We start from the raw sequence: 56,045 nt of genomic DNA, 5'->3' as shown, positions 1-56,045 counted from the left end.
TCAGCCGGTTTCCCGGCGAGCGGGACCGAGCCTGATAGGCGCAGCCATAGGGGCTGTCCTCATAGGTGGCGTGCAGCACGTTGATGTCGCGGAATTCAGGTTTGCGGAGACCTGTCAGCCAATCCTGCACGCCGTGGCGATCACGAAGCCATTCAGTCAGCGCATCGTCGTCCAGACAGGGACCGTCGAACGCACCGGTGAGGCGTCCCATGAGGAATGCCGTGGCCTCGTTCGAGGAAAGCTCGATCATCGCGCGGGCGGCGCGCCGATCCTCGTCATTCGGTGTGAAACGGCCCATTGCCTCGAAGGCCGTGAAGGCATGCAGGCAGAAGAGCTTCACCACGCTTGCGGGATAGACCGGTACGTCGCACCGGTAGCTGAAGGACAGGATCGAAGACAAGGGACCGGGATCGACGACGCGCAGCGGCCGGTCGTGGATCGCAAGCGCAATGCCGATATCGCCGGCCTCCAGTTTTCCGCCGCTGCGTTCGACCGCGAGGCTGATGATCCCGTCCAGAAGTATACCGAAGCCTGCCTTGTCCACGTGTCAACCCGAGATAGCAGATTGCCTTTCCGGAAACGGCGCGAACCGACCCGGATGAAGTGCAACGTCATGATTTACATGCGTGAACTCTATGCCCGATCCGGATATGCCGATACGAAAGATTCGCTGCCAGTTCATTCAAATCTGATATGATCGGCATGGTCGGGGACTGGAGAGGCGAACGAAATGGGCGAGCTCAATCTGCGGCAGATCGAAGTATTTCGCGCCACGATGAAATTCGGAACGGTGACGGCCGCCGCCGCGGCCCTGGCTTCGTCGCAGCCGACGATCACCCGCGAGCTCAGGCGTCTCGAGGATACCGTCGGTTTCCTGCTGTTCGAGCGTCGGCGCCAGCGTCTGCATCCGACGGCCCTGGCGCTGAAGCTCTACCACGAGGTCCAGGCGTCCTTCATCGGCCTCGACCGCATCAATGCCTGCGTCGAGGGCCTTCGCCGCTCCTATGACGAGATCCTCTATATCGCCACGCTGCCGGCCTTCGCGCAGAACCTGTTGCCGGAAGCCCTGCGACGGCTGATGGGCAGTCATCCGCATGTCTCCGTGCGCATCGATACCGCCGACCCGCGAAACCAGTCGCCGATTTCGGGCTTCAATTTCGACATCGGACTCGTCGAGGGGAGCTATTCCTCGGACAATGCCGAGGTGGTCACGGTCGGCAGCTTCCATCAGGTCTGCGTTCTGCCGGCCGGCCATCCATTGTCGGACAAACGGGTCCTAGCGCCGGAGGATTTTCGCGATGTGGATTTCATTTCGCTTGGCGAGAACGATCCATTCCGGATGCAGATCGACCGCATGTTCGACGAGGCGGGCGTGACACCCAAGATGTCGATCGGAACGCAATCCGCGAATGCGGTTTGCGAGATGGTGGCCTGCGGTCTCGGCGTGGCGATCGTCAATCCGCTGACGGCGCTGAGCTATCGCGACAGGCCGGTCGTGATCCGGGCGATCTCACATCGCATCAGCTTTCTCGTGTCGGCGCTGCGGCCGGCGAGCCGGCCCGCCGTCAACAGCGGCGAAGCCCTGCTCGGCCATCTTGTCGCCGTTTGCGACGAGCGCGCGAAGCTGCTGGAAAAGATCCTGAGCAATGCTCCGCCCGATACCCGCCGCCGATAAGTGGCGGGTGCTACGTCAGATGCCTGCGGGCGCCGATGCTTCGGTTACCGGGAATGCCGCGGCGATCAGGCTTTTCGTGTATTCTTCCTGCGGATTTTCCAGAAGGGAAAGGGTAGGCCCCGCCTCCACGATCCGGCCGTTCTTCATGACCATTATCCTGTCCGCCATCGCACGGACGACAGCAAGATCGTGGCTGATGAACAGGTAGGAGAGCGCATGCGCCGCCTGCAGATTCCTCAGAAGATTGACGATCTGCTTCTGCACCTGGCGATCGAGCGCCGAGGTCGGCTCGTCGAGCAGCAGGACGCGCGGCTTGAGGATGATGGCCCGGGCGATGGCGATGCGCTGGCGCTGCCCTCCGGAAAACTCGTGCGGATAGCGGTTGCGCATCGCCGGGTCGAGGTGAACTTCCTCCAATGCCTGAATGGCGCGCATATCCTGCTCCCGGGGGCTGAGGCCGGGTTCGTGAACGGTAAGCCCCTCGGTGACGATCTGTCCGACCGTCATGCGCGGACTGAGCGATCCGAAGGGATCCTGAAAGACCACCTGCAATTGTCGGCGCAGCGGACGCATTTCCGCTCGGTCATAGCCCGAGATATCCATATCGTCGAAGCGTATCCGGCCGGACGAGGGCAACAGCCTGAGCAAAGCCCTTGCCAGCGTCGACTTGCCCGAGCCGCTCTCGCCGACGATGCCGATGGTTTCTCCCTGATGCAGGGTCAGCCCCGCGTCGGCGACTGCCTGCCGTCGATAGGCTCCGCGTCCATAGAACACATCCAGATTTGAGGCGGACATGACCTCGGGCGCATCCGGGGCAGGAGGCAGTTTCAATCCCGAAGGACCGGCCGCTATCAGCGCACGTGTATAGTCATGCTGCGGATTGTCGAACACCTCCGCCGTCGGTCCGGACTCGACGACATCGCCCCGGCACATCACGTAGACCCGTTGCGCGATGCGCCGCACCACGCCGAGGTCATGCGAGATGAAGATCACCCCCATGCCGAGCCGTGCCTGCAGGTCGGCGATCAGGTCGAGGATCTCCGCCTGGATGGTCACGTCCAGAGCCGTCGTCGGCTCGTCGGCGATCAGGAGTTCCGGATTGTTGGCAAGCGCCATGGCAATCATCACGCGCTGACGCTGCCCGCCGGACATCTCGTTCGGATAGGCGTCCATCCGTCTCTCCGGGTCCGGGATACGCACAAGGCGAAGCATCTCCAGCGCCTGGGCCTTGGCAGCCTTCCTGCCGATACGCTGATGGCGCATGATCGGCTCGATGAGCTGGCTTCCGATCGTGTAGAGCGGATCGAGCGAGGTCATCGGCTCCTGGAAGACCATGCCGATCCGGTCACCGCGAATGCGGTTCAATACCGCCTTGTTCATGCCGACAAGGTTTTCGCCGTGAAACAGGATGCGACCCGTCGCGCGTCCATTTTTCGGCAGCAGGCCCATAGCAGCCATCATCGACTGGCTCTTGCCTGATCCGCTCTCGCCGACGATGGCGATGGTCTCGCCGGGACAGACATGGAAGCTAATGCCATGCACCGCTTCCACCGGGCCTTCCTCGGTCTGGAACCCGACCCGCAGATCCTCGACCGCGAGAAGGATGGGCTTGTCATTGGCGTCCGGCGTCATGTCAGTGGTCCTTGGGATCGAGAGCATCGCGCAAACCGTCGCCGATGAAGTTCAGCGCAAAGAGCGTGGTGATGAGGAAGGCCGACGGGAAGATCAGCAACCAGTTCGCCGATGGCATCGAACGGGCTCCCTGCGCGATCAGCACGCCCCAGCTCGACATCGGCTCCTGCACGCCGAAGCCCAGATAGGAGAGGAAGCTCTCGAGAATGATGACCTGCGGCACGAGCAGGGTCATATAGATCACCACAGGCCCGAGCAGATTGGGCACGATATGGTGCAGCAGGATACGGGCGCGGGAAACACCCAGCGCTTCGGCTGCCTCCACGAACTCCTGACGGCGCAGGGAAAGTGTCTGGCCGCGCACGATGCGCGCCATATCCAGCCACAGCACCGCTCCGACGGCCACGAACATCAGCAGGACGTTTCGCCCAAAGAAGACGACCAGCATGATGACGAAGAAGATGAAGGGCAGCGAATAGAGGACGTCGACAATGCGCATCATCACCTGGTCGGTTCTCCCGCCGATAAATCCGGCGGCGGAGCCATAGAAGACACCGATCAACACCGCGATCAGGCCTGCGAGCAGCCCGATGGAAAGCGACACGCGTCCCGCCATCAGGGTGCGCGCCAGAAGATCGCGGCCGGTGCTGTCGGTCCCGAAGAAGAAGTAGCGCCTTTCCAGCGCGGCCGAGATCGTCATGGAGCCGGGCGCACTTGCCTTCACCTGGGCATCATCGAGCAGGTCCGAGCGGTCGATATAGCGGCTCACCCGCGGATCGATTTCGCCCTTGGAGGAGAGGCTTATCTCGATCCGCCCGCCCTTCTCCTCCCATCCATCGAGGTTCAATCGAGCGCGGGCGACGGCTTCCTCGATGGCCGGGCCGAGCATGCCGGCCGTGGGATAAGAGGCAAGGCTTGGCGGCACCCGGGTATAGTTCTGGTAGATCGTCTCGTAGCTGTTCGGCAGCAGCATGGGCCCGAAGACGCAAACGACCGCCATCAGCAACAGGTAGACGGCGCTTGCCATGGCCGCGCGATTGCGCGCGAAGCGCGAGCGGGCGTAACCCCATAGCGAACGGCCGACGACCGCAGGGCTCTTGGCTGTCAAAGCGGTATTCTCATTCATAGCGAACCCTCGGATCGATCACCGCATAGAGGATGTCGACGATGAGGTTGAAGAGGATGGTGAAGACCGCAACGATGACGACCCCGCCCATGACGACGGTGTAGTCGCGGTTGAGTGCTGCATCGACGAAGTAGCGACCAATACCGGGGATGGAGAAGATGGTCTCGACCACCACGGACCCCGTCAGCAAAGCCGCAGCAGCCGGTCCGGCATAGGAAACGACCGGCAGCAATGCCGAGCGCAGGGCATGGCGAAGCACGATGGAATAATCCGAAAGACCCATCGCGCGGGCGGTGCGGATATGATGGGCGTGAAGGGACTCGATCATCGCCCCCCGCATCAGCCGTGCGACGATGGCAAGCTGCGGCAGCATCAACGTCACCACAGGCCCGATCTTGTTGACAAGCGCACCATCGCCCCAGCCGCCGACCGGCAACCATTTGAGCGTGAGCGCGAAGAAAAGCTGGAAGAGCGGCGCGATAACGAAAGTCGGGATCGTGCTTCCGGCGGTCGCAAGTGCAATCACCGCAACATCGGGAGCACTGTTCTGCCGCAACGCCGCGACAATGCCAAGCGCGCCGCCAAGGATGAGCGCAAGGATGAGCGCCAGGCCGCCAAGCTGCACGGAAACCGGCAGCCCCGCCATGAACAATTCGGCGACGGTGAATTCCGGCATGGTGAAACTCGGCCCGAGATCCCCACGCGCGAGATTGCCGAGATAGATGAGATACTGGTGCCATAGCGGCAGATCGAGGTGATAGGCGCGTTCCAGATTGGCGCGGATCACCGGATCGAGGCCTCGTTCCTGATTGAACGGCCCGCCCGGAGCGATGCGCATCATGAAGAACGACAGCGTGATGATCACGAAGATCGTCGGGATGGCGGTCAGCAACCGCCGCAGGACATAACGGATCATTGTGGGCTCACATGAGGAGACAGGCGGACGTCGTCAGCGCCGCGATGGCCGCGACGACAGGCCGGGATGCTTGCCCCCGCCGACAGACGGAGGCAAGCCCTTTCGTTCTTGCTATTTCAGCGTCAGGAAGCGCGAGGGATGGATATCCATCACGTTTTCCTGCCAGCCGCCGACCTTCGCCGAAACGAGGTTGTGGTAGCTGTAATACATCAGCGGCATGACGCAGAGATCGCGCGCGACGCCGATTTCCTCGGCATCCGACAAGAGCTTCAGGCGTTCGGCAGGTTCGGCAGCAGCGGCCTTGGAGAGCAGGCCGTCATATTCGGCATTGGAATACTGCGTGTAGTTGTTGCCGGTGCCGGTCTTGCAAAGCGCCAGGAAGTTTTCCGGGTCGACATAGTCCGCATACCACGCGGCGCGCGCCACGTCGTAATCACCCTTGGCTTCGAGCAGGCCGTAATGCGACTTGGTGTCGGCATTGACCAGCGAGACCTCGATCCCGAACGGACGCAGCATTTCCTGAATGGCAACCGCGGTGTTCGAGTTGTTGTCCGAGGTGTTGAAGCGGATTTCCATCTTCAGCGGCGAGGACGGGCCATAGCCCAGTTCGGTCAGGATCTTCTCTGCCTCGTCTTCACGGTCGATCTGGGCCTTTTCGGCATATTCCGGCGCGCGAGCTGCGTAACCCTCGATGCCCGGCGGCACAAAGGAGTAGGCGGGCAGCATGGTATCCTGCCAGACCTTCTTGGCGAGGAAGTCGCGGTCGATCAGCATCGAGATCGCCTGACGCAGGCGCGGATTGTCCCACGGAGCCTTGTCGGTCTTGAAACCATAGTAATAGGTGCCGAGGATCGGCCCGACGCGCACTTCGTCACCAAACTTCGCCTTCAGGTCAGCCGTCTGCTCGGTGGGGAAGTCGCGGTTGACGTCGAGTTCGCCTGCTTCGAAACGCTTCACGGCCGCTGCATTGTCCGCCGTCGGATAGTAGTTCACCTTGTCGATGGCGACATTGGCAGCGTCGTAGAACTCCGGGTTCTTCTCAAGCGTGATGTGGTCGTTCGGCACGAAGCCTGCGAGCTTGTAGGCGCCGTTCGAAACGAGATTGCCGGGCTTGGTGAAATCGGTGCCGAAGGCTTCGACATTCTCGCGCTTGACCGGATAGGTTGACTGGTGGCTCAGCATGTCGAGGAAATAGGGGGTAGCCGCATTCAGCGTCACGACCAGAGTGAGCTTGTCCTTGGCGACGATGCCGAGTTCCTCGGGCTTCTTCTTGCCGGCGGTAATGTCCTCCGCGTTGACCACCGGGGCCAGCATGTAGGCGTATTCGGCCGCCGTTTCAGGTGTGACCACGCGGCGCCAGGAATAGACGAAGTCCTCGGCGGTCACCGGGCTGCCATCGGACCACCGGCCGTCGGCGCGCAGGTGGAAGGTGTAGGTCTTGCCGTCTTCGGAAACGTCCCAGCTTTCCGCAGCACCCGGAATGGTGCGGGCGGCGGCGTCATGGGCGGCCAGTCCGAGAAACAGATCCCGCATGAGATTGCCTTCGGCCATCGTCGAAGTGCGGTGCGGGTCCATGGATTCCGGGTCGTCGACATTGCCGCGGTCCAGAGCGGTTTCGGCGAGAGCCGCCGGCGCGAAGGCCACCGGCAGCAGGGCCAGCGCCGAACCGAGAAGCAGCGATCGCAACGAGAATTTGTGATGTGATGTCATGCAGGATCCCTCTTTGTTAGTGATATTTGGCTGATCCTTCCGGATCGGCAGGGGAGGCAGCGCCGGCAAGGCCAGCGCTCGACTGGCGGTCCAGCGGCCCGGAAGAGCCGCGGTAACCGCAAGGGCGGGTCGTCGCTTCGGTTTTCCAGCGACGTGTGTTCATGAGGCGAAGCGGTCGGTTGCGCGAACCGTGGCATCGGCGATGCCGGGCTCCACGCCGGAATGGCCGGCATCGGGAACGATGGTGAAAGTCGCGTCCGGCCAGCGTTTCGCCAGGTCATGGGCCGTCTGCATCGGCGTCACCAAATCATAGCGGCCCTGGATGATCTCGCCCGGCAGGCCTGCGAGCGCGGCCGCCTGATCGAGTAGCCATCCGTCATGGGCGAAGAAGCCGCCATTCATGAAATAGTGGCATTCGAGCCGGGCAAGCGCGACGGCGGTTTCCTCCTCGGCGAAGGATGCCTCGCGTTCCGGGTCCGGTATCAGGCTCAGCGCTGCCCCCTCCCAGGCACTCCAGGCCTTGGCGGCCTCCAATTGACCTGCCGCATCGCCACCCGTCAGCCGGCGGTAATAGGCGCCAAGCAGGTCGTCGCGCTCGGCTTTGGGAATGGGCGCCAGATATCTGTCGAAGGCATCGGGATAGAGAAAGCTCGCGCCGGATTGATAGAACCAGCGCACTTCCGCAGCGCGCACGGCGAAGATGCCCCGCACGATCAGTTCCGTCACGCGCAGACGATGGGTGACGGCGTAGGCAAGCGCCAGCGTCGAGCCCCATGAGCCCCCGACGACCTGCCAACGATCGATGCCGAGATGCTGTCTCAGCGTCTCGATGTCGGCCACGAGATCCCAGGTGGTGTTATCGGTCAGTTCCGCATAGGGGGTGGATTTTCCGCAGCCGCGCTGATCGAAGAGAATGATGCGATAGCGTTCGGGATCGTGTCCCTGCCGCAGGAACGGCGAAATCGCCCCTCCCGGGCCACCATGCAGCACGAGTGCCGGCTTTCCTTTCGGGTTGCCGCATTGTTCGTAGTGGATACGGTGCAGCGGACTGACCTGAAGAAAGCCCGTGTCATAGGGTTCGATGACGGGGTACAGGCTGCGTCGCGCCGTATCGCCGGTTTCTCTCATGCGGCGACCTCCGCCTCAGCCAGATGTTCGGCCAGAATGCGGCCGATATCGTGGAAGGCCTGCGGATGATCGACGCTCAGTTCCTTGCCCTGCGTCATCACGACCGCGATCACCGCCGGTCCGTCTTCGGGCTGGTAGCGGATCATGTCGTGCTTGAAATAGGAGGCGTGGGGATCGCCCGTCCAGGTGTTGTGGCCGGCCTTGCTCCAGTAGGGCAGGTGGGTCGGCAGGCCACCGCCGAGAAACTCTATCACCTGATAGCCGGAATTACCGGCTTCGGGGCCTGCCAGATCCCGGCGCAGCCCCTTTTGCGCGCGCGCGCGCGAGGCATCGGAGAGCGGCAGCTCACCTTCGAACAGTTCCCACATCAGGCGCGCGGCCGAAAGCGGCGTGAGCGCATTGAGATAGGACCGGTCGCGCCCCGCATATTGCGCCTCGCGTCCGTAACGCGTGTCGTCCATCAGCTTCTGCGTGATGTTGCAGCCGGCAAATTCGCTCCATCCGAGGTTCAGGAAGTAGCGGTTCAGCTGCTCCCTGCGCTTGCGCCATTCAGCGAATTCGATCTCGGACAACAGCGTGTCGCCGGTCGTACCGGTAATAAGGTCGATAACGTAGTTGGTGGCGGTGTTCGAAGACCACAGGATCATGTCGCGCATGGCGCGGTCGAGATCTTCATGCGGGGTGAGGACACCCTGATCCAGCAGATCCAGCGCATGAACCAGATGGAACGCCTTCACAAGGCTGCAAGGGTAGCAGACCCAATCTCCGCGCCAGGAATAACCGACGGGACGGCTGTTCTCCGGCGTGACGATCACGAGGCCCAGCCGTTCCTCGCGCAATCCCCGGGAGGAAAGCTGCTCCAGCAGCTTCGCAACGAGCCTGTCGCCGCGCTGCTTCCATTCCGGGGTCTGGTTGAAAAACATGCGCATTTCCTTGTCTGTCTTCTCATTTCGCCATGGGCGTCCGTGGACAAAGCTAGCCCCGCATCGGAGATTGTGTAAAATAATTAAAACTGCATCTTCTATTACTAAGCTGATAGTCTTCTTAAGGAAAGGATCCCTATGAACCTCCGGGAACTTGAGCTCTTTGGTACGCTGATGCGGGTCGGAACCACGATCGAAACGGCAGCGGTCCTTGGAATTTCGCAGCCAGGCGTCAGCGCCCAGATCAAGCGCATCGAGGCCCGGCTGCGGCTCACCCTTTTCCAGCGCGTCGGCAACCGGCTGGAGCCGACCGCCGAGGCGCACGCCCTGTTCGCGCAGGCCGCGCCGATCTTCACCACCCAGGCGGAAATCCGCTCCCGGATCGAGGGGCTGGCGAGCGCTGCCCGCGCGCCGGTGACGATCTCCGCCACGCCGGTGACGATCTCCGCCACGCCGGCAATCGTCGAGGGCTTCCTTGCCGAACGGCTGGCGACCGCCGGTTATGACAACTGGCGGAAACATCTCCGCCTGTGGGTGACAGAGCCTGAAACGGATGTGAGAAGTGGGCGGGCGGATATCGGCCTGCAGATGGCGGTACCGGCCAAGGCGGACTTTCACGCGGAAACGCTGATGGAGGTGGCGCTCGGCGCCGTGATGCGTCGGGATCATCCGCTCGCTTCGAAGGATCGCCTGAGCATCACGGATATCGCCGCCGAACCGCTGGTTTCCTATGATCCGGCATGGTCGCCCATGGGCGCGGTCATCCAGCAGGCCTTTCGGGCCAAGGGGCTGAAATACAACCTGTCCTGCGAAGCGCCGTTCTGCTCGACCGTCTGCCATTTGGTGGAGGCCTGCGGCGGGGTGGGCGTCATCGATGCGCTGACTGCCGGTCGGCTGACGAGCCCCGCCCTGGTCTGGAAACCGCTTGGGAACGTCCCGACCGTTCCGCTGATCGTGTTCCACCGCCGCAAGGAACCCTTGCGAAGCGCCGTCCTCTCGCTGCTGACACTTCTCAAGACACCAGCGGCACCGAAAGGAAAGGGGAGAAATGCTCAATCCGAATAGGCGCTACAGGCCTGTTTCAGGTAGCGAATGAACGCCGCACTATGGCGTGACAGCACCCTGAGGTCACTGTGAAGCGCGACTGTGTTTAGTCCTATGTCCGGTTTCACCCGCAGTATCTCGACCGCGCGGTCCTTGAACGAGGAAGCGGTGTAGGCATCGACAATCGTCGCGCCACACCCTTTTTCAGCAAGTTTGCAAGCGATGGAATGGGTCTGCACCCGGATTGCCGGCGTCGCGACCATGCCAACCGAACGCATCTCCCGGTCAAGCAGCCGGCCGACGGGATCGCTTTCCATCAGACCGATCAATTGTTGCGGATCGATCTCGGGGAGCCGAATCTCCTTCCTCTGCGCACTTCGATCACGCGCAGGTCCGACATACAGCAGATTGGAGTGCCCGAGCTTTTCCGCCCGGATACCCATATGCGGCTCGGGATCGAAAGTGACGGCAATGTCGAGATCCTGCGCCATTAAGCTCTGGATGAGCTGCGCCGTATGCTGGGTGCTAACTTCGTAGGAAATCTCGGGATGCGCCTTCTGAAAGCGCTGTATGGCGTCCGGCACGACGCTCATGCCAAGGCTTGGAATGCAGCCGACCCGGATCCGGCCCTGCCCATGGGGCGCAAGATTCTGTCCGAGCCGGCGCAAATGCCCCAGTTGGTCGAAAACCTTGGCTATTTCCGGCGCCATCATCTCGGCTTCGCGGGTGGGGACCAGGCGGCCCTTGATGCGCTCGAAAAGCCGGAACCCGAGTTGCTGTTCTGCATGCTTGATCAGCTTGCTGACGGCGGGCTGGCTGATGCCCAGAAGGCCTGCCGCACGGGTGATTGCGCCTGTCTGGAAGACAGCATGGCAGGCTTCTATGTGGCGCAGTTGAAGCACGGCAGCTCGCGATCAGATCATAACTTTTGTTTGTATATATACGAAACAAAGGAAATTGCTCAAGCCACGGCTTCTGGCCATAGTCCCGCCCATCGGGCAAAGGAATTTCCACATGAAGATTTGCATTCTGGGCGCGGGTGTCGTCGGATTGACCACCGCCTATTTTCTGGCGCGCAACGGTCACGAGGTTACGATCGTCGACCGAAACGGACTACCGGCACAGGAAACCAGCTTCGCCAATGGCGGCCAGCTCAGCTATTCCTATGTCGCGCCGCTTGCAGCACCTTCCATCTTTCCAAATCTTCCGAAATACCTTCTGAACCGGCAGTCGCCGCTCGGTTTCCGGCTTCGCGCAGATCCGGCCCAATGGCGCTGGCTCCTGAATTTTGTCAGGGCATGCAGTCCCGGCACCTTCCAGAAGCATACGGCCGAACTTGCCACGCTTGCCGACTTCAGCCGCACGGCCATGCACGATCTCATGCAGACCGAAGCACTGGACTTCGACTTCAACCGCTTCGGAAAACTGGTGATCCATCGGGACCGAAAGAGTTTCAAAAACGCAGTCGCCCTCGCGGCCTACCAGAAGGAACTCGGGGCAGAGCAGGACGTCCTCGATGAGGAAGCCTGCATCGCCCTCGAGCCGGCGCTTGCGGGTCTCAAGGGGCAATTCAGCGGTGGTGTCTTCACCCCCTCCGAAGAAGCAGGCGATTGCCGCAAGTTCTGCGAAGCGCTGGATACCGTGCTGCAGGAAAAGTACGGGGTAACGACGCTTTACCACCACAAGATCGGCGCTCTTCGTGCCGAGCAGGGGCAAGTGCGCGCCGTTTCCACCGATCGCGGAGATATCGAAGCCGACCATTTCGTCATGACGGCGGGACTGGTAAGCCGGGAATTGATGCGCCCGCTCGGCGTATCGTTGCCGCTCTGTGCGCTCAAGGGTTACAGCCTGACGGTCGCGGTTCCGGAGGGCGCTGAAACCGCCGCACCGAAGATCAGCGTCACGGACAGCCAGAACAAGATCGTCTATGCGAGACTGGGAGACAGCGTGCGCGTCGCCGCCATGGTGGACATCGGCGCGCCCGACGCCGCGGTCGATCCGCGCCGGCTGGAGACGTTGAAGAAACAGGTGCGTTCGACCTTTCCAGGTCTTGCGGGGCTCGAACGGGCTCGGTCCTGGGCAGGCCTGCGCCCGGCCACGGCCGAAGGAAAGCCGATCATCGGCAAGACACCCTACAGGAACCTGTTGCTCAATGTCGGCCATGGCGCGCTGGGTTTCACGCTGGCAAGCGGCAGCGCACGCCTCATCCGCGATCTGATCGAAGACCGGGCGCCTCCGGTCGAAATGGCGCCCTTCGCCTTGGGGCATGTGCGCTGAGGCGCGCCGCTCTCTTGCGTCTGAGCCGGACCGGGGCGATATGCGTGTCGTGTGCAAGGAGCGCGACGAGGCTATGCCCGGCCGGATGCGATCCGGCCTCCGGCAGCGCCATTTCGCCGCTTGCGACCGGCGGGGCCTGTCCGTAAATCACTTGACAACGATCATTACGATCAACGGAAACCGCCACAAAGCTCGAGGGTTTTGGCTCCTATGGCTTTCCAGAAAGTCATGCTGCCTCCTTTGCCCTCATCAACGCGCAACTGAGGGGCTTCCATGCACCGGTGCAGATCGTCACCGACGCCAGGGGCCACGCGGTGGCGATCCGACCGGTCTGCATCAATCGTTCGCGGTGGGATTGCATGCTGGACGAGATCAAGGGGACCGACCGGCTGCCGTGCGTCTTGGGATGCGACTGGTACGGGGACTGCCTGAACAGGACGCAGCAAGAATTGCCGTGGCGCGCGGTGACGATCCGTTCGTTTCCATCGACGATATGTGGCGGCGCGCCGGCGGGTCGTCGACCTCCTTGATCACGCTCGCCGAAGCTGATGCGTTCCGACCATCCCTGAAACGTGAAAGACGCTACGCGCTCTGGTCAAAGCCTTTACGCTTCAACTGCCGCCAGACCTTGCGAACGCCATAGACGCGAAGGCTCTGTTCGAAGACACGACGTAACTCGATCTTCAGGCTGGTATCGCTCTTGGCGCGGATCGACAGGCGATACAAATCCAGGCGCTTGGCGACATTCTCGCAACAGGTTGATGGGGCAATCGGCAGTAGCCTGCAGATCGGCTCGACCCCGAACACACTACGGTGTTCGTCGATGAACGAGATCATCGCTTGAAGGGGCGGTCGAGCTCCGCCATCGCGAAACAGGCAGACGCCTTGCGCAGAATCTCGTTGGCCTGACGAAGCTCAAGAGCCTTCATCTTCTCAGCGACATCGCTCGGCAAACCTGCTCGTTGGCCGCTGTCGACCTCGGCCTTCTTCACCCATCCGCACGTCTCGGTCGCGGACCTCAGGTGAAAACTTATTCGTTGTCTTGCTCATAGTGGCTCCACTTTCTCAGAAGATGGAGCTCCCGGCAAATCCAGTGCGGTTTATTCACGCCCAGCTGAAAGGCTTGTTCGACCGCAGTGGCCTTGAACTCGGCAGACCAGAACCGCCGTAACTGTCGCGGCGAGCCGTCAAGACGATCGGGCACCGCCTCGTCAATCCAAGGCTAGCCGTAGGCGCAGGCATAGATCTTTACAATTCAAGAAGTCGTATGTCCGCAATACTCCGCTCAACGTCACACACGCCAGATGGGGTCTCCTTGCCGCTTACGCTCCAGTTGCCGAGGCGTGTGTTCCGAGTTGTTGGAGACGATGACGAAACGATCATAGAGCAGGCCGAGCAGGACGCAGGCTTATCGCTGTGTCCGTAACTTGGCTGCAGCCACTGCGCCGCTACCAGAGCCTTAGCGTTCGCCTCAGACGGTTGCGCATTCGACCCGGTCTCGGCCGGAGGCCTTGGCCAGATAGAGAGCGTTATCGGCCTGACGCAGCAGACTGTCGCGGTCTTGTCCGTGGGCCGGGTAAGTCGAAATGCCGAAGGATGCTGTTACTGCGGATGGTAAGCCAGCACCCTGAGGCATCGCGCTACGCAGTGTGGCGCGGATCCGCTCGGCGTTAGCCCGCGCCGTATTGAGGTCGACCTCAGGCATCAGAACGACAAACTCCTCGCCGCCGTAGCGGCAAACGACGTCGCTAATGCGAACCGCATCGCGCAGGCTCGCGGCGAAGTTTTGCAGGACGACATCGCCTGCCTGGTGACCGTAGGTGTCGTTGATTGCCTTAAAGTGGTCGATGTCGGCCATCAGTAGGGAGAGCGGCTTGCCGGACCTTGCGGCGCGCGCCAGTTCGCCAATCACCACCTGGTCAAAATGGCGACGGTTGTAAAGGCCGGTCAGGGGGTCGCGGATCGCCTGCTCCAGAAGCTTCTGCTGCAGGGCCTCGACTTCCCGCTCGGCGCGAACGCGGTCGGTGACATCCATCAAGATACTGATCAGAGCTCTCTTGCCGCCGATTTCCATGACATTGCCATGGATCTCGACATCGATGATATTCCCGTCCTTGCGCATGCCGCGTACCGTATGGCGAATGCTCTTCGCCTCGCCGGACAACTGGCGGCGAATGCTCTCGTCAACAATCTGCCGGTCACCGGGATGAAAATAGTCCATCGGATCGCTGCCGATTACCTCGTCGGTCTCGCAGCCGAACATGGTGCCGAACGTCTCGTTGGCATAGGTTACGCTATTGTCTTCGACAATCGTGATGCCGACCAGCGACTGGCTGACTAGGCCGCGAAAACGGATCTCGGATTCGCTCAGGGCCCGCGTTATCGTTTCGTTTTCGCGCAGCGCCGCCTCAAGCGCTGCCGTGCGCTGCCTTACCTGTTCCTCCAGCAGCACGGTTGTCTGGAAGATGCTGAAATCGGAGCCCTGCATCGTTGCGCTCCGCTCGGCGCGATCCATCAAGACCTTGACGATCTTGTTGAGCCTGACGATTTCGTCTTGCAGGGTGTCAAAATCGATTTGCTGCGGACCGGTGGTTTCAGCCGCAACGGCTTGGCTGATCATGCCGCGGCCTCCCCGAAGGCGATGCCGACGAGGGTCTGGTTGACATGGACGCCCTGATATTGCTCGCCATAGGTATTGAAGCCGACAGCACGGTGCCGAGAGAAGAGGGCCGCGACCTCGGAGCGCAGATTCAACTGGGAAATCTCAAGCTTGCGCAGGATACAATCATAGACCAGCATGGCCTGTGGCGGGCCGATCGCCGAGGTGACCGCTTCGAGTGCATGCTCGAGATTGTCCATCAGGTCGACACCCTTTGCCACACGGAAGACCAGTCCCTCCTCGATCGCGCAGTAGAAGGTCAGGCTGCCGTCCGGATTGGCGCGTTGGATTGAGCGAACATAGTTGGTGCCGTCCAGCATGACCACGACGGGAGAGGCAGCAAAGTGCGAGGAGTCCAGCCCAATGCCGCTGGTATCCAGGATGCGGGCATATTCTTCTGCTGCAGGACGACCATTGATCTCCTTCACCAGGCGATGGCTGCTGTCCGCTTCGGTGACGACAAGCCGCTCGTCCATCGCCATGAAATGCTGGGTCTTGAAAATGCGGAAAGGCAGGGCTGTGTGCATCACTACGCACGCGGCGCTATCGGTATGGAAAATTCCATCATGGAAAACGAAAGTGTTCTGCAGCGCGAGGTCGTCGCCGGCCGATCCTCCGATCAGGGGAATTTCGCCAAGGCCCATCTGCAGCGCCCGCGTTACTTGCTCCTCGCGGATCGACAATCCATCAATGAACAGCAGACCGAAGGAATTGTGGCGGTCAGCGTCTGGAGCCTGAGCGAGCAATTCGGACTGGAGTGCTTTGCCAAGTCCCTGGCCGCGCCTCATCTCGAACGTGGACAGACCATCAAGAAAGCCGATGGCTATGTCGAAATCGTGCCTGGAAAAACTGAGGCCGACCATGCCGCCATCGGAATAGCCCTGGCCGCCGATCTCTCCGGCCGTTGTGCAGCCGACGACCGGAATACCGGCGAAACGCGCCGCAATTGCCTGTCCAAGCGTAGCGCGGTCATAGTCTGGCGAACAGAAGATTAGAACGAGGGCGGTGTCTTCCCGCTGCAGCGCATTGCCGAGTTCGGTGATCGCCATTGTTGGATCCGAAGCCAAAGAGTGGCCATTGAGAACAGCCCCAACTCGGGGCGATGCTTCCTGTGCGTCTGATTGGGCCATCTTCATGATTGAGAGCCGCACGTTACCGCAACGTTGGCAGGTGCGGTTGTGGCCGGCGGTAAAATCGACACGGGAGACATGTAGACCATGGCCGGAGCGGTGGCCCGAGTGTCGCTTGCGGCTCCAGAATCGGAGACGTTCGGTGTCCGCGAACCCGCCCGCAGGAACTCCATCGCGCCGGATGGAGCATCGAAGTTCGAGCTGGCTAGACCGATTTCCGGCTGCTGCGATTGCTGCCGCAAACCAAGGTCAGGCTCGTGCACAGCGGCCGCCGAACCGCCAGATTTCCTGAAACCGAACACACAATCCTCCAACGTTCAGAGAGAGTATACCCTTTGAAAATTTAGGAGCTCTTAATTAGCATGGCCGAAAGATAGGCGAAGACGCAACGCGTGCCACGACAATATCGGAAACAAAGCGTGTGGCGGTGAAATCGTTTGGCTTCTGCTGTCTGTTTCCGAAGACCGGCGATAGGCCTAGACTCAGACCCTATTAATTAGGCGTCTTCCCGATTGGCCGTTGTTTTGATTCACTCATGGCAGGAGGATTTGCCATGAGTGATTTGTTTTTGCTGACGCCATCCCAGTTCAGCCGCATCCGTGTCTATTTCCCTCTCGCCCACGGCATCGAGCGCGTGGATGATCTGAGGGTCGTGAGCGGGATCATTTACGTTTTGAAACATGGACTTCAGTGGAAGGATGCGCCGAAGGAATACGGCCCACACAAGACGCTCTATAACCGGTTCATCCGCTGGAGCAGGCTCGGCGTCTTCAACCGGATTTTCGAGGCGCTTGCGGGGAAAGCAGGCCAACCCGACAGGCTGATGATCGACGCCACCCATCTGAAAGCCCATCGCACCGCAGCCAGTCTGCTAAAAAAGGGGCTCTTTCCCGCTGTATCGGACGAACGAAAGGCGCCCTGCATTCCGCCACGCAAGAAGCGACGTTACCCGGCCGACTACGACAAAGTCTTCTATAGGCAACGATATCGTATCGAGAACATGTTTGGCAGGATCAAGGACTGGAGGCGCATCGCCACCAGATACGACCGATGCGCCCACACCTTCCTATCCGCCATCCTCATCGCACCAACGTGCTGCTACTGGCTCGATTAATGAGTCCTGAGCCTAGAAGGCTCGCCCTGTCTTCTGATCGTTTTCGATCCGGGTGACGCAGCCGGTGATCTTGGCAAGTAGAATGTCGAAATCGATGGGCTTGGTCATGTAGTCGGCGGCACCCCCCTGGAGCCCGGCAATCACATTTTCCCTGTCGGCGAGTGCCGTCAGGAAAATGAACGGCACGTTTGAAATCTCCGGATGGTTGAGCTGGATTTCGGCCAGCACCTGGTGCCCGTCCATCTCCGGCATCGTGATATCGCAGATGACGATATCGGGCCATTTGGTCAGGATCATTTCCAGTCCCTCGCGTCCGTTGCGGGCCTGCAATGCCTTGAACCCGGCATCTTCCAGTTCTTCCACCAGAAGGGTGCGAATATCGTCCTCGTCTTCAATGCACAGGATAGTGATCTTGCTCATGCTGATTTCTCGCCTCAGGCGACCTCTATTTCGGGAGTGTTGGACTTCACTTTTTCCTGCGCAGCAAATGGAAGGCTTACGGTGAAGACCGACCCTCGGTCCTTCTCGCTTGCGACCGAAATCGTGCCGCGGTGAAGTTCGACGATCTGCTGGACCAGATTGAGCCCGATGCCCGTTCCGGCAATGCCGGTCGCAGTGCGTGCACGAAAATAGCGCTGGAACATCTTCGGTAGGTCGTCGGCATCAATGCCAACGCCCTGATCCTTCACCGAGACATGAACGCAGCCATCTTCCAGCCAACCCCGAACGAAGATGTCGGGTGAACCGGGTGCATATTTCACCGCGTTGGAGAGCAGGTTGGTGAAGACCTGCTGCAATGCCGATCGATCGGCGGTGATCGTAGCAGGCAAATGCTTCAGATCAAGATTAACGCGATGGCTAGGGGTGATATCGCGCTGGCTTGCTGCGCAAAGCCGGATCAACTCAACGATAGCGCAGGGTTCGGGCCGGATGTCGATCATGCCGTGGTCGAGCCGGCCGACGGCCAGAATACTCTCCATCAGGTCGACCATGCGCGCTACCGAAGCACGGATCTGTGAGACCTTCTCGCCGATAAATTCGGGGGTGACCTCGGTCTTGCGCCGTATCAGGCGCTGAGCAGCACCATCTATGATGGCGAGTGGCGTGCGGAATTCGTGCGACGCCATGGCGACGAACTGGCGCTGCTGCTCGTTTACGTGGCGTTCGTGGTTCAGCAATCGCTGCAGCTTCTTTGCCTGAAACTCGATCTCGGCCGTGCGCTCGGTGACGATCTCCTCGAGCCTGTCGCGATGATGCAACAGCTCGCGCTCGGCCATCTTGCGGGCGGTCACATCGACATAGGTCAGGACACAGCCGCCGCCGGCCGATGGCGTGGACCGTACCTCAAGCACCAGGCCGGAGGCCGTGTCGCGGTCAAAGGCGTGATCGACGAACAGCTTGACGTGGCGGATGCGCTCCTGCGCCAATTGCTCGACATCACCGGAGCCATATTCGCCCCGACGGGCATTGAACCGCAAAATGTCGGCAAAGTTGCACCCGGCCGGAAACAGTGCTTCGGGCAAGTCCAGGATCTCGTAGAGCCGCCTGTTGGTCATCGCGACCCTCAGGTCATCGGTCAGGACGCAGATGCCGCCTGGAAAATTGTCGATGGTGGTCCGCAGAAGTTCGAAGATATTGTCGCCCAGCCCCGGGCTGTCGGCCTCGATGCCGCCAGGCATGCCTGCGCAGGTGGTGACCGGAGGTTTCTCCTCCTGCCGCCGCTTGCCGCGGACGACGGTCGAAATATCCCACGCCAGTGCCTGCAGGACGGCTACGTGCTCGTATTCGGTGCCGTTGTCAGCATAGACCGCCAGGACGCCGATGGGCTCAGTCGTCGTCCCGCTGATTGGTACCAGTACCCTGGTGAGGAGAGTCCGGGGATCAGCGCATATCTGTACCGAGCGGCAGATGTCGATGGAGGTTTCGATCTGCGACCAATGGATGTTGTAGTAGCCGGCCAGTATCGCTTTCTGTGTGGCCGCGTCATTGAGATAGACGGCAGCCCTAGGCCTCAATTCCAATTGCTTGGTCTCGACTATGACGCGCAGGATATCGGGGATGACTTGGCCTATGATGCGGTCGGAATAGCCGACACGGAGCACTTCGCGCCCGGTGGCGGCCGCCCAGGATGCGATGTTCAAATTCTCGTGGCGCCGTCTATTCATGACTAGCCTAACCGGAGGTTGAATTTCGCTCATGATCTCGACGGGCGGTAAAGATATATTTAAGTACCGCAAAATATTCGAAGGTGGCAACAACGTTTGGCGGTCATGGGTGACCATCGCGTGCCAATGCCCTGTCGAAACCGCCCGCCTGGTGGGTCTTGTCGATGGCCAAGCAGTCGGGCTTCTTTCGATCGAAGATCCGGGTCACACATACCGGGTCGTTCTCAGTGGCAAACAGCAATCAACACCGCGCGGCGAACGATCGCGGGCTCGAGGCGATGCTGTGGCTGAGGAAAGGCTTTGGCTTTTCCGATGGCTGACCTGCCAATGATCAGAGCGGCTTGCTTGCACGCATCTTCGGACTTCAGAAAGCTAACAAGGCCTAAGCATCCATGTGGGCCCGGACCAGTCGTGGCATACGGAGATCTTTGCGGCGGGGGGCCTCGATTTACAAAGGCCTGAGAAACAGTCTCGGATCACCACGATGGCGCCGGACAAACCGCCATCCGCGATGCCTACATTCACCGTGACACTTTGGTGTACGTCCGCCGATGTAATAACCTTGCCGCACCTAGTGTTGACTAGTAATGCGATGATGAACGTTAAGCGGTCAACGAGGCCACTATGGCAACTGGCACGGTAAAATTCTTCGCCCAAGACAAAGGTTTTGGTTTCATCACCCCCGACAATGGCGGGCCGGATGTGTTCGTTCACATATCTGCTGTCGGCTTCGGTGGCTCGCTTCAGGATGGCCAGAAGGTCAGCTACGACGTGGGGCAAGACCGTAAGACCGGAAAGTCGAAGGCTGAAAACGTCTGCGTTCTCTGAAATCAGCTTGATCAGCCCCGTTCACGTATACGGGGCTGAAAGCGGTTCAACAGCCGCCTTGAGGGGGGGAACCTGCGACCCGTGGATTTTCATCACGTGGCTGGCAGCGGGTCCGTCCCCTCGCTCAGGATCGCGAGATATTTGCGGTAGCTGAACACACGGCCACGTTTTCGACCGGTCACCTCTTCGACGATTCCCACATTCTCCAAATCGGCGAGTGCGGCATTGACAGTCGGCGCAGACAGGCCCGTCGCCTGAACGATTTGACCTGGCGCCGCGCGGGAGAGCCCCATAAGCACCCTGACTGCGACAGGCGGGCATGACGAAGACGGAAGCCTTGCTGCCGTCCAAGCAGGAAGGTCGCCATTTAGGGTGACCGTCAGCAAACAGGAAAATGGGCATACCAGCTGCAGCGGGCCAGGCCCGCGAAAGCCGTTCGCCACCCGCAAGACCGGTTAAAAGGGTTGCCGCGGGAGGTTTAGCATAGCGACGGCCGCGGGACCAAATGAAGCGGTCCGACGAGGACCGTCCTCACCTTCCCGGCCGTGCGAGCGACCTGGCAATATCGATGATGTCGTCACGCGCCGCCGTCGGATCCTCCTTGTTCCAGGCAACCCCAAGCCCGATCCGGAAATCGATCCCGCGAACCCTCTTCAGAACGATGTCGCGATCGGGAAGCTCGGCCGTCCATTCCGGCGCAAAGCCGACACCCAGACCGGCCGACACCAGAGAGATCAGCGCAAAGGTGTCGTCGCAGGTGTAGACGACATTGCCGGTAAGGTCATGCTCCTCGAACTTCTCGGCAAAGTACCGCTCGGTGAAGGAGAGGTTTTGCCGCTTGAAGCTGATGATCTTCTGGTCCCGCAGATCCGAGACGGAAACCTCCTCGAGATCGGCCAGCGGATTGTCCCTGCCAACCGCCAGCTGATAGCGCTCATGGGCAATGGAGAAGAAGCGCAGCGAGCCGATGTTCTCGACCGGCCGGATGAAGCCGAGGTTGATCCGGCCGCATTCGATCTGGCGGATGATGTCGCTGGTGGATCCGTTGGAGACATGCAGGCGGATATCGGGATACTTCCGGCCGATGCGCGACAGAAACGCCGCGAGCACGCCGGTTGTGGCGGGATAGATGGTGCCGATCCTGATCTCGCCCACCGTCTTGCCGGCAACAGAGCGCGCCATCTCGGCCGAGAGCTCCAGATCGCTCTGCATCCTGACACAGCGATCGGAGAACACCTCCCCTGCCCTGGTCAGTTCCACCCGGCGCGTCGAGCGCAACAGCAACTGCACGCCCAGGGACTTCTATAGCGCCTGGACCTGCGTGCTCAGAGCCGGCTGGGCGATGTTCACCCTCATGGCGGCCCGACCGAAGTGCAGTTCCTCGGCAACGGCCACGAAATAGGAAAGCTGGCGGATTTCCATTCCTACGGCTCCATGACCCAAGGGAGGTTGCGCATCGTTCACTTCGTGTTCGCCGAGAATTACATTATGTTCTTATATCACTCCATATTGTTCGTGATCAGATCAGTGTTCTTGAGGAACAAATTGTTCCCATGGACGTCTTCGCGAAGAAATTGCAGGAGAGAGCAAAGCATTTGGGGATCTCAAGTGCGGAGGCTGCACGACGTTCTGGCTTAGACGAGCGCAGATATGGCCACTATTCGTCCGGCCGTAGAGAAGCGGACCTCGCGACGCTCGTGAGAATTGCCGAGGCACTTGGCACCACCCCGAACTGGCTCCTGGGCGTGACCGCTCCTGACCTTGCCGATCCAGAGTTAGCCGGACTCATCGCCCGATTCTCGAACGCTTCAAACGGAATGACAAAACAAGAGCTTGAAATGTGCGTGATCCAGGCTGAGGCAGTTGCCGCGGCTAAGCGCAAGCCGCGGCCAGAAAACTAGATCCTCCCGCCTTGAAGGGATTCGAACTCCCGACCCGCCCCACGCAAACTTAGTTCATTCGCATCGACGAATGTGCCGCTTCCTGAAGGACTTGCTCCAATCGGCCAATGGAAGGACGCTGCGGCCGGTCTTGAGGCTGTTCGAGATAGTAATTTCCCGGACCAGGCGTTCCAGGAACGAACGGGCAAACGACGAGGCCAAGGAAAGCGGCAATCGGACTGCATACGGGAAGGTGACCATTTCCACATGTGCCGCGCCACCATTGCGGACATTGATGCCGATGAAAAAATCGTCTCGCGAGACGCCCGATTGACAGATATCACCCGTTATCAGCACGACACCATCGTGCAAACCGTACACGTCAATTGTCCTCAATCGCGGGACAAAGGCGATGACCAAATCTGATCCGCGGATCTGGAAGACGGGCAACCGGTCGGCACCGTTGTTATCCGCCTGTAACAATGCCGGGTTACGAGAGGCCATTCCCTGATCGACAGCGCCTCCCGAACGCGGAGAGGCTCCGGTCGGTGGTTATACGTATAACCATACAGATACAGCTGGAGTCATCGATGGCACGCGGGAAACTGTCCGGACCGAAGGGCGCGACTTCCAGGGACGTCGCCCGTGCCGCCAATGTCTCCCAGGCGCTGGTGAGCCGGGCCTTTTCCGGCAACGGCCGGATCGCCGCCGATACCCGTCAGCGTATCCTCCAGGCCGCCGCCGAGATCGGTTGGCAGCCGAACGCGCTGGCCGCCAGCATGGTCACCGGCGACGCGCCGCTGGTTGCCGTCATCACCACCCGGCTGACCTTCGAATGGCGGGCGCAGGTCTTGTCGCATCTGCTGAAATCCTTCCAGGAAAGCGATCTCAAGCCGCTGATCTTCTATGCGGAGAACGACGACGAGGTCGATCGCCTGCTCGCCGACACGATCACCTGGCGCACGCGCGGCGTGATCGTCACGGCCGGCGTCGTCAATCCGCAAAGGGCGGACGCCATCTTGTCGCGCGGACAGTTCTTCGCCGCCCTGAACCGGCCCGGCAATCACGGCCACGCCTTTTCCGTCGCCACCGACAACCGGCTGGGCGGCGCCATGGCGGCGCGGCTGCTCCACGCTGAGGGCCGGAGGCGCTTCGCGGTGATCGCCGGGCCACAAGACAGCTGGGCGAGTGCGCGACGCTGCGAAGGGTTCCTCGCCGCGCTCGACGAGGCCGGTGGCGATGCGGCCGTCTGGAACAATGCCGACATGTCCATCGAAGCCGGCAAGGCAACGGCGCATCGTTTCCTCGATCGCCCCGGAAACCTTCGTCCCGACGGCGTCTTCTCGACCAACGACGCCATGGCGCTCGGTTTCCTCGACGGGCTTCGCGACCAGGGGATGACGGTCGGCGAGGACGTGTCGCTGATCGGCTACGACAACATCGCCGCTTCCTCCTGGACCCCTTACCAGCTCACCACCTTCGAACAGCCGCTCGACGAGATGGTGGCGCGGGTGCTCGCCTATATCGCGGCGCACCAGGAGGGCAGAGCGCTCGATTTCGCCGACAGCCTGTCGGGCACGCCATGCCGCCTGGATGCCGACGGCGTCATCCACTGCGCGCCGAAAATTGTTCACCGAACCACCACGAGAAGCCATTCATGAGCCCTGACCTCGACGACCGCCTTTTGCTTGGCGAAAGCCTTGTCCGCTACGCGGGAGAGACCGCGCTGGCGGCCTATCGCGACCCGGACCTTTCGATCAGCAACAAGTCGCCGGGCGACCTGGTGACCGACGCGGACTTCGCTATCGAAAAGGCCCTTCGCGCCCGCATCTCCGACAGCTTCCCGCACGACGGGATCATCGGCGAGGAATTCGGCCGGGAACACGCAAGCGGCGACTATCTCTGGCTGATCGATCCGATCGACGGCACCGTGAATTTCGCGCGGCGACTGGGCTATTTCTGCATTTCCATCGCCTTGCTCAAAGGCGGGCGTACCGTCGCCGCCTGGATCTTCGACCCGATCAACGACGAGTTGTTCTTCGCCGATCCGAACGGCGAGGCCTGGCTCGACGGCAAGCCGATCGCCTGCTCGGCGATCGACGTCATGACGGAGACCGTCGTCGGTCTCGGCTTTTCAGCGCGGCATGAAAAGAGCCTCTATGCGGCGCTGATCGGACAGCTGGCCCTGTCGGGCGCGGAGCACAGGCGGCTCGGTTCGGGCGCCCTGTCGCTCGCCCATGTCGCGGCGGGCAGGATCGAAGCCTATCTCGAACCGCACATGAACCCCTGGGATGCCGTCGGCGGCCTTTACATCGCGGCCTGCGCCGGCGCTCTGACCAATGACTATCTGGGTGCCGGCGGCCTCAAGGCGGGCGCCACCGTCTTTGCCGCTGCGCCCGGCATATCCAGACAGCTTCTGGCCGTCGTGCCGGAACCCTTTTCCGGCACTCCGCTCCATCGGGAAATGCGAGGCGGAGTGCCGGAAACGTTGCGAGACGATCGCAAACCTCACCCCAACGTGGAGACGATACAATGAAGACAGTCATCGCTGCATCCATCGCCATCCTTCTGGGAACGGCCGCCTTCGCGGCTGAACCCGTCGGCTCGGATAAATTCAACACCGATCCGGGATTTGATCTCGCCACGCTGACGGCGGGCAATTTCTATGATGTCATTGTTCCGCTTGCAAAAAAAGAGGGAACACTGACCTTCTACGATTTCACCGACTCCTTCGGCCCGCTGTTCAACGAGCACCTGCTTCCGGCTTTCGAGAAGAAGTACGGCCTCAAGGTCGAATATGTGCGCGGTGAAGGCGACGTCGCGATCCAACAGCTGATCGCCGCCCACAACACCAAGTCCAAGGCGCCTGCCGATGCCTATTTCATCTCGTCGGGCAAATATGCCGCAGTCCTCGATGCCGGTGTCGTCGCCAATGTCGCGCTGAACGAAATCCTGCCGTCCGGCAAGGGCCTCAATGCCGAGATCGCCACCTCGACGGGCGGCTTCGCCCATGGCGGCGTCTTCCTGCCCTTCCACCGCAACCAGACCAGCATCATCTACGACACCCGGACCGTCCCCGCCGACAAGGCGCCGGCCGATCTCGACGCCCTGCTCGCTTGGGCCAAGGAAAATCCGCAGAAGTTCATCGTCACCTCGCCGACCGGCGGCGGCTCCGGCAGCGGCTTCCTGCAGACGATCGCCTATGCCAAGGTCAAGGGCGACGACTGCCGCGCCGCCTTCACGAACTTCAAGATCAGCAAGGAAGAGTCCGCGACCTGGGCCGCCGGCGATTGCGCCAAGCCGGTCTGGGACTACTACAAGGAACTCCTGCCGGTGGTTGAAATCACCAACGGCAATTCCGACACGCTGAACCTGCTGGCCACCGGCGCCGGCGCGGTCGGCACCGCCTGGGAAGACATGGCCTACGACTTCCTCGGCCGGGGCCTGCTTCCGCCGACGATCCGCCAGGAAATCCTGGCCGAGGGCCAGGTCGGCGGCGGGGACGGCATGTTCCTGCCTGTCGACGGCAAGGCGCCGGCAGCCGGCCTGCTTCTTCTCGACTTCATGGTCTCGCAGGAAGCCCAGCTCGAAAAGCTGAAGGTCAACGGCTCGCGCTCGGCCCGCACCGACATTGATCCGTCCGCCACCTTCACGCCGGAACAGGTTGCCCGCCTCGTTCCGACCGAACAGTTCGCCAGCCGCGCCCTTCAGAACATGCCCAACAATCTGAAGAACGCCATGGCGGACTACTTCGCCGGCAATCTGCTGCGCGGCAACTGATCCGGCCAGTATCCGGCGGCACCTGCCATGGTGCCGCCGCCCTTCCCAAGCCAACGGGTGAACCATGGACGCCTCCATCTCGGTTCGAAATCTCGTCAAGGATTTCGACAGTCTCCGCGTATTGAAAGGGATCGACCTTGAGATCCCGGCCGGCCGGCTGGTGACGCTGCTCGGACCCTCCGGCTGCGGCAAGACCACGCTGCTGCGCGCGATCTCCGGCATCACCGATCCGACCTCCGGCGAGATCTGGCTGAAGGACCGTCGCATCGACGGCCTGCCGCCGGAGAACCGCAACTTCGGCATGGTCTTTCAGACCTATGCGCTCTTCCCGCATATGACGGTCGAGAAGAACGTCGCCTTCGGGCTCGAGATGCGCAATGTCGGCCGCGCCAACATCACCAGGCGCGTCCATGCAGCACTCGAACTCGTCGGCCTTGCCGGCCATGCCGGACGTCTGCCCAAGCAGCTGTCCGGCGGCCAGCAGCAGCGCGTCGCCGTTGCCCGCGCCATCGTCATCGAGCCGGACGTCCTGCTCTTCGACGAACCGCTCTCCAATCTCGACGCCAAACTGCGCGACAGTCTGCGCGAGGACCTGCGCCACCTGCAGCAGAAGCTCGCCATCACCTCGGTCTACGTCACCCACGACCAGTCGGAAGCCATGGCGCTCGCCGACGAGATCGTCGTCATGAAGGACGGCCAGATCGTCGAGCGCGGCTCGCCGATCGACCTCTATCGACGGCCCCGCTATCGCTTCACCGCCGAATTCCTCGGCATGACCAACGTGCTGGAGGCGGACATCGCCGGCAGCGAATGCCGCCTGCCCTGGGGCGAGGTGCGCCCTCTCGACAATCCCGGCGAAACCGATGTCGAAGGTGTGGCGATCCGTCCGGAAGACCTTGGCGTCCAGCCGGTCGAAGCCGACCATCACGGCGTGGTCGAGCAGTCTATGTTCATGGGAGCGGCGACCCATTACTGGATCGGCATCGGCGGCCGCACCGTGCGCGCCATCACCGCCGGCGGCCACATGGATATCCTCAAGAACGGCCAAAAGGTGAAACTGTCCACCCCCGCCCGGCTGCATCAGCTGAAGACCTATCGCGGCGATGAACGGAGGGCGGCATGAACGAAAAGCGCCCCGTCGAGACGCTCATGCTCGTTCTCTGCCTGCTTCCGGGGGTCGGCTATCTGGCGGCATTCTTCGGCCTGCCGCTGGTCCATGTGCTGATCGGCAGCTTCCGCAACAACGATCCGGCCGGGCCCGCCTTCACGCTCGACAACTGGATCACGCTGGCGACCAGTCCGGTCTATCTCGAGGGCGTCGTCTATTCGATCTGGCTGTCGCTGGCCCCGACGGTGCTCGGGCTGATCGTGGCGCTGCCGCTCTCGGCCATGATGCAGGCGAACGAGAAGAGCCGCAAACTCTTCGGCACGTTCTACCGCATTCCGCTGGTCGTGCCGGGCATCGTCGCCGCCTTCATCGTTCTCGTCATTCTCGACCGGGGCGGCATGGCCAGCCGGCTGCTGACGCCGCTCGGCCTCTCCCTGCCGCGTCTCGTACGGGACGAATGGTCGATCGGCGCGATCCTGGCGCTTTCGTGGAAGAGCATTCCGTTCATGACGCTGATCATCTCGGGCGCGATGGCAGCCATCAGCGTGGACGTGCTGGCGGCGGCCCGCACCCTCGGTGCCAGCCGCTGGACGATCCTGCGGCGCATTCAACTGCCGCTGGCCCAGCCGGGCATCACAGCTGCGATCCTGCTGACCTTCATCACCTCGCTCGGCTCCTTCGTCGTGCCGCGGCTGCTCGGTCCCGCCTATCCGATGCCGCTCAGCATGCACATGTACAAGGAGGGTTTCGAGAACGGCAACTGGCCGATGGTCTACGCCATGGGAACGCTACTCAGCGCCGTCGCGATCGTCATCCTGCTCATCTACTACGGCATCCTCGGTTCGCTCGGCCGCTCCGACGCCGCGCTTCAGGTCAAGGGATAGCATCATGGCCGCACTGACCCACAGCCAGCGCACCCAGGTCTTCGTCGGCCTCGGCCTCTACGGCTATCTCATCGTCACGCTGCTGTTTCCCATCGCCGTGATCGGCCTCTGGGCCTTCTACGATCCGAAGGTTGGCTGGTTCCCGCCCGATATCCTGCCGCGCTCGCTGTCCGTGTCGGCATGGGGCGAAGTGCTGACCGACCGCAACATTCTTCCCGCGGCAATGCTCAGCCTTGTCGTCTCCTGCGTGGTAACGGCATTGACTGCCCTCCTCGCCTTCCCCACCGCCTGGGCGCTCGCCCGCTTTCCCTTCCGCCTGAAGCGGGCGGTGGAAATGTTCGTGCTGGCCCCGATGATCGTTCCGGGCATCGTCATCGCCATCAGCCTTGGCGAATTGTTCTACCGGTTCGGCCTGGCGGGCACGGTGCTCGGCGTCGTGCTGGTGCAGACCGTCGGCACGCTGCCGCTGATGATCCGCATCCTGACGGCAACCCTCGAAGGCATCCCCGCCGAACTCATCCATGCCGCCCGCACGCTCGGCGCGACGCCGCGCCAGGCCGCGCTGCGCGTCGCCTTGCCGCTGGCCTGGCCGGGCTTCCTGGTCGGCGGCATCCTCAACTTCATCGCCTCCTTCGAGGAGTTCGAGAAGAGCTTCCTGATCGGCGCCCCGAAGGTCCAGACGCTCGCGGTGCGGCTGTGGACCTATCTCGGCGGCGACGTGCTGGTGCTGCCGACGGCCGCGGTCGTCACCTTCATCCTGCTCGTTCCCATGCTGATCCTTTTCCTCATCACCGAACGGCTGACCCGTGACGACGTCATGGCGGCCGGCCTCGGCAAACTCTGACCCAACAGGAGATCCGAATGCAAAAGAGCTTCCTCGCCCGCGAAAACGGTGCGGTCCATATCTGCGGCCATCGCGGCCACTCGATCGGCGCACCGGAAAACACGCTCGTCGCCTTCCGCGCCAACCACGCGCTCGGCGGCACGAGCATCGAGATCGACACCGTCCTGACCGCCGACCAGCAGATCGTCGTCATCCACGATCTCACGCTCGAACGCACCACCAATGGGACGGGCGCGCTCAAGGACAAGACCGCAGCCGAAGTCGCCTTGCTCGACGCCGGCTCCTGGTTCTCGTCCGCCTTCGCCGGCGAACGGGTGCCGACGCTCGCCGAAACCCTGGCACTCGCCCATGAACTCGACCAGGTCCTCGAAATCGAGATCAAGGAAAAGCTGCACACGGAGGCCTACACGCAGGCGCTGAAGACGGCCCTGGCCGATCCGCGCGACCTTGGCCGTGTGATGATGATCTCCTTCGATCATGCCCATCTGAAAGCCGTCAAGGCCGCCATTCCCGGGCTTCGCACCGGCGGCATCGTGCATGAACGTTATGCCGATCCGGTCGCGGTCGCCCGCGCCGCCAATCTTGACGAGCTTTGCATCGACCTTTCCGTCTTTGATCCGGCCGACGCCGAGGCGCTGCATGCCGCCGGCATCTCGATCCGCTGCCATGCCTACAAGCCGGAGAACATCGCGGAGATGGAGCGCGAGGGCCTGGAGCCGGTGAAAAAGCTCACGGAATATCTGCGTGCCGGCCTGCTGGACACGATCTCCGGCGATGACGTCGAATGGCTGAGCGAACTCGTGCGTCGTGTTACGCGCTGAAACGGACGACGCGGGCCGTCGCGGCCCAACGTAGCCAATCTCCAAAAACGGCAAAAGGAGGCCCGTCGCCGGGCCTCCTTTTCAGTCGTTCTTCGCTGCCTATTCCGCCGCGATGCGATGCGTTTCGGCGACTTCCGTGCCCGGAACGTCCTGATTGTGGTGCACCAGCGGACGGTTGCCCGTGACGCGACGCAAGAGCACGTAGAAGACGGGGGTCATGAAGATGCCGAAGAAGGTGACGCCGATCATGCCGGAAAACACCGCCAGACCCATCGCCGCACGCATTTCCGCGCCCGCCCCGGTCGACAGCACGAGGGGCACGACCCCCATGATGAAGGCCATGGACGTCATGAGGATTGGCCGCAGGCGAAGCCGGCTTGCCTCGATCGCCGCCTGGACCGGCGTTCGACCTTCGAACTCCAGTTCCCGGGCGAATTCGACGATCAGGATCGCATTCTTCGCCGATAGACCCACGAGCACCATGAGGCCGATCTGGGTGAAGATGTTGTTGTCCCCGCCCGTGTACCAGACGCCGGCAAGCGCCGCGAGCACGCCCATGGGCACGATCATGACGATCGCGATCGGCAAGGTCAGGCTCTCGTACTGCGCCGCCAGCACCAGATAGACGAGCAGCAGGGCGAGCGGAAAGACGACGATGCTCGAATTGCCGGCCAGGATCTGCTGATAGGTCAGGTCCGTCCATTCGAAGGTGATGCCGTTCGGCAGCGTCTCGTCGGCAATGCGCTCGACAGCCGCCTGCGCCTGGCCCGAGGAGAAGCCCGGTGCCGGGCCGCCATTGATGTCGGCAGCCAGGAAGCCGTTGTAACGCGTGGTGCGCTCCGGCCCCGTGGTGCTGTCGACCTTCAAGAGCGCCGAAAGCGGGATCATCTGCCCGCTGCGCGAACGGACCTTGAGCTGACCGATATCCTCGGGCCTCGCCCGGAAGGCGGCATCGGCCTGGACCCGGACGCTGTAGGTGCGGCCGAAGGCGTTGAAGTCATTCACGTAGAGCGAGCCGAGATAGATCTGCAGCGTCTCGAACACATCCGTCACCGACACGCCGAGCTGCTCCGCCTTCGAGCGGTCGAGATCGGCATAGAGCTGCGGCACGTTGATCTGGAAGCTGGAGAACAGGCCCGCAAGCTCCGGCGTCTGGTATGCCTTGCCGAGGAACGCCTTGGTCGCCTCGTCCAGCGCCTGGTAGCCGAGACCGGCACGGTCCTCGATCTGCAGCTTGAAGCCGCCCGTGGAACCGAGACCGTTGACCGGCGGCGGCGGGAACATGGCGATGAAGGCATCCTGGATGCCGGCGAACTTCTGGTTCAGCTGCATGGCGATGGCGCCGCCGGAGAGCTCGGGCGTCGTGCGCTCGGCGAAATCGTCGAGAACCGCAAAGACGATGCCCGAATTGGAGCCGATGGTGAAACCGTTGATCGACAGGCCGGGAAAGGCAATGGCATGGGCGACGCCCGGCTGTTCCAGCGCGATGTCGCTCATCCGCTTGATCACCTCTTCCGTCCGATCAAGCGTCGCACCGTCCGGCAATTGCGCAAAGCCGATCAGATACTGCTTGTCCTGCGCCGGCACGAAGCCGCCCGGAACCGCATTGAAGACGGTATAGGTGGCGCCGATCAGGGCGAGGTAGACGACCATGACCAGCGACTTGCGCGACAGGAGACCGCCGACGCTGCGGCCATAGCCGTTCGATGCCGCGCCGAAGGCCCGGTTGAAACCGCGGAAGAACCAGCCGAAGACGCTATCCATCGCTCTCGTCAGCCAGTCCTTTGGCGCATGGTGATCCTTCAGCAGAAGGGCAGCCAGGGCCGGAGAAAGGGTGAGCGAGTTGATGGCGGAGATGACCGTCGAGATTGCGATGGTCAGCGCGAACTGGCGGTAGAACTGACCGGAAAGGCCGCTGATGAAGGCAAGCGGCACGAAGACCGCGACCAGCACCAGCGCGATGGCGATGATCGGCCCGGAGACTTCCCGCATGGCGCGATAGGTCGCCTCGCGTGGCGACAGGCCGTTCTCGATATTGCGCTCGACGTTCTCGACCACGACGATCGCGTCGTCCACGACGATGCCGATGGCGAGCACGAGCCCGAACAGCGTCAGCGCATTGATCGAGAAACCGAAGGCATACATCACGGCGAAGGTGCCGATGATCGAGACCGGTACGGCGATCAGCGGAATGATCGATGCGCGCCAGGTCTGCAGGAAGAGGATGACGACGAGAACCACGAGGGCGACCGCTTCCAGAAGCGTGTCGACGACCTTCTCGATCGACGCACGCACGAACTCGGTGGTGTCGTAGACGATCTCGTACTTCACGCCGTCGGGCATGGCGAGCTGGAGCTGGTCCATGGTAGCGCGCACATTGTCGGCAATCTCGATGGCGTTCGAACCGGGCGCCTGCAGCACGGCAATCGCCACCGCCGGCTGGCCGTCGAGCAGCGAACGCAGCGTATAGTCTGCCGCGCCCATCTCGATGCGGGCGACGTCCTTGAGGCGCGTGATCTCGCCCTCATTGCCCGTCTTGACGATGATTTCGCCGAATTCCTCCGGCGTGCTGAGGCGTCCCTGGGCGTTGACGTTGAGCTGCAGTTCGACACCGCTCGGGCTCGGCGAAGCGCCGATGATGCCGGCCGCGGCCTGCACGTTCTGCTGGCGGATGGCATTGGTGATGTCGCTTGCGGCCAGCGCATGCTCGGCCGCCTTCTGCGGATCGATCCAGATGCGCATGGCATAGTCGCCGGCGCCGAAGACCTGAACCTGTCCGGCGCCCTCGATGCGCGCCAGACGGTCCTTGATGTTCAGCGTCGCGTAGTTACGCAGATAGGTCACGTCGTAGCGGTCGGTGGTCGAGACCAGGTTCACCACCATGATGAAGTCCGGCGAACTCTTGACCGTGGTGACGCCGATGGCGCGGACTTCCGCCGGCAGGCGCGGCTCGGCCTGCGAGACGCGGTTCTGGACGAGCTGCTGGGCCTTGTCCGGATCCGTGCCGAGCTTGAAGGTGACGGTCAGCGTCAGCACGCCGTCGGACGTCGCCTGGCTGTTCATGTAGAGCATGTCGTCGACGCCGTTGATCTGCTCCTCGAGCGGCGTTGCCACCGTCTCGGAAATGACCACGGGGTTGGCGCCGGGATAGACCGCGCGCACGACGATGGACGGCGGTACGACCTCCGGATATTCCGAGATCGGCAGCGAACGCATGCCGATCAGGCCTGCGACGACGATCAGGATCGACAGGACGGCGGCAAACACCGGCCGGTCGACGAAGAAGCGGGAAATACTCATTTCGAAGCCCTCTCCAGGGTGAAGTCTTGACAATGCGACCCGGGCCGGTGGGCAAAGGCCTACCAGCGGATCAGATGCAATGCGGAAAGGGCGGGGCTAAAGCGCCCCGCCGTCAGGTCAGTTCACGACCGCAGCAGCCTCTTTGGTCTGCGGATCGACCAGGGCGCCCGGACGCACGCGCTGCAGTCCGTTGACGATCACCTTGTCGCCATCGGCAAGCCCGCTGACGACGATCCGCTCGCCATCGGCACTGCTGCCGAGCTCGACCGGCCGATAGGTCACCTTGTTTTCGGCATCGACGACGAAGACGAACTTCTTGTCCTGGTCGGTCCCGATCGCCCGTTCGCTGACGAGGATCTTCCGGTCCGGCTGCGGGTCGCCCATGCGGATGCGCACGAACTGGCCGGGGATCAGCAGGCCTTGCGGATTGTCGATCACGGCGCGGACCTCAATGGTGCCGCTCGACGCGTCCACCTCGTTGCCGATCAGTTGCAGCTTGCCCTTGATCGGTGTGCCCTCGTCGGCGAGCGTGCCGATCTCGACCGGAATCTGGTCGATCGGCGGCATCGCGCCGTCGGTCGCCGGCAGGCGTGAAAGTGCCCGCGCGACGATCTCCTCGCTGGCATTGAAGCTCGCATAGATCGGGTCGGCCGATACAAGCGTCGTGAGCGCCGAGGAGGTGGAGCCGGCGGCAACCAGGTTGCCCGCGGTGATCGCGACCTTGCCGGCGCGGCCGGAAACGGGAGCACGCACCTTGGTGTAGTCGAGCTCGAGTACGGCGGAACGAAGAACGGCCTGGGCCGTCTTCAAGGCCGCTTCGGCTTCGGCGACCGCGTTCTGGCGCTGGTCCAGATCGCTCTGCGAGATCGTGCGATTGCTCGCAAGACGGCGGCCGCGTTCGAGTTCGGTATTCGCCAGCGCCACCTTGGCTTCCGCGGAGGCGACCTGCCCGGCTGCCTGGGCAACGGTCGCCTCATAGGGCGCGGGATCGATGGTGAAGAGGAGGTCGCCCGCCTTCACCAACGCGCCCTCGCGGAAATTGACGGACTGGATCGCGCCACCGACCCGGGGGCGGATCTCGACGCGATCGACGGCTTCCAGCCGGCCGGAGAATTCCTGCCAGGTCGTCACGTCGCGGCTCTTCACCACAGCGACGGTAACCGGGGTCGCCGGCGGGGCGGCGGCGGCGCCCGCCGCTTCCGTCTCGGCGGCTGCCTTGTTGAAAGGCAGGTCGAGGAACAATGCGGCTGCCGAAATGGACGCAGCCAGTCCCAGGCCGGTGCCCGCGAGGGCCCAGCGCTTTGCTTTCCTTGTCATGGTCTAGCTCCTTGCGGCCTTGGGGCGCCGCGTGTGATCAAATGCTCTAAGTGGTCGAAAGGGTCTTCAAATCAGATCTCTGAATGCCGATGTCGCGTACGAAACTCGCGAACTGGCTGCTTGCGCTTTCCTGCCAACTCGGGGTTTCCTCCGTCTTCCCGCCGTATACCGATGGCCAGCCTGTCCCGGGGGGAAGGACATGCTGTCGTACCTCGACGCCCGCGCTTTTCAGACGCTCGCCATAGAGCAGCGTCTCGTCGTGAAGCGGGTCGTCCTGCGATGTCAGCAGCAGCGCCGGCGCAATTCCCGACAGTCGCGAACAGGCGGACGGGGCTGCATAAGGGTGACAGATGCCGCCGCTCAGATAGTGGCTCCATCCCTCCGCCCAGAGGTCCCGCATGCCGATCGCATCCGCCTTGCGAAACGAAGGCGTCCCCATGAAAGGGTCGAGCAGCGGCGAAACCAGCACCTGGCCGTCCAGTTCGTCGGCGAAATGATCGCGGGCCTTGAGGCTGACCGCAGCGGCAATATTGCCGCCCGCCTCCGAGCCGCCGACAAGCAGCACGGACTTGCGATCGCCAAAACCCGCGCGCTTCTTCGCCATATAGGTGAAGATCGAAAACCCGACCTCAAGCGGCTTGGGGAAAACCGACCCGAGGGCATTGTAGTCCGGCACCACAACGATCGCGCCCGTACCCGCCAGGCATTCGGCCATCGGGCAATCGACGAGCCCGGCATGGCGAAACGCACCGGCGTGAAAATAGATCAGGACCGGTGGACCCTTGCCATATTCCGCGCCCTGATAGACCCGGACGGCGATGCGGCCCACGGCCACATTGTCCAGCGTCATATCCTTGATCTCCACCGGCATCGGACCGGTCACTCTGGACGCAATGCTGCCAGCAACAAGCTCACGAAGAGCATAACCGGCACGGGCAGATAACGCGGATAGCGCATCTCATAGACCTTTCCTTGTTTGCCGGCGGCTTTGAATCTTGAACGAGGTCGCGCAAGAGTCGCTCCTGGTCCGACAGGAGTTTCGAGAGCACGAATGCGATTCAATCGTCATGTGATCGACAATTGCGGACTTGGCCATCTGTCGAACTGTTTGCTTCTCTTGAAAACTAATCTACTTTATTCAGGAAACGGAACAAGCGCGAAAATACGAGCACACTGTTCGAAATTTCGAACAATATCGCATCGCATACTGACAGGAATCGTCACATGGATCAGCTATCAGCCATGCGCGCCTTCGTCCGGGTGGTGGAGATGGGCAATTTTACCCGCGCCGCCGAGGCGCTCAGCCTGCCCAAGGCCACGGTGACCAATCTGATCCAGGGTCTGGAAGCGCATCTTCACACCAAGCTGCTGAACCGCACGACGCGGCGCGTCATGGTCACGACGGATGGCGCACTTTATTATGAGAGAGCGACACAGATCATCTCCCAGCTCGACGAGCTCGACACCAGCCTGTCCAACTCGCACCTGTCGCCGAGCGGTCGGCTGCGGGTGGAAATGGCCGGAGCCTTTGCCGACTGGATCGTCATTCCGGCCCTGCACGACTTTCACGCCCGGTTCCCGGATATCCGCGTCGATCTGGGCGTCGGCGACCGCCCCGTGGATTATCTCGCTGAAAACGTCGACTGCGCGCTCCGCGGCGGCGTGCCGGCGGACCAGTCTCTGATCGCCCGTCGGGTTTCCGAAGTCTCGATGGTGACCTGTGCCGCGCCGAGCTATCTCGAAAAGCACGGTATTCCCGGGCATCCCTCCGAGCTCGAGGAAGCCCATCATTGCGTCAGCTATTTCACGGCCCAGAACAATCGTGCGATGACGTTCGCCTTCGAACGGACGGGCGAGAAACTGGAAATCAACGCCCGCTACGTCGTCGCGGTGAACGATGCCCGCAGCTACATGACGGCGGCGCTGAACGGACTCGGAATTTCTCCGCTGCCCTATTTCATGGTTTCTGACGCGCTGGCGAAGGGTGACCTTATCCGCGTCCTGCCCGAATGGCGCACCGAGCCTATTCCGCTCTACATCGTCTATCCGCCGAACCGGCACCTGAGCAACAAGGTCCGGGTTTTCGTCGACTGGATGGTGCGCCTGGTGGCGGAGCGGCAGCTCGACCGCACGCCGGAGCATGCAACGGGATGGCATCCTTGACGAAGGGCGCGCGCGTCTGTCCTTCAAAGGCGGGCCGCTGCCCTTCGACCCTGGGAGGCACCGCATTGACATCCTGCGCCAGAGCCTGCGCCAGCGCCGGAACGATCAGCGGGCCGAGAGAGAACCTCCTCAAGTCGTGCCCTTGGGAAGGCAGTCTGAGATCATGCTGTTTGATGTGCAGTGTCCCTCTCGTGGGCATGGTGGGCCTCGTGGTTGTCGGCGATGCCCCGCCAATCTCGAGGCTTACAAGGATGTAAAGGTGCAGAAGAAGGCGAAGGAGCCCATCGAGGCTGCTCTCGCATCCATCCAGTAAGCATCGCGTCCTGTGCGATGAAGGGCCGTTTCGGCCGGGCTGAAGCGGTCCTTTCCTTTTGTCAGGCTTGACGCATGGATCAAGTGTCAAGCTGTCGTCCCTGTGCGACTGAGATCGAACAAGACGCCGCCGATCCTCATCGGAGTCAGTCCCTCGGGCTGCCGTCACGGAGCGTTGCGCGAAAGGATGCTCGCTCAGCTCCCCGATTTCGTTGGTGATCTCCTCCTGTCGCTAGAGCATTTCCGGCGAAAACGGAGTCGCCTTAGATGCTCTATGTCTTTGTTTTCACGCAGTTCCGGACGCAAAACCGCTTCGCACTTTTGCTGGAACTGCTCTAACGGCGGGCAGAAACGGTGAGCGTTTCGAGAGTCTCTCAGACATTGCCCTGGGCCGAAAACATCGCCCGCATGCACGCCTCATTCTCTGCTGCGTACAATAGGACAACCGCTTCACGGAGCTCTGCGAAAATATACTCTTCGACCAGGCTCGCCAGCAGTCTGCGCGGCTCGAGGTCTACCAGCGGCGGCGAATCGGCTGAAATCGAAGGGAACAAGCTGTCGCTCGACGACATCGGAAGCCACCATGCCCGGAACGGCATGGACCTAGAAGACGTGCTGGACGTCTCCCCGTCCGATCCGTGCGTAGAGCGCGTCCATGATCCGATTGGTGAGGCTCGCTGCCTGCTCCGTCGAGGCGATCGTCTGCGCCGACCAATCGGGCACGATCTTGCACTCCACGGACGCCAGCAGCCCTCGGTCGCCCACGAGCAGAAGCCCGGTACCGCCTTCCGTCTCGACCTTCATCATGCCGCCGACATGCTCGAGGATGCGATGGCTGAAGCTTCCGGCAAATCCCTGTTCGGCGCAAAGGGCGATGATCACCTGTCCGCCGTCTCCGTTCTTCCGGCCCGACGGCTGGTCCCGCATCTCCGGCTCCACCGCCAAAGCCCGTCCGATGGCAAGAGCTGCCGTCGAGGCATAGGCCCGAACGCCGTCGACATGCTTGCCGGCCTCCAGCGTTCTCGCAGCCGCAATCCCGTCAACTGCCAGCAGGCCAGCAATTGTTCATAGCGCATCTTCCGCTCAGCGTTCGAAGGGTTCACCGAGCGAAGCGACCCCGTTTAGTTTCAGGAGGCGTTTGTCGGCGGAGATGATGCCGAGGACGATGATGGTAACGAGGTAGGGCAGGCTGGAGAGGAGCTGCGAGGGCAGGTCGATGCCGGTGGCCTGGGCTGCCAATCCCATCAGGGATACGGCCCCGAACAGGCAGGCGCCGAGGAAGACCCGGCCGGTGAGCCAGGTGCCGAAGACGACGAGCGCGATGGCGATCCACCCGCGGCCGGCGATCATGCCGTCGGCCCAGAGCGGGGTGTAGACGATTGCGGCATAGGCGCCGGAAAATCCGGCCATGGTGCCGCCAAAGGCAATGGCGGCGAGCCGCACGCCGATCACCGAATAGCCGATGGCATGGGCGGCCTTCGGGTTTTCACCGACGGCACGGATGGTGAGGCCGGTCCGTGTGCGCGACAGCAGAAACCAGACGCCGAGGGTGGCTGCGAGCGAGAGCCAGACGACGATATCCTGTACGAAGAGACCGCCGACAACGGGGATATCGGAGAGACCGGGGATTGCGAGCTTCGGCAGGCCTTTCACGGTCAGGCTCTCATAGGTCTTGCCGAACAGGGCCGACAATCCCTGTCCGAGAATGCCGATCGCAAGCCCGGTTGCCACCTGGTTTGCGCGAAAGCCGAGCACGATGAAGGCGAAGAGGAGCGAGAGCAGCGCGCTCGCCACTCCGGCGGCGATGAAGCCGAGAAAATGGCCGCCGCCGTTAAAGGTGACAATGAAGGCGATTGCCGCACCCAGTGCCATCAGGCCTTCGACACCGAGGTTCAAGACGCCGGCGCGCTCGACGACGAGTTCGCCAAGGGCTGCGAGCAGAAAGGGTGTCGCGGCGGCCAACATGCCCGCGATGATGAATTCGACGGCGTTCATGTCGGTCTCCGGTGGGCTGCGTGCGGCCATTCCAGCCGGTAGCGAACAAAGGCGGCGGCCACGAGATAGGCAAGCAGCAGGCTGCCCTGGAAGACGCGGACGGCGGCAACCGGCAGGTTGGCGGACACCATGGCGTTGTCGCCGCCGATATAGAGCGCTGCCATGAATAGCGACGACACCATGATGCCGATCGGGTGAAGGCCGCCGAGATAGGCGACGATGATTGCGGCATAGCCATAGCCGGTGGCGATCGAGCGTTGCAGCTGGCCGACGGGCCCCGCCACTTCCGCCGCTCCGGCAAGGCCTGCGGCAAAACCTCCGATCAGGAGGGAGAGCCAGATCGCCCGCTTTTCACTGAAACCGGCATAACTGGCTGCGCGCGGAGCCAGGCCGCCGACCTGCAGCCTGTAGCCCATGAAGCTCTTCTGCATGAAGATCCAGGCGGCAATCGACAGCGCCACTGCCAGAAGCAGCGAGACATTTACCCGCGTCCCCGCGATCAGCGCCGGTATCATGGCGTCGTATTGGAACATCACCGATTGCGGGAAATTGAAGCCGTTCGGATCCTTCCAGGGGCCGAGCAGCAGGTAATACAGCAATTGCGCGGCGACCAGGCTCAGCATCAGCGAGACGAGAATTTCGTTGGCGTTGAGGCGGGCGCGCCAGAAGGCGGTGATCGAGGCCCAGAGCGCACCGCCAACGGCACCCAGAAGCAGCATGGAGGGCCAGATCCATGCGCCTGTCGCCTGCGGATACCAGATGGGTATGGCCGAGGCGAAGATCGCGCCGAGGATGAACTGGCCTTCGGCGCCGATGTTGAAGACCTTGGCGCGAAAGCCGATCGCCAGCCCCTGGGCGATGAAGAGAAGCGGGCCTGTCTTCAACAGAACCTCAGAGAAGGAGGCCCAGGAAATGAAGGGCTCGAGCAGCATGGCATGCATGACCGCTGCCGGGTCCTTTCCCATCAGCCGGTAGAGGCCGAGGTTGAGAATAATGGTGACCGCAATGGCAACGAGCGGCGCCAATACGGTCGCTGCAAGCGATGCGCGTTCGCGACGCACGAGGGCCGGCAGGAAAGAAGAAACTGGCGTGCTCATGAGGCAGGCTTTCCGGATTCGAGTTCTGATCCGATCATGTAGCGGCCGACATCTTCCGGCTTGGTGTCGCGCGTTACCAGAGGTGGGCTGAGGCTGCCGTGATGCAGGACCTGGATGACGTCGCTGAGCTCGAACAGTTCTTCGAGTTCCTCCGAAATCACCAGGATCGCCATGCCCTCGTTGCGCAGGCTGATAAGCCGACGGCGGATGGCTGATGCCGCGCCGATATCGACACCCCAGGTGGGCTGGGCGACGAAGAGCAGCTTCGGCGCCAGCATGATCTCGCGGCCGACGATGAATTTCTGCAGATTGCCGCCGGAGAGCGATCCTGCTTCGGTATCGGGCCCGGGCGTGCGGACATCATAGTCGCGGATACAATCGCGCGCGAAATTCTCGGCCCGGGTCTTCTCGACGAAACCGCGACGGACAAGTCCTTTCGGGTGGGCGGTGAGGAGGCCGTTGAGCGTCAGCGACATTTCCGGCACGGCGCCCCGGCCAAGCCGGTCTTCCGGCACGAAAGCGAAGCCGAGCCTGCGGCGGGCGGCTGCACCGATCGGGCCCACATCCCTGCCCATCATGAAAATGCGGTCGCGGTCATCGCGCCCGAGTGTCGTCTCCCCTGATATCAGCGCCGCCAGTTCGCTCTGACCGTTGCCCGAGATCCCGGCGATACCGAGGATCTCTCCTGCGCGCACGTTCAGGCTGATTTTCGACAGAGGAACAGCAAAGGGATCGTCAGGTTTGTAGTCCAGCCCGATGAGCTCGAGGCGCTTGTCGCCCGCAGCCGTTGTCGCCGCTGGCATCGGCGCGGGCATGTCGCGGCCGATCATCATGCGGGCCAGGTCATGGGCGTCGTGTTTCCGGGGATCGACATGGCCCGCCACCTGGCCAGCGCGCAGGATCGTTGCATGATCGCAGAGCGCCCGGATCTCTTCGAGCTTGTGGGAAATGAAGAGGATGGAGACGCCCCCGGCGCGCAGCTTGCGCAGGGTTTCGAACAGCCTCTCCACAGCCTGCGGCGGCAGAACGGATGTTGGCTCGTCGAGAATGAGCAGCTTCGGATCCGTCATCAGGCAGCGAATGATCTCGACCCGCTGCCGCTCGCCGACCGAGAGTGCATGAACATGGGCAAAAGGATCGACCTCCAGGCCGAAATCGCGGCCGAGCGTGCGCATGCGCTCGGCAAGCTCGGCCTTGGTGCCCGCCATCACCAGCTGGATGTTTTCGACCACGGTCAGCGTCTCGAACAGGGAGAAATGCTGGAACACCATGGCGATGCCGCGGCGCCGTGCCTCGGCCGGAGAGGCGAGCGTCATCGGCTCGCCATTCCAGGAAATCGTCCCGCCGTCCGGTTGCTCGACCCCGTAGATGAGCTTCATCAGGGTCGATTTGCCGGCGCCGTTTTCGCCGAGGATCGCATGGATCGATTGCTGCGCGACATCCAGGCCAATCTCCTGATTGGCCTGGATCTGTCCGTAGCTCTTCGAAATGCCGCGAAGCGACAGGAGAGGCGGTGTCATGTCTTACTTCGGGAGCGGCGTTGCAACTCCCTTGACGTGCCAGTTCATGGCGGCGATGTCGCCGTCCGGCAATGTTGCGCCCGCGGCCACGCCCTCGCTGCCATCGGCCTTGGTGATTGGGCCGGTGAAGGGCGAGAAGCTGCCGTCTGCGATCTTGGCTTCGAGTTCCTTGATCTTGGCCATTGTTTCGGCAGGGATATTCGGGTTCCAGTCCACCACTTCGACAACCGCCTCCGCTACGCCGAGGAAGGCATTGGCGCCGACGAACTTGCCGGCGAGATGGGCATCGACGGAGGCCTTGAAGAAGGGCGACCAGTCGGTGGTGACGCAGCCGAGATAGGTCTTTTCGGCGTATTTCTTCATCGACGAGTTGAGGTTGAAAGCATAGACGCCAGCCTCCTCACAGGCCGAGATGACCGACGGCGTGTCCTGGGCGTTGGAGAAGATCACGTCGCAATCCTGCGCGATCAGTGCCTTGGCGGCTTCCTGTTCCTTGGCCGGATCGAACCAGGAGTTGACCCAGACGACGGAGACTTCGATATTCGGATTGACGGTCTGCGCACCAAGCGTGAAGGCGTTGATCGAGGTGATCAGCTCGGGAATAGCGAAAGCCGAGACGGAACCGAGCTTGCCGGTCTTGGAGAGCGCGGCGGCTGCCATGCCGAGCAGGTAGGTGCCCTGGAAATACTTGGCGGCAAAGGGCGAAAAGTTCGGTGCGACCTGGAAGCCCGAGGCATGCAGCACGGTGACCGAAGGGTCACGGCGCGCGATCTGCAGGGCGCCGTTCTGGTAGCCGAAGGAGCCGGCGATCAGGACCTTGTTTCCGTCTGCAACCACCTTGTTCATGATGCGATCGGCATCCGGACCTTCCGCGACATTCTCGATGACGGAGATCTTCACCTTGTCGCCGTAAGCAGCCTTGACCGGTTCGAGCCCGGCGGCGAGTGCGTGGGCCCAGCCGACGTCGCCGACGGGCGAGGGCACGACGAGCGCGATGCCGAGCGGTTCGTCGGCTGCGAAGGCGGAGCGGCTGGCGAAGACGCCGGCGAGGCCGGTCGCTGCGGCCGCCTGCATCAATGTTCTGCGGGTCAGGTTGGTCATGGTTGCTGTTTCCCTCTTCTGGTTTTTTAGATCGTTACGCTGGCGAGTGCCGCTTCGGCATCGGCGAACAGTTTTGCCTCGTCGAGGCCTGCGAATTCGCCGTTTTGCCAGACGATGCGGCCATTGATCATGGTCATGTCGGTGACGGAGCCGACGCCGACGCGCGGGATCAGGCTCAACGGATCGTGCCGTGTGCCGACATAATCCATGCGGCGGGTATCGATGGCGAACAGGTCCGCCGCCATGCCCGGCGCCAGCCGCCCTATGTCCTTGCGTCCGAGCAAGCTCGCGCCACCGGTCGTTCCATAGCCGAGGAAGTCGACGGGCGGAGGGACCGGGTGCTTGCGTGTCGAGGCGACGAGGCATTGCAGCATGTAGGCCGAATGGAGGCAGTGCATGAGGTTGGAATTGTCGTTGGAGGCGGCGCCGTCGCAGCCCAGTCCGACCCTGACGCCCAAAGCAGCCATTGCCGGGAGATCCGTAACTTCGGCACCCACCAGATAGACCGGTTCGGGGCAATGGGAGACGCCGGTGCCGCTTGCTGCCATCCGGCCGAGCTCGTCGTGGGTCAGTTCCCAGCAATGGGCATAGAAGGTGTCTGGACCGGCAAAGCCCATTTCCTCGAGGTAGTCGACGGTGCGCAGCCCGTGACGGGCTTCCATCACGGGGCTTTCGCCCTCGCCGACATGGGTGTGCAGGAAGACGCCCTTGTCGCGCGCGAGCCTGACGGATTCGACGAAGGTCTCGCGATAGGAATTGACCGGCTGGCAAGGGGAAACCACCACTTGGCGCATGCTGAAGGCGCCGGCATCGTGATAGGTGTCGATCAGGCGGGCACAGTCGTCGATGAATTCGTCGGTTGTTTCGAGCATCTCGTCGGGGATGGTCGACCCTTCGGATTTCGGCAGCGTGTTGCCTCCCCGGCCGGCGTGGAAGCGCATGCCGAACAGCTCGGCGGCCTCGAACTGCCGGTCGACCAGTCGTTTGCCGGCCTGGCGCGGGAAATTATACTGATGGTCGAAGGCGGTGGTGCAGCCGTGCTTGATGAGTTCCGCCATGGCTGTGACCGAGGAATGATAGAAGCAATCCTCATTCAGCCGCGAAAAGATCGGGTAGATCCGGTCCAGCCATTCGATGACCGAAAGCGCCGTCCAGTCGAGTTCGGCGTGATTTCGCACGAAGCACTGGAAGAAGTGGTGGTGCGTGTTGACGAGACCGGGATAGACGAACCAGCCGCTGGCATCCTGTACGATCGTATCGGCCGGAAGCGGCAGGGTGCTGAGGTCCTTGCCGATTGCCTTGATCGCAGGTCCCTCGGTCAGAAGATCGACATCGCGGCGAACCACCGGGCCGGTGCCATCGTTGACGATGACGGCTGCGCAATTTTTCAGAAGGTAGCCGCTCATTTCAGGTCGCCTTCGCTTCAATGTCCGGTTCGGGCTTCAGGTCGTGAAGCCTGTGTATGCCGGGCATTTCGATGAAGCCGTCAAGGGAGCGCAGGGCGCGAGACCAGAGGCGGATTGCGGGGTAGGTATCCAGCAGTACATTGCCGTCCGGCGCGAGCGCCACGTATGGAAAACAGGCGATATCAGCGATCGTCGGCCGGTCGGAAGCCAGGAATTTCTGTCCGCGCTCGGCCTGTTCGAAGAGACCGGCCTCCAGTTCCCGCAAGGCGGCAATTCCCCTGGCCTGCAGGCTGGCGATTTCGCCCGGCACAAGCAGCATCTGGTGGAGACGTGCGCCTCCGAGCGATGAGGTGAGGCGTGCGGAAAAGGCCAGCCATTGCTGGATTCGTGCAATTTCCTCCGGCGTGCCATTGCCCAGCCATTCCGGTGCCGCCTTTGATGCGAGATAGGCGAGCATGGCGGAGGATTCCGTCAGCAGCACATTGCCGTCTTCCAGAATGGGGATGGTGCCAGCCGGATTGAGCGCCAGCATTTCGGGGCTGCGATGTTCGCCGCCGGGATGAAAGTCCACGGGGCGCAGTTCGAGCTTCACGCCGACCAGCGCTGCCATCAGGCGCACTTTGTAACAGCTGGGTGAGAGGATGTAGTCGTATAATTTCATTGGGCTACCAACTGCGCGCCATAGGTATAGTTGTGGCGTTTCAGCCAGCGGCGATATGCGACCGAGGTCAGATCCGCCCGCGTCGGGATCTCCATGCCGGGATCGAGGGGGAGCAGGGCAGGGATCTGGTTCTCGAGGATCGAGCGGTCCTGAAGGAAGATGGTCTGCTGAAAGTGGATGAGGTCCGTCATCGATGTCTCGTCGTCATAGAGTGCCATCCACGGCCAGACATCGCAGAGATCTTCCGCGATAGGCTGCACGAAGAGTGTGATGACATCCCACTCGCCAGGACGTGGCGGGCAGGTCTTGTAGAGAACCGAGCAGGTTGGTGCCGGCACGCGGTACATGTATTCGGTGGTGATGCCGCCCGCCGCTGATTTTGCCGCCTGCGGCTGGTAGAACTTCACCTGTGTCGCCCAGACTTCGTCTTCGGCCTCACGGATCTCGACCTTGTAGTTCTCGACTTCCGTATGCGGCTCGGACCCGAGGATATCGGTGTGGACGAAGGGGAAGTGGGCGATGTCGAGGAAGTTCTCGACGGCTCTGAGCGGCGAGCAGCGCACGCGCACCACGCCGACATCGACGAGGCGGCGGCCGGGCTGTTCGGCCTCGGGAATGTCGAAGAGTTCATGCGCCGGTGTTCCAAGCGATGTCCAGACATGGCCGTATCGTGCGCGCTGCGGCAGGTCGCGGCCGTTGCTGTCGGTGACCTTCACATTGCCGGCCGCGTCGAGGGAAATCCTGACGGGCTCCCCCATCAGAACGGTGTCGTAGTCTTTCCTGGCGCACTGGCTGAGGAGCGCGACGGGATACCACTCGTCCAGCATTGCTGTCTTGCTCATAGGGTCGCGCCTTCTTCAGCGAGCCGCCGCAGCGTCTCGATTTCTCGCGATGCCGCGATGCGCTGCTGCGGCGTCGCATCCCGCGCAATCAGTCCGTGAACGCATGTCTGGCCATCTCCCAGGTCGGACAGCAGGAGACAGAGGCCCTGCGGAGCGACGGCCGGTGTCAGAGCCCCGTCGGCGTTGGCCTTCGCACCGGCTGCCGCCTCGATTGCGGCGATCCCGGCCATCACCGTGACCGAACGGAGGGGTGAGAGCTTGTCGAAGCGCGGCGGTTGGCCTGCCGGCGCGCCCTTGGCGACCCAGACGAGGCCGTTCTGCTCGGCAACGGGATAAGTCGCGACACGGATCGTTTCCGGCGGGGCAAGTCCCGGATGGGCAGGGATGTGCAGACAGTTGCCGGATCGGGCGTAGCGCCAGCCGTGATAGATGCAGGACAGGGCCTCGCCACGGACGAACCCATGCGACAGCCGCATGCCCCGATGAGGGCAACGGTCGGCGGAAGCGACTGCTTCCCCGGAGGCGCTTCGCCACAATGCAATGGTTTCAGCCCCGATGCGGGCCGGCATTACCGTTTTTGCCGGAAGGTCGGCAGACAGTGCGACTGGCGTCCATTGGCCCGTCGTGTCGGAGTGCATGGTGTTTTTTCCTAGAGCAATCAAAGAAATAGGGGCGGTTTCAGGCGTGCGTATCCGGCCTTCGGCCGGTCGGCGAAAGACAAATTTGCATAACTATTGGACATTGGCAATGAGTGATCAAAAAAAGCGCACAATGTCGAGACGCACGAGAATTCAGAGAGAATGGTCGTCCGGCTTTTGCCGTTGGATACTCTCTACCCAGACGTCGATCGGGCCCAGGATGCAACCGATTTCCATCATGTCGATCAGCTCGTCGGGGCCAGCGAGGTCGATCTCGATCCTGTCTGCCGAGGCGTGCGCAATGATTGGGGAAATGCCCAGCTTGGAGGCGTGACGATCGATCCAGGGAAGAAAGGAGTCCGGCAGAAGGTTCCCGAGGATGATCATCCGCTGCCTCTGCAATTCACTCTCTCGTTTCGCCATTCGTATTGTGTCCCTTCTGGTAAGGGCAAGTCACAGGAAAATCACGCGGAATGCAAGCAGAGGATCCGGGGGGAACTACCATTGAGGGCCGGCCTTCAGCATCTTGTCCAGACATGCGGCAGCGAGGCGTGGTGTTGTATTGCGCGACGTCTCCCGCCTTCGCGCATGCGCCGGTCCCGGCGGACGTCTTTGCGGACCAAAATCTCGATCCATTGAACGAAGCTCAGGATTCCGCGCTCCTATGACCGAGTCCATGGTTCACCGACGCGCAGGCTTCGGTATCTCCTTTGGCGAAGGCCAGCGACGCCGCTATGGCACAGAAGGAAAGATCAGGAACGGATCCGCGTCTCTTTTCTCGCGCTCCGGAAGAACTGGGGGCGGCAGGCCGCCCCCCGGAGGTGATTGCGGTCGCCAATGAAGCGTCGCAGCGGGCATCTCGCTGGGCGGCAGGGGCCAAGGCCCGCCGCCCGGCAGATCAGGCTAGCCTGGCGCAGGCATCCGCGATGCGGGTCAGCGCTTCCCGGAGTTCGGATTCGGCGCTCGCATAGGAAATGCGGAAGAAAGGCGAAAGGCCGAAAGCCGAACCCGGCACGACGGCGACGTTGGCGTCTTCCAGCAGATAGGCGCAGAAGTCCGTATCGGTTTCGAGGCGCTTGCCGGACGGCGTGGTCTTGCCGAGCACGCCGGCGCAGCCTGAAAACGTGTAGAAGGCGCCTTCCGGCACGCGGCAATCGAGGCCGTCGATCGCATTGAGGCCGGCGACCACCAGATCGCGGCGGCGCTGGAAGCTCGCCTTGCGCTCGACGAGGAAATCCTGCGGGCCGTTGAGTGCGGCAACGGAAGCGGCCTGGCTGATCGAAGAGGGGCAGGAGGTCGCCTGGCTCTGAACCACGGCCATGGCCTTGATCAGGTCGCGCGGACCGCCGGCATAGCCGATGCGCCAGCCGGTCATGGCATAGGCCTTGGAGACGCCGTTGACGGTGAGGATGCGGTTCTTCAGGCGCGGTTCCAGGGCTGCCGGCGTGACGAACTCGAAGCCGTCATAGACGATGTGCTCGTACATGTCGTCGACCAGCAGCCAGACCTGCGGGTGCTTCATGAGCACGTCGAGCAGCGGGCGATAGTCCTCGGCGCGGTAGCCGGCGCCCGACGGGTTGGACGGCGAGTTGAGGATGACCCAGCGGGTCTTCGGCGTGATCGCAGCTTCGAGCTGCGCGGCCTGCAGGCGGAAGCCCGCCTCGGCATTGCAGGCGATCAGCACCGGGTTTGCCTCGGCGATCTGGACGATGTCGGAATAGGAGGTCCAGTAGGGCGTCGGGATGATCACTTCGTCGCCCGGATCGAGCGTCGCCATCATCGCGTTGAACAGGATCTGCTTGGCGCCGGTTGCGACCGTGATCTCGTCGAGCGCATAATCGACGCCGTTCTCGCGGCTGAACTTGTCGCGGATCGCGGCTTTCAGTTCCGGCGTGCCGTCGAGCGCCGTATATTTGGTCTGGCCTGCCTGCATGGCCTTCCAGGCGGCTTCCTTGATGTGATCGGGCGTGTCGAAGTCCGGTTCGCCCGCCCCCAGAATGATGACCGGACGGCCTTCGCGCTTCAGGGCTTGTGCCTTGGCGCCGATCTTCAGGATTTCGGAGACGCCGATCGACGAGATGCGCGTCGCCGGCTGGAAGACCACGTCCTCGGGCTTGTTGTTGATGTTCATGACCATCCTCTTCGTTTTCCCGTCGCTCTCCGATGCGAGAGCGGTGCTCGTCGTATGTCTGTGCTATCCGAAACGGACCGTACCGAGCGGCCCCGGCGAGGTGATCGCCTTCAGGCCGGCCGCCATGTCCTTGATCTTCTCATCCGTATAGAGGTCGTAATAGGCTTGGTTCTTGCGGCCGATTGCGTGTTCGGCGCTGAAGCTGCCATCAAAATCGCGCACGGCGATGTCGAACACCCAGTCGCGCAGGCGCTGTTCGAAGGCCTTGTCGGTGGTCGCCGCACTGTCCTTCGGGACCACCAGATTGAAATGCACGCCGCCGTCGCCGATATGGCCGAAATCGCAGATCGTCACCTCGGGGAAGGCCGCCGGCATATCGGCCTTCATGCGGTCGCAGAAGGCCATGATGTCGCCGCGCCGGAAGGACAGGTCGAAGGCGATCAACTTGCCGGCGTGCTTGACGCCTTCCGAGAGTGCGTGGCGCAGCGCCCACATTTCGTGGGCCGGGCCGACGAAGGCGTCGGCAAGCGGCGCATCCTCGCTCTCCCAGATCTCGGAAAGCACGGTTTCCAGCACTGCGTCGAGCCCCTGCTCGCCCTCGCGCGGCTCCCAGGTGCGGGAGATTTCGCAGAGGATCACGTAGTCGGGGATGACGCCGCCCTGGAACGGGTTGCGCAGCGACGGTACATGATCGAGGGCGGCGGCGACCGCGTTTCGCGACATGCCCTCGAAGGCCGAAAGATAGGCGCCGAGCTTCTGCTCCATGGCGCGCAGCAGCGGCATGACATGGGCGCCGCTGGCCGGCACAAGATAGGCGGTCGCCACCTGCTTCGGCAGGGCCTCGAGGTTCAGGACGCATTCGGTGATGATGCCGAAGGCGCCGGAAGTGCCGATGAAGATCTGTTTCCAGTCGACGCCGGTATTGTTCTTGCGCAGGTCCGCGGCGAGGTCGAGGATCGTGCCCTCTTCGTCGGCCAGCACCACCTTGATGCCGAGCGTGTTGCGACGCACATCGCCATATTTGAGAAAGCGCGAACCGCCGGTATTGGTCGACAGCATGCCGCCGAGGCGCGGGTCGGCGCCAAGGTCGATCGGGAAGAAAAGGTCGTGGCTTTCAAGCCGCTGGTTCACCTCGGAGAGCCGGAACCCGGCATCGACATGCAGCGAGCGGTTGTCGAGATCGAGGTCGAAGCGGCGCGTCATGCGGTCGAGGCTGAGCACGAGCTGAGCGCCCGAGGCATCCGGCGTCGAGCCGGAGACCAGGCCGGTATTGCCCGATTGCGGGACGAGCGACAGGCCGTGCCGCACGCAATAGGCGACGGCGGCCGAGACTTCTTCGGTTGTCGCCGGCCGCAGTACGAGACCCGCCAGACCTTCGTCATAGCGGGCGCCCGTCTGATAGGCGACCATGGCGCCGGGCTCCTGCACGATGCCCTTGTCGCCGAGGATATCCGTCAGTGCCCGAATATGCGCCTGGTCGATCATCGTCGTTTCTTACTCTGCTGCCTGAACGGCCGTCAGCATCTGACGGCAATCGGCGATCGATGCCTGCTCGATGCCGGCATAGTGATCGAATTCGTTCAGCACCTTGGCGCCGAGGTCAAGTTCGAAACGCTGCTGGTTCGGGCTTGCGACGAAATCCTGGGTCGCGTCGTCGCCGAGGTTGGACTGGAAGATGCCGGCGGCGCTGACCGGCAGGAAGTCTTCGTAGACGATCGGGTCGAACTGGACGAGGCCATCGGCGATCAGGGCGTCGAGGCTGGTCTCCGGCTCGGCCTTCGCCTTGCGACCCTTTTCCGTCAGCGAATAGGCGAAATAGCCGAGGCCCTCGGCGCGGATCGCTTCCCAGCTGTCGGGGAAGGGGGCGAAGGCGTCTGCCAGCGCCTTGTCGTATTCGGCGGCATTCGAGCCATCAGCGGCCGGGCGCACGACCTGGCGCGAGGCGGTGAGCAGTTCGTCGTAAAGCGCCCGACCCTTGGGGGTGAGGGCGATGCCGCGCTGTTCGATTTCGCCGAAGCGGGCGGTGTGCGAGCCTTCCTTCCAGCTGCCGTCCTTGTCCTCGAACAGGACGGGCTCGTTGAGCGCCTTGAACGAGGTCTGGCGCAGCAGGATCGGGCATTTGCGGGTCGGCGGGCCTTCGACGACGGCCTTTGGCGCAATGCCGTAGTCGGGCATGCGGGCCTGGACGAGATCGATGTCGAGCGTGCGCGGCGTCAGGTGGTTGATGTGCGGGCCCTTGAAGGAGACCACGTCGGCGATCAGGCGGTGGGCCGCATGCAGGCGTGCATACATGTCGGGGCTGACCAGCGCCTTGTCGTGCCAGCGGAAGGTTTCGAGCGCTTCGGTGACGAAGCGCGAGGCGTCGGCACGGTCGAGGCCGCCCTGCTGCTCGGCCTTCTCGGTCAGCGCGATTGCGCCGGGGGTGAAGATCTGGCGCTTTTCAAGCGTTGCTTCGGCTTCGGCGCGCAGGGCCTCGTCGGCGATCAGGTCAAGGCGCAGCAACGAGGTGAAGATGCGGAACGGGTTCTTCTTCAGGCTGGCATCGCCGACCGGGCGGAAGGCGGTCGAATGAACCGGCACGCCGGCGGTCGACAGGTCATAGTAGCCGACCGGATACATGCCCATGACGGCAAACAGGCGGCGCATCATGGCAAGCTCGGCGGGCGTGCCGAGACGGATCGCGCCATGACGCTCTTCCGTGATGCGGTCGAGGGAGTCGGTGTCTTCCAGGCGCTCGCGCAGCTTGGGGTCGGCGCTCAGCGTTTCTGCATTCACCTTCGCCACCAGATCCATCAGCGTGCCATAGGCCGGGACCTCGGTGCGATACATGGCGGACATGGCGGCGGAAAACATCGAGCGAATGTCGTCGCTCGGGACAAAACTGGTCTTGGTCATCGGAGGCATCCCAGAAAACTGCAGGAGGATCATTCTGGGAGGCAGCTTATAATATGCTGCAGCGCCGAAGGATGCTGACGTTTGTCAATGAGTTCATGCGGCGGGCGAATGACCTCAGGAGACTGACGCGTTGTCCAGCACCTTCGGTCCTTCGCTTTTCGCCGCCTTCGGCCGTTGCGCCGCGGTGCGGCTGCAACCGCTCTGCACCTCGAAATGAAGCAGTTCCGCCAGCCGGTCGTTGCTATCGACGAGGTCGGACAGCAGGACCTTGTCCGGCGAACGATAGAACGCGTCGACCGCGTCGCGGATGGCATTGCGCAGCCAGCAGGCTTCGACGAGGGGCAGGTATTGGAGGCGCTGAAGCACTCGGCAAACGGCAGGTCGGACTCGAAGATGCGGAAGACGGAACCGATGTTGATCGCGGCCGGCGGGCGCATCAGCTGCAACCCACCGTTGCGGCCCCGGGTCGCGTCGACAAAGCCGTACTGGCCGAGCGTGCGGATCACCTGAGCGAGATGGTTTTTCGATGCGTTGCAGGCGGCTGCGATGTCGCTCTTGCGAACGGTGACATGTGGATTGACCGCGCAGTACATCAGCGTTCAGGGGGCGAGATTGGTCCGCATGCCGATGCGCATCGAATAATCCCCAAGGGTGTCCGCAAACAAGCATTTTGAATATATGGCATTTGTGGTTTTCGCCTGATCTATGTCCCGCGAGCGTGATCGAGGCGCAAGAACTTGATCCAAATCATCTCTGGTGCGCCGTTTTCGGGTAAATACCCATGCTGAATGCATGAATTGCCAAGGCTGGACGTGACCGATCCCGAAACGAAAACCGCAGATCCCGGCGCCTCTAGACTGTGGGCGATCGAGAAGACCGCACTCCAGGTTCTTTCCGGCATCCGCGATCTGCTGCCGAAGGCCGCGATCCTGATGGCCTCGCACCGCCCGATCGAACGCGATTGGGCCGGCCGCATCGTCGCGCTCGGCTGAACACCCGCGACCGATTGGCGCAAAGGCGCATCTTCAATACATCTTATTGATCGCAATGTGGCGCGCTCGCCGCGATCCTTGCCGTCGTCAACGCCATGTGGCTTGAGATGCAGGCCGATCGCACGATCATGAACCCGCCGGATGGTCACAAGTAAGACGGCGAGGCGTTGATCGACGGAAGCTCGGGCGGAACACGACAGCAACCGATCCCGACAATTCCAGGGTCTCACAATCTCCGGGGCGGCGCGAGGCGTCGCCCCGTTTTCCATCTCCCCGTCCGCCCTTACCCTTGCAGCCGCTGCCGTGGGCTTGCGGGCGTCGGGTGCGGTCTTTCAGGAAGCGGCGGCAGAGGAATTGGCGACCAGCCAGATCTCCAGGGCGGCGACGACCGCGAGGCGCAGGCTGGCATTTCCATCGAGCGCGCGGGCCAGCGACGGGTCGTCCATCTCGAAGCCGATTTCGACCATCACGTCGGCAGGGCCAACACCGCGATCGGCCATGATGGCCTGGATGCGGGCGATGGCGGACGGCAAAAGATAGCGCCCGCTGGCGATCGGCGGCGCGCAAAGCGACGGATCAGAGGCGTCGCCGGATATATTCGCCTGACGCAGCCAGGCGAGGAACTGGAAGCGTTCCTCGGCCGTCGCCTTCGTCCACGAGTTCTGAAGTTTCTCAAGGCGCGTACGCTTCTGCTTGCTGGGCATGTCGGATTCCGGCTCTGCGTGTTCGGCCTCGTCTATCGTATCATCGCAGACGGCGCCATCGCTACTGGTCGGTACCAGGGCACTGACACGGACGACAGCGGGGCGGACCTTTACGGCAGGCACGGTCTTGCCTTTCCGGTCGGGCCGGTGTGGCTGGAAGGACATGCGATGGCGATGGAAGTGGAACGGTCACGTTGTTTCGTGGCAGCGGGTGAGACGTCAATCAGCCTGCCCGGCCCTGTCCTATAGATGACAGCAGCCGCGCTCCGACGCGGCTTGTGACAGAGATCGGGGAAAATTGAAACAGCCGTGATGGACGCGCAGGCAAGAAATTGGCCGGTGCCAGCCAGGGAATGCCCTGCGAGGGCACACCCTGTCGATGATGTCGCCCTGCAGTCAGATGGTGTAGGACCTTTGACCGCCTTCAGGGGGCGTCGGTCTTCGATGAGGGGGTGTCGATGTCCAGTTCGTCCGATGGCAGGAATTCCGCCGGCCGGTCGCTCGCCGACTTGTACACGGCCGCCTTGCCGCCGATCTTGACGATGCCGAGCTTCCTGAGGACGGCCAGTACGCGGCTGAGAAGTCCCGGTTCTTTCGATGGTTCAGACATGTTCACGAACCTCCGCGTGCGTGGACGCCATGTGTTTTGCGAGATCAGTATGGACCTGTCGGCCGCACTGCGCCAGCCTTCAGGCGGATCGCCGGACGGTGGGAACAAACGCTTGTCTTTCTGCCGATCTGTGGCTCAATGAGATGTCCGAAGACATGACGCCTTCGGCTTTTCGGGGGATTTCGACATGGAAGCGATCCTGCCCATCATCACTCAAATCATAGCGGGTATCATCGGTGGCCAGGCCGTTGGCGCGGCCTTCAAGCAGGCGGCGATGACCCAACTGCCGAAGATCATCAGCGGTGCGCTCGGCGGTGTCGCGGGCGGCACGCTGCTCGGCAGCCTGCTGGGCGGCGCCACGGGAACCGATCCGGCGGCCGGTGGGGCTGCCGGCGGCATGCTCGGCGGACTGCTCGGCGATGCCATCGGCGGCGCGGCCGGTGGTGCCGTGCTCACCGGTCTCGTCGGCGCCGTGATGAAAGCGATGGCCAAGTAAGCTCAGGCCGCCGTCACGATAAGCGATGCAGGAACAAAGGCTGATACGTCAGAAGGGCAGGGGGATGCGTCCCTGCCCCAGGCATCGCAACGTGTGCGGCTGAGTTCCCGCCGTCGCAAAGGACCGCCGAAGCCTATCAGCTCTGACGCGCTTTTCTGCTGGCATAGCGCTGATCGCGCTTGGCCTTGCGGGCCGCTTCGTCCTCGATGACGCGGCTGATGCGGGAGGTTTCCGCTTCCAGGCGTGCCTCGGCATCGGCGCGATCGGCGGCTTCGGCGGCTTCGGCTTCCGCCTTGGCTGCGGCAAGCGATCGGTCGCGCTCTTCGGCCTTGGCGCGCTCCCGCTCGGCACGGCGTTCCTCGCGAGCGGTTGCCACTGCCAGGCGTTCCGCCTGCTTGGCCTCGATATGCGGCTCGGCTGCTTTTTTCGCTGCGCGATAGTTGTCGAGAAGGATTTTCTTCGCGTCGGCTGTTGCCTTGCGGCGGTCGGACAGGCCGTTGTCTCTCGTGTTCTTCAAAGTTCCGCTTTCGGATTGGATCGTTCGGGTTTTGTCAGTCGCGTGCTCGGCGGGCACCTTGCGGCGCCATGCGTTGTTCGCGCGCGGGTCTCAAAGGGCGGAGCGGCTTTCGCTCCGTCAGTCAGTCCTTGGCCGGATAGGCCGAAGTCGAGGACGGCGTGGTGGTCGCGCCGGCTTCCTTGGCCATCCGCAAAGCGCGGAGGCGCATCGTCTTTTCATCGCGTTCCTGAACGACAGCGTCGTTCTCGGAGATGATCCGGCTTCTTGCCAGAAACTGCGACTGTGTCTTGCCAAAGGCCGCTTCGGCCTGAATGCGAGCCTTGCTCTGGGTCTCTGTCATGGCTTTGATCCTCGATGGTTTGATGGCGGTGCCGGTCTTTCGGCCAAAAAAAAGCCAGGCAAAATGCCTGACCTTTCATTGTTCCCGCGCCCTCTTTGGTGCCAGTACATCCGTGGTCACCCGAGAGCACAAAGATCGATCAGGCGGCCTGCAGCTGGCCGGCGGACATCTTGCCCGACTTGTTGTCGCGTTCCATCTCGTAGCCGATCTTCTGGCCTTCGACGATTTCGCGCATACCGGCCCGCTCGACAGCGGAGATGTGGACGAAAACGTCCGGGCCGCCGTTGTCAGGCTGAATGAAGCCGAAGCCCTTGGTGGAATTGAACCATTTAACTGTGCCAGTGGTCATAGCGAACCCTTTCATAGCAATACTTTGATCCCGCCGCGCGGTTGCGCGGTCGGCTGGGTAGCTCGATCTTTTCTGAAGGGAAGTTCGTCGGGGCACGGCGTCAGGGTGCTAAAACAAAAGTCAAACAAGCAAATATCGACAAGCTGTAAATAGGCGATTGCACCTTCGATGTCAACTTTTAGTTTCGAATTTCGTCGAATTGCTCATTTTCGGTTGAATCCCGGAAGCCATATCGGCTTGCGCCTGCCCCTGTTCCATCGGCGGCACAGCGCGCTGTTCTCAACCGTTCCGGGCGGAGTGCTGCTTGATGTCGGCGGCGAGCGGGAAAGACGCGAAGAGACCAAGCGGCAGGGCGAAAAGGGCTGCGACCGGCAGGCCGAAATGGCTGAACAGCAGGGCGCCGGCAATGCCTCCGGAGAAGAACAGGCCGATCAGCGACAGAAGCAGGGCGAGCTTGGCGCCGTCGGCAACGACGGGCGCCAGATCCGTCCGGGCGGGGTCGTTGCGATAGAGGAGCTTGCCGATCTCGATGCCGGCATCGGTCACCAGGCCGGTGACATGCGTGGTGCGGATGCGCGCGCCGGACAGCTTGGTGATGATGGCATTCTGCAGGCCCATGATGAAGCACAGCAGGCTGATGGTCAGGAGGATGGTGGAGGAAGAGCCCGGCGCCAGGAACAGACCGGACAGGCCGAATATCAGCAGGAGCAGCGCCTCCACGGCGAGCGGCAGGGCATATTCGGATTCGAGTGCGCGCCGGCGGGCCCAATTGATCAGGATTGCCGAGGTGGCGGCACCGGCAATGAAGGCGGCGAGCGAGGATGCGCCGATGACGACCAGGAACCGATTGCCGAGCACCATGTTGTCGGCGATGGCCGATACGATGCCCGACATATGCGAAGTGTACTGCTGCACGGCCATGAAGCCGCCGGCGTTCACCGCACCGGCCACGAAGGTCAGGTATAGGGCGAGGTGGCGGTCGCTGTCCTCGTTGCGCTGGCGGGCGGCAAGCCCT

52 protein-coding genes, 5 pseudogenes and 1 other annotated feature (2 of these 58 cut by a window edge) are annotated in these 56,045 nt (G+C 62.3%); of the genes and pseudogenes, 18 read left to right on the top strand and 39 right to left on the bottom strand.

Translation table 11 applies throughout. From position 1 onward, the window contains the following. Positions 1–544, bottom strand: partial view of a serine hydrolase gene (locus L867_RS25215; RefSeq protein WP_051438962.1) — the 5' portion only. The gene continues 374 nt to the left of window position 1, outside the view; 544 of the gene's 918 nt are visible here — the first part of the coding sequence; it begins with the start codon at positions 542–544; its stop codon lies beyond the left edge, outside the window. A 186-nt stretch (positions 545–730) separates the two neighbouring features. Here L867_RS25215 and L867_RS0112945 point away from each other — a divergent pair, with 186 nt between their 5' ends. Beyond that, on the top strand, positions 731–1,675 hold the full coding sequence (locus tag L867_RS0112945; RefSeq protein ID WP_028737286.1) for a LysR family transcriptional regulator: 945 nt from the start codon (positions 731–733) through the stop codon (positions 1,673–1,675). A gap of 15 nt (positions 1,676–1,690) precedes the next feature. Here the strand turns inward: L867_RS0112945 and L867_RS0112940 are convergent, their stop codons facing one another. From L867_RS0112940 to L867_RS0112915, 6 genes are all read right to left on the bottom strand, one after another. Next, positions 1,691–3,307 (bottom strand): ABC transporter ATP-binding protein, encoded by a 1,617-nt coding sequence (locus tag L867_RS0112940; RefSeq protein WP_028737285.1) that lies wholly within the window; start codon positions 3,305–3,307, stop codon positions 1,691–1,693. A gap of 1 nt (position 3,308) precedes the next feature. Further along, positions 3,309–4,433, bottom strand: a complete 1,125-nt coding sequence (locus L867_RS0112935; protein ID WP_028737284.1) for an ABC transporter permease subunit — start codon at positions 4,431–4,433, stop codon at positions 3,309–3,311. Beyond that, positions 4,426–5,349 (bottom strand): oligopeptide ABC transporter permease OppB, encoded by a 924-nt coding sequence (gene oppB, locus L867_RS0112930; protein WP_028737283.1) that lies wholly within the window; start codon positions 5,347–5,349, stop codon positions 4,426–4,428. Before oppB ends, L867_RS0112935 begins: the two co-directional genes overlap by 8 nt. A gap of 111 nt (positions 5,350–5,460) precedes the next feature. Next, on the bottom strand, positions 5,461–7,059 hold the full coding sequence (locus L867_RS0112925) for a peptide ABC transporter substrate-binding protein (protein WP_028737282.1): 1,599 nt from the start codon (positions 7,057–7,059) through the stop codon (positions 5,461–5,463). 159 nt (positions 7,060–7,218) lie between these two features. Next, positions 7,219–8,187, bottom strand: a complete 969-nt coding sequence (pip, locus tag L867_RS0112920; protein WP_028737281.1) for a prolyl aminopeptidase — start codon at positions 8,185–8,187, stop codon at positions 7,219–7,221. Continuing rightward, a complete protein-coding gene (locus L867_RS0112915; protein ID WP_028737280.1) occupies positions 8,184–9,110 on the bottom strand; it encodes a serine hydrolase in 927 nt (308 codons plus the stop codon). Before L867_RS0112915 ends, pip begins: the two co-directional genes overlap by 4 nt. 138 nt (positions 9,111–9,248) lie before the next feature. Between L867_RS0112915 and L867_RS25210 the strand changes: the two genes are divergently transcribed. Beyond that, positions 9,249–10,175: a LysR family transcriptional regulator gene (locus tag L867_RS25210; protein ID WP_051438961.1), complete on the top strand. Its 927-nt coding sequence runs from the start codon at positions 9,249–9,251 to the stop codon at positions 10,173–10,175. Here L867_RS25210 and L867_RS0112905 read toward each other — a convergent pair. Beyond that, the gene (locus L867_RS0112905) at positions 10,163–11,056 is read right to left on the bottom strand and encodes a LysR family transcriptional regulator (protein WP_028737279.1); all 894 of its coding nucleotides are present in this window, start codon (positions 11,054–11,056) and stop codon (positions 10,163–10,165) included. The genes L867_RS25210 and L867_RS0112905 overlap by 13 nt on opposite strands. A 112-nt stretch (positions 11,057–11,168) precedes the next feature. On the opposite strand from L867_RS0112905, the gene L867_RS0112900 reads away from it, so the two are divergent. Together L867_RS0112900 and L867_RS26880 are read left to right on the top strand one after the other, a co-directional pair. Next, on the top strand, positions 11,169–12,431 hold the full coding sequence (locus tag L867_RS0112900) for a D-amino acid dehydrogenase (RefSeq protein ID WP_028737278.1): 1,263 nt from the start codon (positions 11,169–11,171) through the stop codon (positions 12,429–12,431). A gap of 176 nt (positions 12,432–12,607) precedes the next feature. Then, positions 12,608–13,041, top strand: a pseudogene (locus tag L867_RS26880) (helix-hairpin-helix domain-containing protein); the annotation flags it as partial. On the opposite strand, the pseudogene L867_RS26875 reads toward L867_RS26880, so the two are convergent. The 3 genes and pseudogenes from L867_RS26875 to L867_RS0112880 all read right to left on the bottom strand — a co-directional run. Further along, positions 13,026–13,481: pseudogene (locus L867_RS26875) on the bottom strand (IS3 family transposase); the annotation flags it as partial. The pseudogenes L867_RS26880 and L867_RS26875 overlap by 16 nt on opposite strands. Continuing rightward, positions 13,194–13,310 (bottom strand) — a sequence feature (AL1L pseudoknot). It overlaps the preceding pseudogene by 117 nt. A 421-nt stretch (positions 13,482–13,902) precedes the next feature. Then, positions 13,903–15,051, bottom strand: a complete 1,149-nt coding sequence (locus L867_RS26455; RefSeq protein ID WP_051438960.1) for a sensor domain-containing diguanylate cyclase — start codon at positions 15,049–15,051, stop codon at positions 13,903–13,905. Further along, positions 15,048–16,139 (bottom strand): FIST N-terminal domain-containing protein, encoded by a 1,092-nt coding sequence (locus L867_RS0112880; protein WP_037173288.1) that lies wholly within the window; start codon positions 16,137–16,139, stop codon positions 15,048–15,050. Before L867_RS0112880 ends, L867_RS26455 begins: the two co-directional genes overlap by 4 nt. A gap of 634 nt (positions 16,140–16,773) precedes the next feature. On the opposite strand from L867_RS0112880, the gene L867_RS26870 reads away from it, so the two are divergent. Then, on the top strand, positions 16,774–17,334 hold the full coding sequence (locus L867_RS26870) for a transposase (RefSeq protein WP_084638546.1): 561 nt from the start codon (positions 16,774–16,776) through the stop codon (positions 17,332–17,334). A 12-nt stretch (positions 17,335–17,346) separates the two neighbouring features. Here the strand turns inward: L867_RS26870 and L867_RS0112870 are convergent, their stop codons facing one another. Further along, positions 17,347–17,754 (bottom strand): response regulator transcription factor, encoded by a 408-nt coding sequence (locus L867_RS0112870; protein WP_037173286.1) that lies wholly within the window; start codon positions 17,752–17,754, stop codon positions 17,347–17,349. A 14-nt stretch (positions 17,755–17,768) separates the two neighbouring features. Then, complete coding sequence (locus tag L867_RS26450; RefSeq protein WP_051438958.1) at positions 17,769–19,475, bottom strand: sensor histidine kinase; 1,707 nt, start codon at positions 19,473–19,475, stop codon at positions 17,769–17,771. Between the two features lie 261 nt (positions 19,476–19,736). Here L867_RS26450 and L867_RS27375 point away from each other — a divergent pair. Both L867_RS27375 and L867_RS0112860 read left to right on the top strand, forming a co-directional pair. Further along, positions 19,737–19,885, top strand: a pseudogene (locus tag L867_RS27375) (IS6 family transposase); the annotation flags it as partial. A gap of 238 nt (positions 19,886–20,123) precedes the next feature. Then, the gene (locus L867_RS0112860) at positions 20,124–20,327 is read left to right on the top strand and encodes a cold-shock protein (RefSeq protein ID WP_028737275.1); all 204 of its coding nucleotides are present in this window, start codon (positions 20,124–20,126) and stop codon (positions 20,325–20,327) included. Positions 20,328–20,419: 92 nt separating this feature from the next. Here L867_RS0112860 and L867_RS27965 read toward each other — a convergent pair. Together L867_RS27965 and L867_RS25180 are read right to left on the bottom strand one after the other, a co-directional pair. Next, positions 20,420–20,593, bottom strand: a pseudogene (locus tag L867_RS27965) (Fic family protein); the annotation flags it as partial. Positions 20,594–20,858: 265 nt separating this feature from the next. Continuing rightward, positions 20,859–21,749, bottom strand: a pseudogene (locus L867_RS25180) (LysR family transcriptional regulator). A 131-nt stretch (positions 21,750–21,880) separates the two neighbouring features. On the opposite strand from L867_RS25180, the gene L867_RS0112850 reads away from it, so the two are divergent. Beyond that, complete coding sequence (locus L867_RS0112850) at positions 21,881–22,228, top strand: helix-turn-helix domain-containing protein (protein ID WP_028737274.1); 348 nt, start codon at positions 21,881–21,883, stop codon at positions 22,226–22,228. A gap of 54 nt (positions 22,229–22,282) precedes the next feature. On the opposite strand, the gene L867_RS0112845 is transcribed toward L867_RS0112850, so the two are convergent. Continuing rightward, positions 22,283–22,711 carry a hypothetical protein gene (locus tag L867_RS0112845; RefSeq protein WP_146086559.1) on the bottom strand — a complete coding sequence of 143 codons (429 nt, stop codon included), beginning with the start codon at positions 22,709–22,711 and terminating at the stop codon, positions 22,283–22,285. 86 nt (positions 22,712–22,797) lie between these two features. On the opposite strand from L867_RS0112845, the gene L867_RS26445 reads away from it, so the two are divergent. From L867_RS26445 to L867_RS0112810, 7 genes are all read left to right on the top strand, one after another. Further along, a complete protein-coding gene (locus L867_RS26445) occupies positions 22,798–23,868 on the top strand; it encodes a LacI family DNA-binding transcriptional regulator (RefSeq protein WP_028737272.1) in 1,071 nt (356 codons plus the stop codon). Continuing rightward, positions 23,865–24,743 carry an inositol monophosphatase family protein gene (locus L867_RS25170; RefSeq protein ID WP_051438957.1) on the top strand — a complete coding sequence of 293 codons (879 nt, stop codon included), beginning with the start codon at positions 23,865–23,867 and terminating at the stop codon, positions 24,741–24,743. Before L867_RS26445 ends, L867_RS25170 begins: the two co-directional genes overlap by 4 nt. Next, the gene (locus tag L867_RS25165; protein ID WP_051438956.1) at positions 24,740–25,987 is read left to right on the top strand and encodes an ABC transporter substrate-binding protein; all 1,248 of its coding nucleotides are present in this window, start codon (positions 24,740–24,742) and stop codon (positions 25,985–25,987) included. Before L867_RS25170 ends, L867_RS25165 begins: the two co-directional genes overlap by 4 nt. A 64-nt stretch (positions 25,988–26,051) precedes the next feature. After that, positions 26,052–27,110 carry an ABC transporter ATP-binding protein gene (locus L867_RS0112825; RefSeq protein WP_028737271.1) on the top strand — a complete coding sequence of 353 codons (1,059 nt, stop codon included), beginning with the start codon at positions 26,052–26,054 and terminating at the stop codon, positions 27,108–27,110. After that, positions 27,107–27,979 (top strand): ABC transporter permease, encoded by an 873-nt coding sequence (locus tag L867_RS0112820; RefSeq protein WP_028737270.1) that lies wholly within the window; start codon positions 27,107–27,109, stop codon positions 27,977–27,979. The genes L867_RS0112825 and L867_RS0112820 overlap by 4 nt, the downstream gene beginning before the upstream one ends. 4 nt (positions 27,980–27,983) lie before the next feature. Further along, positions 27,984–28,823 carry an ABC transporter permease gene (locus L867_RS0112815; protein WP_028737269.1) on the top strand — a complete coding sequence of 280 codons (840 nt, stop codon included), beginning with the start codon at positions 27,984–27,986 and terminating at the stop codon, positions 28,821–28,823. A 17-nt stretch (positions 28,824–28,840) separates the two neighbouring features. Next, positions 28,841–29,644 carry a glycerophosphodiester phosphodiesterase gene (locus L867_RS0112810; RefSeq protein WP_028737268.1) on the top strand — a complete coding sequence of 268 codons (804 nt, stop codon included), beginning with the start codon at positions 28,841–28,843 and terminating at the stop codon, positions 29,642–29,644. Positions 29,645–29,743: 99 nt separating this feature from the next. On the opposite strand, the gene L867_RS0112805 is transcribed toward L867_RS0112810, so the two are convergent. The 3 genes from L867_RS0112805 to L867_RS0112795 all read right to left on the bottom strand — a co-directional run bounded on the left by L867_RS0112805 (position 29,744) and on the right by L867_RS0112795 (position 35,132). After that, positions 29,744–32,944: an efflux RND transporter permease subunit gene (locus tag L867_RS0112805; protein ID WP_028737267.1), complete on the bottom strand. Its 3,201-nt coding sequence runs from the start codon at positions 32,942–32,944 to the stop codon at positions 29,744–29,746. A 117-nt stretch (positions 32,945–33,061) separates the two neighbouring features. Beyond that, the gene (locus tag L867_RS0112800) at positions 33,062–34,261 is read right to left on the bottom strand and encodes an efflux RND transporter periplasmic adaptor subunit (RefSeq protein WP_028737266.1); all 1,200 of its coding nucleotides are present in this window, start codon (positions 34,259–34,261) and stop codon (positions 33,062–33,064) included. A 46-nt stretch (positions 34,262–34,307) separates the two neighbouring features. After that, positions 34,308–35,132 (bottom strand): alpha/beta hydrolase fold domain-containing protein, encoded by an 825-nt coding sequence (locus tag L867_RS0112795; protein WP_028737265.1) that lies wholly within the window; start codon positions 35,130–35,132, stop codon positions 34,308–34,310. Positions 35,133–35,485: 353 nt separating this feature from the next. On the opposite strand from L867_RS0112795, the gene L867_RS0112790 reads away from it, so the two are divergent. Further along, a complete protein-coding gene (locus tag L867_RS0112790) occupies positions 35,486–36,424 on the top strand; it encodes a LysR family transcriptional regulator (protein ID WP_028737264.1) in 939 nt (312 codons plus the stop codon). 915 nt (positions 36,425–37,339) lie between these two features. Here the strand turns inward: L867_RS0112790 and L867_RS26435 are convergent. The 14 genes from L867_RS26435 to L867_RS28205 all read right to left on the bottom strand — a co-directional run bounded on the left by L867_RS26435 (position 37,340) and on the right by L867_RS28205 (position 51,615). Continuing rightward, a complete protein-coding gene (locus tag L867_RS26435; RefSeq protein ID WP_028737261.1) occupies positions 37,340–37,663 on the bottom strand; it encodes a F0F1 ATP synthase subunit gamma in 324 nt (107 codons plus the stop codon). 156 nt (positions 37,664–37,819) lie between these two features. Then, positions 37,820–38,731, bottom strand: a complete 912-nt coding sequence (locus L867_RS0112770) for an ABC transporter permease (RefSeq protein ID WP_028737260.1) — start codon at positions 38,729–38,731, stop codon at positions 37,820–37,822. Beyond that, positions 38,728–39,828, bottom strand: coding sequence for an ABC transporter permease (locus L867_RS0112765; RefSeq protein WP_028737259.1), 1,101 nt, complete (start codon positions 39,826–39,828; stop codon positions 38,728–38,730). Before L867_RS0112765 ends, L867_RS0112770 begins: the two co-directional genes overlap by 4 nt. After that, on the bottom strand, positions 39,825–41,348 hold the full coding sequence (locus tag L867_RS0112760) for an ABC transporter ATP-binding protein (protein WP_028737258.1): 1,524 nt from the start codon (positions 41,346–41,348) through the stop codon (positions 39,825–39,827). The genes L867_RS0112765 and L867_RS0112760 overlap by 4 nt, the downstream gene beginning before the upstream one ends. 3 nt (positions 41,349–41,351) lie before the next feature. After that, the gene (locus L867_RS0112755) at positions 41,352–42,449 is read right to left on the bottom strand and encodes a BMP family ABC transporter substrate-binding protein (protein ID WP_028737257.1); all 1,098 of its coding nucleotides are present in this window, start codon (positions 42,447–42,449) and stop codon (positions 41,352–41,354) included. A 26-nt stretch (positions 42,450–42,475) separates the two neighbouring features. Further along, positions 42,476–43,855: an amidohydrolase gene (locus L867_RS0112750; RefSeq protein ID WP_028737256.1), complete on the bottom strand. Its 1,380-nt coding sequence runs from the start codon at positions 43,853–43,855 to the stop codon at positions 42,476–42,478. Between the two features lies 1 nt (position 43,856). Next, positions 43,857–44,516 carry a glutathione S-transferase family protein gene (locus L867_RS0112745; protein ID WP_028737255.1) on the bottom strand — a complete coding sequence of 220 codons (660 nt, stop codon included), beginning with the start codon at positions 44,514–44,516 and terminating at the stop codon, positions 43,857–43,859. Next, positions 44,513–45,358: an aromatic ring-hydroxylating oxygenase subunit alpha gene (locus tag L867_RS0112740; protein WP_028737254.1), complete on the bottom strand. Its 846-nt coding sequence runs from the start codon at positions 45,356–45,358 to the stop codon at positions 44,513–44,515. The genes L867_RS0112745 and L867_RS0112740 overlap by 4 nt, the downstream gene beginning before the upstream one ends. Continuing rightward, positions 45,355–45,996, bottom strand: coding sequence for a Rieske (2Fe-2S) protein (locus L867_RS0112735; protein ID WP_028737253.1), 642 nt, complete (start codon positions 45,994–45,996; stop codon positions 45,355–45,357). Before L867_RS0112735 ends, L867_RS0112740 begins: the two co-directional genes overlap by 4 nt. A gap of 153 nt (positions 45,997–46,149) precedes the next feature. Beyond that, complete coding sequence (locus L867_RS0112730; protein ID WP_408605977.1) at positions 46,150–46,383, bottom strand: acylphosphatase; 234 nt, start codon at positions 46,381–46,383, stop codon at positions 46,150–46,152. Between the two features lie 511 nt (positions 46,384–46,894). Further along, entirely contained in the window at positions 46,895–48,127 is a 1,233-nt protein-coding gene (locus L867_RS0112725; RefSeq protein WP_028737251.1) for a pyridoxal phosphate-dependent aminotransferase, read from the bottom strand. Positions 48,128–48,190: 63 nt separating this feature from the next. After that, entirely contained in the window at positions 48,191–49,612 is a 1,422-nt protein-coding gene (locus L867_RS0112720; protein WP_028737250.1) for an FAD-binding oxidoreductase, read from the bottom strand. A gap of 9 nt (positions 49,613–49,621) precedes the next feature. Beyond that, positions 49,622–51,022, bottom strand: a complete 1,401-nt coding sequence (gene hglS / locus L867_RS0112715) for a 2-oxoadipate dioxygenase/decarboxylase HglS (RefSeq protein WP_028737249.1) — start codon at positions 51,020–51,022, stop codon at positions 49,622–49,624. A 29-nt stretch (positions 51,023–51,051) separates the two neighbouring features. Next, a complete protein-coding gene (locus L867_RS28205) occupies positions 51,052–51,615 on the bottom strand; it encodes an RrF2 family transcriptional regulator (protein ID WP_210163637.1) in 564 nt (187 codons plus the stop codon). Between the two features lie 219 nt (positions 51,616–51,834). Here L867_RS28205 and L867_RS0112705 point away from each other — a divergent pair, with 219 nt between their 5' ends. Further along, positions 51,835–52,014: a hypothetical protein gene (locus tag L867_RS0112705; protein WP_028737247.1), complete on the top strand. Its 180-nt coding sequence runs from the start codon at positions 51,835–51,837 to the stop codon at positions 52,012–52,014. Between the two features lie 332 nt (positions 52,015–52,346). Here the strand turns inward: L867_RS0112705 and L867_RS25155 are convergent, their stop codons facing one another. Both L867_RS25155 and L867_RS0112695 read right to left on the bottom strand, forming a co-directional pair. Next, the gene (locus tag L867_RS25155; RefSeq protein ID WP_037173280.1) at positions 52,347–52,718 is read right to left on the bottom strand and encodes a hypothetical protein; all 372 of its coding nucleotides are present in this window, start codon (positions 52,716–52,718) and stop codon (positions 52,347–52,349) included. Positions 52,719–53,142: 424 nt separating this feature from the next. After that, a complete protein-coding gene (locus tag L867_RS0112695; protein ID WP_028737246.1) occupies positions 53,143–53,328 on the bottom strand; it encodes a hypothetical protein in 186 nt (61 codons plus the stop codon). A gap of 187 nt (positions 53,329–53,515) precedes the next feature. Between L867_RS0112695 and L867_RS0112690 the strand changes: the two genes are divergently transcribed. Further along, positions 53,516–53,824: a hypothetical protein gene (locus tag L867_RS0112690; RefSeq protein WP_028737245.1), complete on the top strand. Its 309-nt coding sequence runs from the start codon at positions 53,516–53,518 to the stop codon at positions 53,822–53,824. Positions 53,825–53,960: 136 nt separating this feature from the next. Here the strand turns inward: L867_RS0112690 and L867_RS0112685 are convergent, their stop codons facing one another. From L867_RS0112685 to L867_RS0112670, 4 genes are all read right to left on the bottom strand, one after another. Further along, positions 53,961–54,341 (bottom strand): DUF6481 family protein, encoded by a 381-nt coding sequence (locus L867_RS0112685; RefSeq protein ID WP_028737244.1) that lies wholly within the window; start codon positions 54,339–54,341, stop codon positions 53,961–53,963. Positions 54,342–54,462: 121 nt separating this feature from the next. Then, the gene (locus tag L867_RS0112680; RefSeq protein WP_028737243.1) at positions 54,463–54,681 is read right to left on the bottom strand and encodes a hypothetical protein; all 219 of its coding nucleotides are present in this window, start codon (positions 54,679–54,681) and stop codon (positions 54,463–54,465) included. A 139-nt stretch (positions 54,682–54,820) separates the two neighbouring features. After that, positions 54,821–55,045 carry a cold-shock protein gene (locus L867_RS0112675; RefSeq protein ID WP_084638542.1) on the bottom strand — a complete coding sequence of 75 codons (225 nt, stop codon included), beginning with the start codon at positions 55,043–55,045 and terminating at the stop codon, positions 54,821–54,823. A gap of 264 nt (positions 55,046–55,309) precedes the next feature. Further along, positions 55,310–56,045: the 3' portion of a YoaK family protein gene (locus tag L867_RS0112670; RefSeq protein ID WP_028737241.1), read on the bottom strand. It continues 17 nt past the right edge of the window; 736 of the gene's 753 nt are visible here — the last part of the coding sequence; its start codon lies off the right edge, out of view; it ends in the stop codon at positions 55,310–55,312.

The organism is Paenirhizobium selenitireducens ATCC BAA-1503 (genome assembly GCF_000518785.1).
GTDB classification, from domain to species: Bacteria; Pseudomonadota; Alphaproteobacteria; order Rhizobiales; family Rhizobiaceae; genus Allorhizobium; species Allorhizobium selenitireducens.
This window is presented reverse-complemented; position numbering and strand designations above follow the sequence as displayed.

What these genes read in the sequence shown, in the direction of transcription:
- L867_RS0112870 (WP_037173286.1), bottom strand. Translation starts at nt 17,754, where the DNA reads ATGAGCAAGATCACTATCCTGTGCATTGAAGACGAGGACGATATTCGC.
- L867_RS0112900 (WP_028737278.1), top strand. Translation starts at nt 11,169, where the DNA reads ATGAAGATTTGCATTCTGGGCGCGGGTGTCGTCGGATTGACCACCGCC.
- L867_RS0112790 (WP_028737264.1), top strand. Translation starts at nt 35,486, where the DNA reads ATGGATCAGCTATCAGCCATGCGCGCCTTCGTCCGGGTGGTGGAGATG.
- L867_RS0112880 (WP_037173288.1), bottom strand. Translation starts at nt 16,139, where the DNA reads ATGGCGATCACCGAACTCGGCAATGCGCTGCAGCGGGAAGACACCGCC.
- L867_RS26445 (WP_028737272.1), top strand. Translation starts at nt 22,798, where the DNA reads ATGGCACGCGGGAAACTGTCCGGACCGAAGGGCGCGACTTCCAGGGAC.
- L867_RS0112800 (WP_028737266.1), bottom strand. Translation starts at nt 34,261, where the DNA reads ATGACAAGGAAAGCAAAGCGCTGGGCCCTCGCGGGCACCGGCCTGGGA.
- L867_RS0112695 (WP_028737246.1), bottom strand. Translation starts at nt 53,328, where the DNA reads ATGTCTGAACCATCGAAAGAACCGGGACTTCTCAGCCGCGTACTGGCC.
- L867_RS0112815 (WP_028737269.1), top strand. Translation starts at nt 27,984, where the DNA reads ATGGCCGCACTGACCCACAGCCAGCGCACCCAGGTCTTCGTCGGCCTC.
- L867_RS0112820 (WP_028737270.1), top strand. Translation starts at nt 27,107, where the DNA reads ATGAACGAAAAGCGCCCCGTCGAGACGCTCATGCTCGTTCTCTGCCTG.
- L867_RS26435 (WP_028737261.1), bottom strand. Translation starts at nt 37,663, where the DNA reads ATGCGGGACCAGCCGTCGGGCCGGAAGAACGGAGACGGCGGACAGGTG.
- oppB (WP_028737283.1), bottom strand. Translation starts at nt 5,349, where the DNA reads ATGATCCGTTATGTCCTGCGGCGGTTGCTGACCGCCATCCCGACGATC.
- L867_RS0112740 (WP_028737254.1), bottom strand. Translation starts at nt 45,358, where the DNA reads ATGAGCAAGACAGCAATGCTGGACGAGTGGTATCCCGTCGCGCTCCTC.
- L867_RS0112845 (WP_146086559.1), bottom strand. Translation starts at nt 22,711, where the DNA reads ATGGCCTCTCGTAACCCGGCATTGTTACAGGCGGATAACAACGGTGCC.
- L867_RS26455 (WP_051438960.1), bottom strand. Translation starts at nt 15,051, where the DNA reads ATGATCAGCCAAGCCGTTGCGGCTGAAACCACCGGTCCGCAGCAAATC.
- L867_RS0112810 (WP_028737268.1), top strand. Translation starts at nt 28,841, where the DNA reads ATGCAAAAGAGCTTCCTCGCCCGCGAAAACGGTGCGGTCCATATCTGC.
- L867_RS0112935 (WP_028737284.1), bottom strand. Translation starts at nt 4,433, where the DNA reads ATGAATGAGAATACCGCTTTGACAGCCAAGAGCCCTGCGGTCGTCGGC.
- L867_RS0112760 (WP_028737258.1), bottom strand. Translation starts at nt 41,348, where the DNA reads ATGACACCGCCTCTCCTGTCGCTTCGCGGCATTTCGAAGAGCTACGGA.
- L867_RS0112745 (WP_028737255.1), bottom strand. Translation starts at nt 44,516, where the DNA reads ATGAAATTATACGACTACATCCTCTCACCCAGCTGTTACAAAGTGCGC.
- L867_RS25155 (WP_037173280.1), bottom strand. Translation starts at nt 52,718, where the DNA reads ATGCCCAGCAAGCAGAAGCGTACGCGCCTTGAGAAACTTCAGAACTCG.
- L867_RS0112735 (WP_028737253.1), bottom strand. Translation starts at nt 45,996, where the DNA reads ATGCACTCCGACACGACGGGCCAATGGACGCCAGTCGCACTGTCTGCC.
- L867_RS0112795 (WP_028737265.1), bottom strand. Translation starts at nt 35,132, where the DNA reads ATGCCGGTGGAGATCAAGGATATGACGCTGGACAATGTGGCCGTGGGC.
- L867_RS0112805 (WP_028737267.1), bottom strand. Translation starts at nt 32,944, where the DNA reads ATGAGTATTTCCCGCTTCTTCGTCGACCGGCCGGTGTTTGCCGCCGTC.
- L867_RS0112825 (WP_028737271.1), top strand. Translation starts at nt 26,052, where the DNA reads ATGGACGCCTCCATCTCGGTTCGAAATCTCGTCAAGGATTTCGACAGT.
- L867_RS0112940 (WP_028737285.1), bottom strand. Translation starts at nt 3,307, where the DNA reads ATGACGCCGGACGCCAATGACAAGCCCATCCTTCTCGCGGTCGAGGAT.
- hglS (WP_028737249.1), bottom strand. Translation starts at nt 51,022, where the DNA reads ATGACCAAGACCAGTTTTGTCCCGAGCGACGACATTCGCTCGATGTTT.
- L867_RS0112755 (WP_028737257.1), bottom strand. Translation starts at nt 42,449, where the DNA reads ATGACCAACCTGACCCGCAGAACATTGATGCAGGCGGCCGCAGCGACC.
- L867_RS0112730 (WP_408605977.1), bottom strand. Translation starts at nt 46,383, where the DNA reads ATGATCATCCTCGGGAACCTTCTGCCGGACTCCTTTCTTCCCTGGATC.
- pip (WP_028737281.1), bottom strand. Translation starts at nt 8,187, where the DNA reads ATGAGAGAAACCGGCGATACGGCGCGACGCAGCCTGTACCCCGTCATC.
- L867_RS0112725 (WP_028737251.1), bottom strand. Translation starts at nt 48,127, where the DNA reads ATGAACATCAACAACAAGCCCGAGGACGTGGTCTTCCAGCCGGCGACG.
- L867_RS26870 (WP_084638546.1), top strand. Translation starts at nt 16,774, where the DNA reads ATGAGTGATTTGTTTTTGCTGACGCCATCCCAGTTCAGCCGCATCCGT.
- L867_RS0112750 (WP_028737256.1), bottom strand. Translation starts at nt 43,855, where the DNA reads ATGAGCGGCTACCTTCTGAAAAATTGCGCAGCCGTCATCGTCAACGAT.
- L867_RS25170 (WP_051438957.1), top strand. Translation starts at nt 23,865, where the DNA reads ATGAGCCCTGACCTCGACGACCGCCTTTTGCTTGGCGAAAGCCTTGTC.
- L867_RS25210 (WP_051438961.1), top strand. Translation starts at nt 9,249, where the DNA reads ATGAACCTCCGGGAACTTGAGCTCTTTGGTACGCTGATGCGGGTCGGA.
- L867_RS0112680 (WP_028737243.1), bottom strand. Translation starts at nt 54,681, where the DNA reads ATGACAGAGACCCAGAGCAAGGCTCGCATTCAGGCCGAAGCGGCCTTT.
- L867_RS28205 (WP_210163637.1), bottom strand. Translation starts at nt 51,615, where the DNA reads ATGTACTGCGCGGTCAATCCACATGTCACCGTTCGCAAGAGCGACATC.
- L867_RS0112770 (WP_028737260.1), bottom strand. Translation starts at nt 38,731, where the DNA reads ATGAACGCCGTCGAATTCATCATCGCGGGCATGTTGGCCGCCGCGACA.
- L867_RS0112675 (WP_084638542.1), bottom strand. Translation starts at nt 55,045, where the DNA reads ATGAAAGGGTTCGCTATGACCACTGGCACAGTTAAATGGTTCAATTCC.
- L867_RS0112945 (WP_028737286.1), top strand. Translation starts at nt 731, where the DNA reads ATGGGCGAGCTCAATCTGCGGCAGATCGAAGTATTTCGCGCCACGATG.
- L867_RS0112720 (WP_028737250.1), bottom strand. Translation starts at nt 49,612, where the DNA reads ATGATCGACCAGGCGCATATTCGGGCACTGACGGATATCCTCGGCGAC.
- L867_RS0112925 (WP_028737282.1), bottom strand. Translation starts at nt 7,059, where the DNA reads ATGACATCACATCACAAATTCTCGTTGCGATCGCTGCTTCTCGGTTCG.
- L867_RS25165 (WP_051438956.1), top strand. Translation starts at nt 24,740, where the DNA reads ATGAAGACAGTCATCGCTGCATCCATCGCCATCCTTCTGGGAACGGCC.
- L867_RS0112850 (WP_028737274.1), top strand. Translation starts at nt 21,881, where the DNA reads ATGGACGTCTTCGCGAAGAAATTGCAGGAGAGAGCAAAGCATTTGGGG.
- L867_RS0112860 (WP_028737275.1), top strand. Translation starts at nt 20,124, where the DNA reads ATGGCAACTGGCACGGTAAAATTCTTCGCCCAAGACAAAGGTTTTGGT.
- L867_RS0112915 (WP_028737280.1), bottom strand. Translation starts at nt 9,110, where the DNA reads ATGTTTTTCAACCAGACCCCGGAATGGAAGCAGCGCGGCGACAGGCTC.
- L867_RS0112765 (WP_028737259.1), bottom strand. Translation starts at nt 39,828, where the DNA reads ATGAGCACGCCAGTTTCTTCTTTCCTGCCGGCCCTCGTGCGTCGCGAA.
- L867_RS0112690 (WP_028737245.1), top strand. Translation starts at nt 53,516, where the DNA reads ATGGAAGCGATCCTGCCCATCATCACTCAAATCATAGCGGGTATCATC.